Raw genomic sequence first — 53,769 nt, 5'->3', positions numbered from 1 at the left:
CTCTTCCTCAAAAACGCGGACGATCTCGGCCTGGGCGGGTAAAGGGTGAAACAAGCTCTGCACAAAGCCCAGTCCGGTTTGGCCGTCCTCGCCAACGAGCTCGAGCGCGGCTACATGAACCGCATCGATGCGCACCTGACTGTCACCTATGATACGGTCACGAGCGAATTGATAACGAGTGATGCGGTATTCTGCGATGCGCATATTAAAGTCTCTATATCTGATATGCCAGAATGTTATTTAGATATTTCAGATTCAGAGAGGTGAAGCAAGTGGCTGAGCGCGAAAGGAAGCCCGACGGAAACGACGGAGCGGCAGCGGGCCAACGCCTTGGCGATCGTGCCTACACGCGAATTCTCGAAACGCTGTTTGACAGAAAGATCCCCGCAGGGGCTTTTCTGTCGCAGGGCGATCTCGTCAAAATGCTCCAGATCCCGGTTGCGCCGCTGCGCGATGCACTCAAGCTGCTCGAGGCGGAGGGGATCGTCATCATCCACTCGCGGTCGGGCATCCAGTTCGTGAAGCCCGGATTCGAATTGACCAGATCGACCTATCAGTTTCGCAGCATTCTGGAACGGGCGGCGACAGGTGTTTACGCGCAAACGGCCGAAGAGGCGGAATTAGCGGAACTGGAACGACGACATCTGGCGACCATCGAAGAGATCGAGCGCACCGGGCTCACCGACCATGTCAGAGCCGACCTCGAGGAACTCGAGACCTTGCTGCATCACTCCATCATTGCCAGCCTGAACAATCCATTGATCGAGAGTTCTTACAAGCGGCTGCACAACTACGTTCGGCTGATCCGGCTGGACAGAAAAGTCACCGTGCCACTCGTGCTGCAATCCCTGCGCGAGCACATGCAGGTCATCCTGGCATGCAAGGCACGTGACCCGGAGGCGGCAGCAGCGGCGATGCAGGCGCATCTAGCGTCGGCCCTGCAGCGGGGCCTGGGGCTTTACTACGGTTACTAGGCTCAGGACCCTGACGCGTCAGGCAACGGAGCGCGACCGCTTGATGCCGCGAGGCGTTTCGCCGATCTCGCGCCGCATCCAATGGGAAAGGTGCGATTGGTGAGCGAAGCCCGTCAGATGCGCCACCTCGCTGATGCTCAAGTCGCTTGCCAACAGCAACAAACGCGCCCTTTCGACCCGGCGACGAAGCACATAGCGATGAACGGTCAGTCCCGTCGCAGCTTTGAACCAGGTTCTCAGGTGTGAATTGCTGACCCCAGCGACCCTGCTCAATGTTTCCAGGGACAGCGGGGTTTGGATTTGGGCTTCGATGAAATCGACTACACGCTTGAGTTGGATCTCGGACAGACGGCTCGCTCGCTCGGTCTCCTTTTCATCAAGACCCAGCAGGCGAACCGCCAGCGCAACGCCGATGCTGTCCGCGAACAGCGATCCGCTAGGTGTGCCTGAGCGGAAATCGTTCTCGAGCGCGCGAGCGAGATGCTCAATCCGTTCGTCACGGAGAAGGTGACGCGTCTCAAGCCGTCGAAGGCTCCCCGAACCCAGTTCCGCTGCGACGTTCTCCATCAAGGCTGGTGAGAGGCTGAGTTCAATGGTGTTGAACCGCGTCTCGGCTTCAAATCCTCCTTCCTCTCCCGCGGGCACGAGATCGATATCGCCGGCGCGCCGTACGAAATACCTCCCAACCTGGCTGCAATAGGAACGCGTCGCGGCGCTTGCGTGGACGAAGACGCGGTGCCGATGGGCTTGGGGCAATTGGAAGCTGCCGGCCTCAACCTGCAATGCCGCGACGGTAACGGCGTTGGCCGCAGACGAAGCAAACTGCGGATGCATGGGCGGCCTCAACGATTGGCGAAACGTGCTGAACATTTGGCGAATGCCGCGCGATTTTCAATGCGTTGCCTCGCTAACGTTGACGCTATCGCAATGTTCGAAGGGATTTGACATGAGTACCTATGTTGTTGTGGGCGCCGGTCCGGTGGGGCTCGAAACCGCTCGCCTGCTTGGAGAAGACGGACATGACGTTGTTCTCACAAGCCGACGTGTCGGCTCCATTGATCTGAAGCACGTGCGCGCGGTCCAGGCAGATGCCACGGACGCCGACGCGCTTGCGCGGCTTAGCCGGGGCGCGGACGCCATTTTCATGTGTGCCATGGCCGCCTATGACCGTTGGCCAACTGATTTTTTCCCCATCATGGATGGGGTCACGCGCGCGGCCGAGATGGTCAGCGCAAAACTGATCGTTCTGGGAAATCTCTATGGATATGGCGCAAATGCCAAGGGCCAGATTCGCCCCGATCTGCCGCTTGATCCCACCTCGCGCAAGGGCACCGTGCGAACCATAATGTGGCAGCGAGCCCTTGGCGCCGGTGTTCCCGCCATTGAGGTTCGTTCCAGCGATTACCTTGGATACGGCGCAGTCACCTACTTCTCGATGTTGGCATTGCCTTCTCTGTTGGAGGCGAAACCCGTTACCTTCCTGGGCAATCTTGATGCGGATCATGCCTGGACCTTCACGAAGGACGTGGCCAGAACACTTGTGGCTGCCTCATCCTATGCTGGAGAATGGGGGCGTGCATTTCACGTTCCGTCCCAGCATGCTTCGCCCCGGGTCGTCATGGAGAAGACCTCGGCGATGCTGGGAAAAAAACTTCCCGAAGTCAGCACCTACACGCATGCCCAGATGGACGCGTTGGGGATGCACGAACTCGTGGAAATGAGCTACCTCTTCGAAAGTCCGCTGCTGGTCGATTCCTCCGATTCCGAGGCGATCCTCGGAGTGTCGGCACAGAGTGTTGATGTCATGATCGCCGACACGCTTCGCGAACATATCTAGTTGCATGCCGGGCATGGCCGGCATGGCTGACCGGTTTCAGGCTGCCACGAGGCGGGCCAGCAGTGACGCGGCATCGGTGCCGGCCAAGCCAAGGTCGCGGACGCTGCTCATGTGGTTGGCCGCTGCAAGGGTCGTGCGCGAAACATCCAGTCCTTGTTGCTCCAGGTGGTCCGCATAGATTGCGGCCTGGCCGTGGAAGGGGGGCGTTTCGTCGGCTCCGACCGAGATCTCGACAGCCACTGATGGATCAAAGGTTTCGCTGATCGGCGAGAACAGGCGGACCTCCTCGTCTGTGATCGCAATTTCGCTGGCAAGGAATGAGGTCTGCAATGGTTTCAGGTCATAGAGGCCGCCAAGCAGCAGTGCGGCTCTAATGCCGGATGGCCGGCTATCGTCGTCAAAAAGCATTGTTGCCAGATGCGCTCCGGCTGAATGACCGCTAACGGTCAGCCGGCCGGGATCGCCCCCATAGTCCGCGATGTGGTCGGCTACCCACTGTCTGGCGCGGCGTACCTGGTCCACGATCGCCGCCATTCTAACGGCGGGCATGAGGGCGTAGTCGACAATGACCGCGATCGCACCTGCAGAGGTGACGGTCTCGGCGACATAGGAATAGTCGCGTTTGGAGAACATCCTCCAGTAGCCACCGTGGATGAACATGTGCACCGGCAGGCGCTCGCGTTTGCCTTTCGGGAAGAACAGATCAACGGTTTCAGTTGCATCAGGTCCGTAGGCTACGTCGGCGACCATGGGTATGTTCGCCCTGCTTTGTGTGCTGCGGCGAACAATCTCGGCGACGATGGCGTCGAACTCGGCCACGTGATCGCGAATGCGGAACGGATCTTTTTGCATCGTATCTGCTCAGATGGTCACGGCGATGTACTTCGCCTCCATGAACTCGGCAACGCCGTGCTTCTGCCCACCTTCGCGGCCCAGTCCGCTCTGCTTGACCCCGCCAAAGGGCGCCGCAGGATCCGACATCAGGCCGCGGTTCAGGGCGATCATGCCCGACTCGATCTTCGATGCCACACGCATCCCCCTGCCCAGGTCGCGCGTATAGATGTAGGCGGCGAGGCCGTATTCGGTGTCGTTGGCCTTTGCGATCACTTCCGCCTCGCTGTCGAAGCGCAGAAGCGGAGCCACCGGACCGAATATCTCCTCATGGGCCATGACGGCGTCAGGGGGCACGTCGCGAAGCACTGTCGGCGGGTAGAAGTAGCCCTTGCCTTCGGTGACCGTCCCTCCGCACAGAACCTTGGCGCCACGGGCAACTGCGTCCTGGACGAGCCGATCGATCTTGTCCACGGCCTTCCTGGTGATCATCGGGCCGCACTCGGTTTCCGAGTCTGTGCCAGGGCCTACTTGGAGGGCTGCCATGCGTTTGCGCAATCCATCGGCGAAGGCATCATGGATGCCGGCCTGGACGTAAAGCCGGTTGGCGGCGGTGCAGGCTTCGCCGGCATTGCGCATCTTGGCAACCATCGCACCGTCGAGCGCTGCCTCCAGGTCGGCGTCGTCGAACACAACGAACGGTGCGTTGCCGCCAAGTTCCATCGAACAGGAGATGACGTGTTTTGCGGCTTCGGCCAGGAGCACGCGGCCGATGCCTGTCGAGCCGGTGAATGACAGTTTTCTCACTCTTGGGTCGGCAAGCATGGCGGCCGTCACCGAACCGGGGCTTGAGGTCGTCAGGACGTTGACGACGCCAGGCGGCACGCCTGCTTCCTCATAGATGGCTGCAAGCGCGTAGGCCGTCAGCGGCGTCTCGCTGGCGGGCTTCAAGATCACGGTGCAGCCTGCCGCGAGCGCCGGCGCGATTTTGCGTGTCGCCATGGCGGCGGGGAAATTCCATGGCGTGATAAGCACGCAAATGCCGATGGGCTGATAGTCGACGACGATCCGGTTCGCGCCCGAGGGGGCGAGACCGAACTCGCCGCTGATGCGAACAGCCTCCTCGGCGTTCCAGCGAAAAAATTCCGCCGCGTAGGCAACTTCGCCGCGCGCATCGCGCAGTGCCTTGCCGTTTTCCAGCGAGATCAGCGCAGCCAACGTGTCCGCCCGTTCGGTCATCAGTTCGAAGCAACGCCGCAGGATTTCCGAACGCCTGCGTGGCGGGGTTTCACGCCAACCGGCCGCTGCCTTCGCAGCCGCGTCGACGGCGAGGGCAGCATCGGCGAGCGTGGCGTCGGGAACCGCCGCGATCACCGCCTCGGTCGATGGATCGATCACTTCAATCACACGGCCATCCGACGACGGCTGCCAGCGGCCACCAATGTAGAGACCGTGCGAAAACGTGGCGTAGTCGGACATACTTTCATCCTCGTCGAATATGTCTGCGGAAATGTTCATTGGACCAGCTCCTGTCGCATCGTGGCTGCAGACATATCGCCGTCGTAAGCGGCTCTGATCAGTTGTCGCATCGCGGTGAGGTCGAAGGGGCGGGGATTGTTCTTGATCAGCCGGTCGATGCCGAGCGCCTGCTCGGCCGTCCAGTCGATCCTGTCCTCGGGAAGACCAAGTTCAGCCAATGTCGGCGTGATGCCGATGGCACCGAACAGCCGGCTCACCTCGCCTATGGTGGCAAGCGCCAGCGCATCAGGTCCGCTGCTGCTCCGATCGGACAGGCCGAGGGCGGTGCCGACTTCAGCAATTTCCGGGGCCGCTGCCGGAAGATTGTATGTCATCACATAAGGCATCATGGTGGCAACGCCGAGCCCATGCGGCGTGTGGGTGATCGCGCCGACTGGATACTGCACCGCATGAGCGGCTGCCGTTCCAGCCGTGCCGAATGCGCAGCCTGCGGCCAGCGCCCCCATCATGACGTCGGCGCGTGCATTTTCGTCCGATCCGTCGCGATATGCCTTTTCCAGACTACGGCCCAGCAATCTGATGGCCAGAAGTGCGAAATGGTCGGTCAGGACGCTCTTGCCGACGAAGACATGTCGTTGCGGCAAACTTGGATCAGTGCCGCGCTTTGCCGCTGTGAAGGCTTCGATTGCATGCGTCAGCGCGTCGGCGCCGGCAATCGCCGTCAGCGAAGGCGGGCACGTGGCCGTCAGATCCGGGTCGCAGAGTGCCACCGCGGCGATGAGATGAGGGCTCGAGATGCCGACTTTCAGCGTTCGCTCCGGATCGGATATCACGGCGACGGGGGTCACCTCCGAGCCGGTGCCAGCCGTTGTCGGCACAGCGATCACGGGAAGGGTAGGGCCCGGCACCTTGAACTCGCCATAGTAGTCCTGAAGCCTGCCGCCATGGCTAAGCAAAAGCGCGGCGCATTTTGCCATGTCGAGGCAGCTGCCGCCGCCGATCCCGATGACCATGTCCGGCTTGTAGTCCATCGCCTCCGCAATGCAGGCGGCGACGCTATCGCGGGGCACATCCGGCAGCGTTCGGTCGTAGACCAGCGTCTCCACCGCGGCGGCGCGCAGGCCGGCAAGAATCTCGGCGAACTGCGTTGTCGTCGCGAAACGCTCATCGGTGCAGACGAACGCACGCCGTCCATACCTGGCGGCAACGGCAGGCAGCACATGGCGCTGGCCTTTGCCGAACAGGATCTCGCGCGGCAGGCGCACGGCTGCGAACAACGTCATGGACAGCATCCTTCGAAGAGAGGTTGAGAACTGAGTGAATTGGGGCAGAGACCGGCCCCGATCTCGAAGTCGTCGTTCAAAGCGCGAGCGCGCCTGCCGGACGCCCCGAAACCGGGGACGATGCCTGGGAGCGCGAGATCTGTTCTCGCGGCGCCTTGGGTTGGTTTCACGGATATCCCCTATAAAATCGTATAGGATATAGTATTGAATTGGCCGGAGCATCATGTTAGTGGGTGCTGCTGTCAAGAGGTAAAACCATGCAGAACCCCGACCTGACGGTTGACAATGAAGCCCGMCTGAGCGGCCGCATTCAGCGTGCCAACAGCCTGGCTGGCGACGTGTACGAGGCGATCTTCGGGCAATTGATGTCGCTGCGGATTGCTCCTGGTTCGCGCATCACCGTCGATAATCTCGTCAAGGAATTCAACGTCTCGCATACTCCTATTCGCGAAGCGCTTGGCCGGCTGGAAGGCGAGGGGCTGGTGGTCAAGACCCACCTGATCGGCTTTCGGGCCGCACCGCAGATCACCCGCCGCCGCTTTGACGAGCTCTATGAGCTGCGTCTTCTGCTCGAGCCCGCTGCGGCAGCCAAAGCCACCGCAACGCTCGACGACGAGCGTCTAGCCATACTGCAGGAGGCCGCAGGCGTCATGGCCCGGCGTGTGGGGAAGGATGAGCGCCTGCGCTATTCGAACTTCGCCCGCCAGGATGCGATCTTCCATGACAAGATTGTGGAGTTCGCTCAGAACGAGCTCATTCGCGAGACCCTGAATCACCAGCATACCCACTTCCACATCTTCCGCCTGATGTACCACTCGCGAGTGACCGAAGAGGCGCTCGACGAGCACGAGGCAATTCTCGCCGCCTTTTCCGCGGGTGACCCGGACGCCGCCGAAAAAGCGATGCGTGTGCACATTGAGAATTCCCGGGACCGGCTCCTGCCTGCGTTCGAGTAGCCGTTGCGATGTCCCTTGCCATGCGATTTGAGACAGATACCGGCACCTTGCCGGCGCGGCCTGAACGGCAAGCTGAGCCCGTGCTGCGCGCCGAGGGCCTTTCAAGGAAGTACGGCCCGGTCACGGTACTCTCGGATGTGACGCTGGATATCTTGCCAGGCGAGATCCACGCGATCATCGGGGAGAACGGCGCGGGCAAGTCGACCTTCATGCGACTGCTGTCCGGCTACATCGAGCCGACCCAAGGCATGTTGTCCATTGCCGGAAATCGGGTGCGATTCACCAAGCCTGATCAGGCTCAGGCAGCCGGCATTGCGCTCGTTCACCAGGAAATCCTGCTGGCCGAAGCACTCACCGTTACCGACAACCTTTTCCTCGGCCGAGAACTTACGAGGGGCGGCCTTGTCGACGACAAGGGCATGCGTCATGTCGCGGCGGCGAAACTGGCTGAGATCGGCTGCGCGGTGTCGCCAACCGCATTGGTGCGAGACATCTCACTGGCCGACCGCCAGCTCGTCCAGATCGCCCGTGCTTTGCTCGACGAGCATCGCCTCGTCATCTTTGACGAGCCGACAGCGGTGCTGACCGGGGAGGAAGTCGAGCGCCTGCTCGCCATCATCTTTGGCCTCAAGTCGCGCGGCATTGCCGTCCTCTATATCAGCCACCGCCTCGACGAGGTTCAGCGGCTGGCAGACAAGGTGACTGTCTTGCGTGACGGCAAGATGGTGGGCACCTACCCGGGGCATTCATTGAGCCAGTTCGACATGGCGCGGCTCATGGTGGGCCGTGAGCTCGCCGCGCTCTATCCGCAGAAGCGCGCAGTGCGGACGAACCAGCCAATGCTGAGCGTGCGGAACGCAAGGGTGCCCGGCTACGTCCAGGACGTGTCCTTCACGGTTCACAAGGGCGAGATTCTCGGCTTTGCCGGGATGATCGGGGCAGGGCGGACCGAGCTCTTCGAAGGCATCCTGGGTTTGCGGCCGGCGAATGCGGCCATCGAGCTGAACGGTTCCCCAGTGCATATTCGTTCGCAGCGGGAAGCCATGGATGCCGGCATCGGCTACCTGACGGAGGACCGCAAGGGCAAGGGTCTGCTCCTGCAGGAAGAGTTGGCGCCGAACCTCACTCTATCCGCGCTTGCCCGCTTTCATCCCGGTCTCATGGTTCGACGGCGCTCCGAGGCGCAGGCGCTGGCGCAAGCCGTTTCCAGCTACGACATCCGGGTGAAGAGCCTGAATGTCAAAGCCGGACAGCTTTCGGGCGGCAACCAGCAGAAGCTGCTTCTGGCCAAGGTCCTGCTGACCGAACCTTCAGTCGTCGTCATCGACGAGCCGACGCGCGGCATCGATATCGCCAACAAGGCCCAGATCTACGCCTTCATCCAGGAATTGGTCGACCAGGGCAAAGCCTGCGTCGTCATCTCCTCGGAGATGCAGGAGTTGGTCGGCATCTGCGATCGCATCCTGGTGATGCGCGAGGGCAGGATCAGCGGCGAGGTATCGGGTGAGGCGATGACCGAGAGCAACATCGCGCTGCTTGCGACCAGCGAGAGGGGGCACGACGTTGCCCCCGGAGGAAAACCGTGACCGCACTGACAAGTTCCACGCCAGCCCGCACCGAACGACAATACCATGTCTCATGGGCCGATGCCGGACCCTTTCTCGCGCTCGTCGCGCTGCTGGTCATCGGGTTTCTCGTCAATCCGGATTTCCTCTCGGCGACCAATCTCGGCAACGTCGTCACGCGCAGCGCCTACGTCGCGATAATTGCCGTAGGCGCGACGTTCGTGATTTCCTCCGGCGGCCTCGACCTCTCCGTCGGTTCGATGGTCGCCTTCATCGCGGGCATTACGATCATGTTCATGAACATGATGGCGCCGAGCCTCGGTCTGTGGGCAATCCCCGCGGGCATGGCGATGGCGGTCGCCGCAGGTCTGCTATGCGGACTGGCGAACGGTCTGATCGTCACCGTCGGGAGGATCGAGCCGTTCATTGCCACGCTCGGCACGATGGGCATTTTTCGGGCATTGATCACCTATATGACGAATGGCGGCACGATCCCCATCGATCGATCGCTGCGGGAGGCCTACAGGCCGGTCTATTTCGGTACCCTCGCCGGCATTCCGGTTCCGATCCTGATTTCGGCCGTTGTGGCATCGATCGGCGCCTTCGTACTCTACAAGACCAAATACGGCCGCAAATGCGCGGCTGTCGGCGCCAATGAGGACGTCGCCCGCTATTCGGGCATCTCGGTCATCAAGACGCGTACCATCGCCTTCATCATCCAGGGCGTGTGCGTCGCCGTCGCCGCCATCTGTTACGTGCCACGGCTTGGAGCCGCGACCCCGACCACCGGGGTGCTGTGGGAGCTGCAGGTGATAACCGCCGTGGTTATCGGCGGGACCGCTCTTCGCGGCGGCAAGGGCCACATTTGGGGGACGGTCGCAGGTGCGGTGATCCTCGAGCTCATCGCCAACCTGATGGTGCTGTCCGATTTCGTCTCCGAATACCTGGTCGCCGCGGTGCAGGGCGTCATCATCATCATCGCCATGCTCGTGCAGCGGTTTTCGAAATAACCCGTCCTCGGACCCGACGGGTGCCTTGTGTTGTCTGGTCCATATCTCTGGGAGGTAGTTGATGTTTAGTAGAAAATGGGTCGCGGCCGCGGCAGCTGGCGCGCTGTTGTTGGCCGGCCAGGCGCTTGCAGCCGACAAGAAGGTTGTGGCGGTCTCGATCCCAGCGGCGGATCATGGCTGGACGGCTGGAATCGTGTACCACGCACAGGCTGCCGCCAAGGAAATCAACGCGGCGTTTCCGGATGTCGAGGTCGTCGTCAAGACCTCGCCATCGGCGGCCGAGCAGGTGAGCGCGCTGGAGGATTTGTCCGCCAGCCGCAAGCTCGATGCCCTGGTCATCCTGCCATACACGTCCGAGGAACTGACCCAGCCCGTCAAGGCCATCAAGGACATGGGAACGTTCATCACCGTCGTCGATCGGGGCCTGACCGATGCCTCGATCCAGGACCTCTACCTCGCCGGCGACAATATCGCGGTGGGCACCAACACAGCGAAGTTCATGATCGACAAGCTGGGCGGCAAGGGTGACCTCGTCGTGCTGCGCGGCATTCCGACCGTCATCGACGACGAGCGTATCAAGGGCTTCGAGGATACGATCAAGGGTACCGGCCTGAAGGTGCTCGACATTCAATATGCCCATTGGAACAGCGATGAAGCCTTCAAGCTCATGCAGGACTACCTGGCCAAGTATCCGCATATCGACGCGGTCTGGGCCAACGATGACGACATGCTGCTCGGCGTGCTGGAGGCCGTGAAGCAGTCGGGCCGGACGGACATCAAGCTGGCGCTCGGCGGCAACGGCATGAAGGATATCGTCAAGAAAGTGATCGACGGCGATGCGATGACGCCAGTCGAGACGCCATACCCGCCGTCGATGATCAAGACGGCAATCTACATGACCGTCGCCAATCTGATTGGCCAGGCGCCGGTCCGCGGCACGGTCAAGCTTGACGCACCGCTGATCACCCAGGCCAACGCCAAGGAATACTACTTCCCCGATTCCCCGTTCTGATCCCGACTTCGAGCCCTGAGGGGCAAGACGCGGGGTGCGCCTTGCCCATCACAAACACCGAGAGGAAAGAGCCATGCCAGGCAAAAAAATCCTGATGCTGACAGGTGAGTTCACCGAGGAATATGAAATCTTCGTCTACCAGCAGGCGATGGAGGCCGTCGGCCACACTGTCCATGTCGTCTGCCCCGACAAAAACGCCGGCGACTTGATCAAAACGTCGCTGCACGACTTCGAAGGCGACCAGACCTACACGGAAAAACCCGGTCACAATGCACTGATCAACAAGACTTTTTCCGAGGCCGAGAAGCAGCTTGATCAGTATCATGCGGTCTACTGCGCCGGCGGGCGCGGACCGGAATACATCCGCACCGACAAGCGCGTGCAGGCGATGGTGCGCCACTTCCACGAGGCGAAGAAGCCGATATTTACGATCTGCCACGGCGTCCAGATCCTGGTTGCCGTGGACGGCGTCGTCCGCGGCAAGAAGGTCGGCGCGCTAGGGGCTTGCGAGCCGGAGGTGACGCTTGCTGGCGGCACCTACATCGATCTCTCTCCGACCGATGCCTATGTGGATGGGACGATGGTTTCGGCCAAAGGTTGGACGGCGCTTGCAGCCTTCATCCGCGAATGCCTGAAGGTGCTGGGAACGGAAATACGCCACACGTGAGCCTGGCCCGACGCATTCCTCAGGGGATGCGTCGGTTCCCTCGATGGGCCACGTCGTGGGCCGTCATGAACCCGCCGGGCGCGTTCGCCAATCATGTTCCTGTCTGAACCCCAGGACCTCGCGCAGCTTTCGATTTGAGATTGGCCCCTCGAACACGCCCATGGAGCGCGTAATCGGCGTGTCGGGCGCGTGCTTCTTGAGAAACTCTGCCGTTGGTGTGTCCGAGACGATGTTGTCGTTGACGGCGTTGAATACCTGGAACCCCAAACCGTCCTTCTCGATGCACAAATGCACGATCTGGCCCAGGTCGCGCGCGTCCATATAGGTCCAGCCGTCGCGCCGCCGCTTTGAGGGTTCGGCCAGGAACTCCGGAAACCGGGCGTAGTCCTGCGGTTCGACAACGCCGCCGATCCTCAGAGCGTAGATATCGCTCCCTGTGCGGGTAGCGAAGGAGCGCGCGATCTTCTCGCCCAGGACTTTTGAAAGGCCATAGCTGTCGGTCGGATCGGTGTCGTAGTCCTCTTCCACCGGAAACGATGTGAAGTCGCGTTCGCCTTCGGCAAAGCACACGCCATAGACCGTTTCGCTGGAAGCTGTGACGATCTTGCGAATGCCGAGTTTGGTGGCGGCCTCGATCACATTGTAGGTCGACTGCACATTGGCGGCGAACATGGCGTTGTCCGGCCGCAGGAATATCCGCGGGATCGCCGCGAAATGGACCACGGCGTCGACCGGGCCGCGGCCCTTTCCGCCGAAATATTCGTTGAACCCAAAATGCAGCGTCAGCGCATTATAGGTCTCGCCGGCATCCGCAAGGTTGGTGATGACAGTCTCCACCCCAGGGACATCGAGAGGCGTCAGGTCGAGGTTCAGAACCTGATGCCCACGTTCGAGCAGATAGGGTATGACGTGGCGGCCGATCTTGCCGCTGCCACCGGTGAAAACGATCCGCTTGCCCATGGTTTCCTCCCAACGGACCTCATTTCGTCGAGCGGCAGAAACGTGGCCAAAACGCACTTCCGCTTAGCCGCATGTTGTCCGGTCAGCGCCTATTCAAAGATGCCGAAGCCAGGCACGGCGCATTTGTGCACGCCGTCCATGTTGAGCTCGACACCGATGCCGGGCGTGTCGGGTATGACGATGTGGCCATCCTCGACGATCGACTTGGCGCCATCCGGCAGGCGCACATAACCATCCCACGCTTCCCGCTCTTCGAGGGCATGCCACTCCAGCACGAGGAAGTTCGGAACGCTCGCGCACACATGGCATGTCGCCATCGTGCCCAGCGGTGTCGACACAAGATGGGGTGCGAATGGCACGTAATACATTTCAGCGAGATTTGCGATCTTGCGGCTTTCGGCAAGGCCGCCGCATTTCGGCACATCGGGCATGATGACGTCGGCGCCGTAATTCTGGAACAATTCCCGGAAACCCCAGCGCAGGTAGAGATTTTCGCCGACGCAGATTGGCGTCTTGGTTCGCATGCGGATCTGTTTCAGCGCCTCGACGTTCTCAGCCGGAATTGGCTCTTCCAGCCACAGAAGGTTGAACCGCTCCATCTCCGACGCTATGCGGCTGGCGCTGAGTACGTCGTAGCGCGCGTGCAGGTCGATGCAGAGATCGACGTCAGGACCGATCGCGTCGCGCACCGCCGCAACGCGCTCCACCATTGAGCGGAGCTCGGCGCCGTTGATGGTGTGGTTCACCGCATCGAACTTTGCCGGATGGCGCACGTTGTCGATGTCGAATTTCACCGCCGTGAAGCCCTCGGCCACTATGCGGCGGGCGCGCGTTGCGCACCCCTGCGGCGATCCCGCTTCGTCATCGCCGTGGCCGCAATCGGCATAAAGCCTTATCCGGTCGCGGAATTTGCCGCCAAACATGCGATAGAGCGGCTGCCCCGCCGCCTTCGCCGCCACGTCCCACAGCGCCATTTCAAGCCCGGTCAGCGCGATGAGAAAGACGCCGGCCTGCGCACCGGAAAAGACATGGTCGCGACGGATCTTGTCCCAGCAATATTCGACGTTGCGGGGATCCTGACCAATGAGTTCCGACTTCAATTCTGAAATAAGTCCGACGATCGCGGCCGCGCCCGCGTCGGGATTTGCCTCGCCATAGCCGGAGATACCGGCGTCGGTATCGATACGGATCAGGGTCGCCTTGCCGTGATAGGCGACGACCGCCGTCTTAATGTCCACGATCTTCATCGAAGCTCCTCCCGGGGTGGCTCACCCCATACCTGTGCACTCACCTTGCGGGTAAGGCCTCAACTTGTCCGATGAGCATATAAGAAGAGAAGATGAAACGTAAACCCCCTTTTCCGACCGTTTTGCCGAATGTGTTTTTGGCAGTTACGCCGGCGCAGGACGGTTTAACGGCCCGGATGGTGGAATTTCTATCTCCGATCAAAAATAAGGGGCAGGTCACGATTTACTTGTCAGACGAGCATATAAGTCTATAAATGTCGTGGCAAACTGGGCGGCGTGCCAAGCCGGGCATGCCGCCGATCAGGAGGAGCAAATGCAACAGCGACAGTTAGGATCGTCGTCGGTCAAGGTATCCGAGATTGGCCTGGGTACCTGGGGTATGTCGGGCGCGTTCTGGGGCGCGGCCAATGACAAGGAATCGATACGGGTGATTCAACGCGCCATGGAACTCGGCATTACCTTGATCGACACGGCCGAAGCCTATGGGCATGGCCATGCCGAGCAGGTTGTCGGCAAGGCGCTCGCCGGCAACCGGGAAAAGGCGGTGATCGCGACCAAGGTTGCCCCGAACCATCTCGAACCCGCGGCGCTCGAGGCGGCGCTCGACGGCTCGCTGAGACGGATGCAGACGGACTATGTGGACATCTATTTCGTCCACTGGCCGAACGCAGACTTCCCGATTGGCCCGACCATGGAAATGATGGAACAGCTGCGGTCATCCGGGCGGATCAAGGCGGTCGGCGTTTCCAATTTCAGCACAGCTGATATGAACAGCGCACGCCAGTATGGCGTCATCGACGTGCTCCAGCCTCCCTACAACATGCTGTGGCGCGAGGTTGAGGCGGAAACTCTGCCCTATTGCCGCAAGCACAATATCGGCGTCATGCCCTACAGTGGTCTTGCCCAGGGGCTGCTTACCGGCCTGCTCTCACCGGATACCAAGTTCGTCGAGGGAGACGAGCGGCGCACCACCGTGCTGTTCCAGCCGGGCACCTACGAGCGAGCCGTCGCCGCTGTCGACGCCCTCAAGCCGATTGCGGCCAACTACGGCAAGACGGTGCCACAGCTTGCGATCCAGTGGCTTACCAGCAGGCCAGGCGTGAGTTCGCCGCTGGTCGGCGCGCGTACTGTCAGGGAACTTGAGGAAAACATCGAGAGCGTAGGCTGGACGATTTCCGACGCGGACATCGCCGCCGTCGACAAGCATACCACGCCTATCTGGGCGGAAATCAAGGACAAGGGCGATATGTTTGGTTTTCGCGCCCGGCAGCGCCAGGAGCGGGAAGCGAAAAGGGCTTAAAGCGCCGCGTTGAAAGGATTCAGGCGATGCGCTTTTGCATGTCGTTGCCCCAAGACCGGGGCCAGTTCTGGGCGACATGCATTGAATCCGGCCGTGTCCTCCCAACACGCCACGGCGCGGCCAGTGCGTTTGCTGGCCGCGCCGCACGAGGGATGGTCAAACGGCTAATCCTTATACGGTAACCCGACGGCGGTGGTTGCCTTCAGGTGCCGGCGCATTGCTTCTTCCGCACGTTTTGCGTCGCGCGCAACGAGTGCCTCATAGATTGCCCTGTGATCTTCCGTCGCGAAGGACAGGGCATGAGGCATCAGATTGCTGACGCGCCGGCTCGCCGCCTGCCACCATCGCGACGAGTACATGAAGCGGTCGAGGATCCTGTTTTGGGTAGACCGGCAAATCTCCATGTGGAAGTCGAGGTCTAGCTTCAGATAGGCATCCGGATTGTCCTCGGTCGCGGACATGGCTGCCAGCAGTATGCCAAGACGCTCAAGGTTTTCCTTCGTCATATGCTTGGCAGCGATGGCGGCGATGGCAGGTTCGATGATAATTCGCGTCGCGTGTGCTTCCGCCAGCAGTTGCCGGATCTGCTCGGGCKGCAGCCAGTCGATGAGCAATGGACTGAGATAGTCCCATTCCTCGGCCGGACGCAGCACCACGCGCCGTCCCTGTGCGATCTCGATCATGTCGAGGGAAGCCAGAATCTTCAACGCTTCGCGCGCCACGGCGCGCGATACCCCGAATTCTTGCAGGATCTGTTGCTCCGACGGTCCTTGGCCCCCGGAAACACCGTCGGTGGCGATGCGACGCGCGAGCACGCCTGCCACCTGCTTGGGCAAAGTTTGAAGCTTGACCTCCATGGCATCCATCATTAACATCCACTTGTCTGATAAGCTTATAGGCAGATGGCTAGATATGCAGTCAACTATCTCATAAAAATGCTCACTAGCCTATAACTCGTGCCGCGGGAAGGGAGGATTGGACGTTGGAGATTTCCAACCCCGGCGTTCGCCACCCGAGATGAGGATCGATATACTGTCGCTGAACGCGGCGGTCATCGTTGCTCAATCGTCCAGCGGGCTCGCAAGGGTCGCCTGGTTTCCGTGAGGAGAAATGTATGCGCGTAGCAAAGCGCGCCGGAACAAACGGAACACCGGAAGACCGACAAGAGAATGACAGAATCTCCGCCAGAAGCCGGCGAGGGCCATAAGCCCACTGCAGGGCAAAGGTGGTGTCTGCACGGGAGTGATCCAGACAGTTCCCTGGCGGGAGGAGCAAGCCGCCGCGGACTTTGACGGGAATGCTGAACGTCGTCGCTCGACCCAAAGGGCCGACCAATCATGATCAAGGAGGAAATTGTGATGTCCGGAAACTTATCGAGACGCAAATTCCTGGTGGCTGGCGCCACGGTGGCGGCAGGATCGCTCGCCGCGCCATGGATCGCCAGGGCGCAGGCCAACGAGATTACGGCGCTGCTGATCACGGGCGGCCCGCTCTATCCCAAATATTGGGAGAAGATTGTCCAGGATTTCACGGCGAAGACCGGCGTCAAGGTCCGCTATGATCTGCTGGAATTCACGCCGCTGACATCGAAGGTCGTCACGTTGAGCGCCGCGCGATCGAGCCAATATGACGTCTACAGCACCCACACGGCGCAGATTGACTCCTACTTCAGCCATTTTGCGCCGCTGAACAGCTATTTCAGCGAGTCCGAATTGGCGGATTTCTATCCGGTCGCGGTCAAATATCTGCGCGATCCCAAAAACGGCAATCTGGCGGCTATTCCGCGCAACATGGATGCGCGCGTTCAATATTACCGCAGCGACATCTACCAGGAGAAAGGCCTGAAGCCGGCCGAGACCTGGGAAGAACTCGTCGACGTCGGCCTGAAACTCACCGGCAATGGCCATTACGGGTTGGTTGTCCCGGGGCAGGGCGATCCGGCCCAGCGTACCTTCAGCGATCTCCTGTGGCAGGCCGGCGGGGATTGGGTCGATCAGGCCAACAAACCTGCCTTCAATTCCGAAGCCGGGATCAAGGCCCTCACATTCTACCGTGACCTCGTCCAGAAACACAAAATCGTCCCCCCGGATGCCGTCGGCTATCAGTGGAACGAAAATTCGACTGAATTCTCGTCTGGAACGGTCTACGCCAATTTTGACTGGCCGGGCGCTTTCGCCACTCTCTCCAATCCGGACACCTCCCGCGTTGTCGGCAAGTGGTCGAGCGCGCCCTATGTGCGGGACAAAGCGGCAATTTCCTGCGCCATCTCGCACGCCATGGCCCTCAACGGCCAGTCGGGGCGCAAGGATCCCGCGGTCGAGTTCATCAAGTATACGGTCGGCCCTGAGGCGCAGCGCCTGCAGTTCGACGGGTTCACCAACTTCCCCAGCAGTCAGGCGATCGCCAAGGAGGTGATCGCGGCGGCGAAAGGCCCGCAGGCCGCATGGCTGCAGCAGTTAGAGACGACGATCGCGAACGGCAAGGAATGGCCCAAGCTGCCTGGCTTCTCAAAAGTCTGCACCTTGATGTTCTCGGCCATCGAACAGGCGCTCAGCGACCAGGTTTCGCCAAGCGATTCGCTCAATCAGGCGGCCGTGGAAGCGGAAGACGCCATGCGTCGGGCCGGAGCCTACGACTGAGGATGCCGTCCATCCCGCAGGGCCGGGTGTCGGGGCGTCGGCGGCGTTCGCCGCTGCCCTACACCTGGCAGAAGGGGTACCTTCTGGCCGGCCCGGCGTTCGTCGTCATGCTCGCCATCTTCGTCTATCCCCTGGGGTACTCGTTCCTCATGAGTTTCTTCCGGTGGGACCTGAGCGGCTCCGCGCCGTTCATCGGGACAGGAAACTACACAGACGAGCTGTTTGGTCGGCAGTTCAACCAAGCCCTTCGAAACCAGATCATCTTCAGCGTCGTCTCCATTACGGTCGAGGTGGTGGCTGGAATGGCGATCGCGGTGCTGGTCAACGGAGAATTGCGGGGCATGCGGCTCGCCCGCACGCTGCTGTTGGTGCCACCGATGATCGCTCCCGCCGTCGTCGGCCTCAATTTTCGGTGGCTTTTCAATACGCAATACGGTCTTGTTGATGCATTGCTGCGCATGTTCAACCTGCCCAGCATTCCCTGGCTCAGTGACCCGACCTGGGCCCTTGTCTCGGTCATTATCGCCGATGTCTGGCAGAACACGCCGCTGATGGTGCTGCTGTTCCTGGCCGGCCTGCAATCCTTGCCCCAGGAGCCGCTCGAAGCCGCGACGGTGGACGGCGCCGGGCCGTGGCAGCGCTTCTGGCACATTGTTCTGCCGTTGATGCGTCCGGTCATCATGATCGCGTTGATGCTGCGTATCATAGACACGTTCCGAACCTTCGACGTCGTCTGGCTGATGACGCAGGGCGGGCCGGGGGGCGCTTCCAACCTGCTTACCGTCTACGCCTACCTGCTGGCATTCCAGGCGGTGGATTTCGGGCACGCGGCGGCGGTTTCCTACATTGCTCTGGGGATGTCCTTGGTCGTGCTCGGCCTGCTCTACGGAGTGCCGTGGCTGATCGCAAAGCGGAGGGCCATCTGATGGATACTGCGGCCGTGAGCACGCATCGCAAGCCAAGACGCCGCCGCCGGTTCACAGCCGGCGTTGCCGGACGCTACCTCGCTCTCATCCTGACCATCGCCTTCACCATTTTTCCGTTGGTGTGGCTGTTCCTGACGTCGATCCGCAGCTCGGCCGACATCTTCTCCGTGCCGGTCCACATCATTCCCGTGACCGCGACGTTGACGCAATACGTGTCGGTTTTCCGCGAATACGACACCATGGATTATGTCTGGAACACCGTCATCGTATCGTTCGTGACGGTCATTTTGGTCCATTTGCTGGCCATCCCCTGCGCCTATGCCCTGTCGCGCTTCAGGATACCGGGCGTCATGCTGATCTTCGGCCTGCTCTTGATCATGCGGATGATCCCGGTCATCGCGCTCGCCATCCCGCTCTTCGCCGTGTTCGCGGCAATCGGCCTCCTGGATTCGGTCTGGGCGCTGATCCTCGCCCATACGGCTGCCAAACTGCCTGTCGCCATCTGGCTTCTGCTGGGCTTCATCCAGGATGTCCCGAGAGAGATCGAGGAAGCTGCCCAGTCAGACGGCGCCGGCACGATGCGCACGCTGGTCCAGATTGTCACGCCGCTGATCGCGCCTGGCATCGGGGCCAGTGCGGTGATTACCTTCCTTTTCACCTGGAACGATTTACTGCTCGCACTGACCCTGACGTCGAGCAAGTCCGCGCAGACCCTGCCGGTCGGGCTCACCAATTTCGTTTCGCAGTTCGGCATCAACTGGGGCGCCATGTCAGCTGCCGGCGTTCTCATGGTCATCCCGACTTTGGTGTTTGTCTGGTTTGCCCAAGGGCTGTTGGTCAAAGGCCTGACCACCGGTGCGGTCCGTGGCTGAGCGGCGGGCAAGGAGCAATGCGCTCGATGCTTTCGATGACAGTTGGTTAGGCAAGTGAGACCGGCGCGGTGGATAAAAGTGGTGCTGCGCTAAGGGAGGACGACGAGTGGAAGCGGACCAAATACCGGCCATATCAGACATTTCCCGGCCACCGAGGCAATTGGTCGATGCGCTTGCAGCGATCGGTTCGGCGACACTGGCCAGTGAGCTCTATCATAAGATGGGAATTCGTGATCCGCACATCCGGGGCCCGCGGCCCTTGAGGCCCGGCCGCACGGCGGCAGGCCCGGCTCTCACGCTCCAATGCATGCCGAAGCGCGAAGATCTCTATAACGAAACAGAGTACGAGGACCCGGTGCGACAGCTCCACCGTCACGTTCTCTACCCCACGCAGCCGGGCGACATGGTTGTCGTCGATGCGCGCGGCGATCTGGGCAGCGGCATCTTCGGCGAGATGATGCTCACCTATTTCGCCGGTCGCGGCGGGGCCGGGGTGGTCGTCGACGGCTGCATCCGCGATTCTGCCCAGGCCGCGGCCCTGGATATCGGTATCTGGGTAAAGGGGGCGACGCCGAATTTCCACGCCCAGACCAACATTGTCCCCTTCGCCGTCAACGTCCCCATCGCGTGCGCGAATGTGCTCGTCATTCCCGGCGACATCATAGTGGCTGACGACGACGGCGTGGTCGTCGTGCCGATCGCACTTGCGCCCAAGCTGGTCGCGCTTGCCGGCGAGCATGTCGAGTGGGAAGAATTTACCCGCGCGCGCTTGGCCGAAGGAGGGGATTTGCGGAAATACTACCCGTTGAGCCCGGAGGGCGAGACCGAATACCGCGCATGGCGGCACGCTCAGCGAAAATGAGCCGGGCCTGCACGGGAGGAAAATAGATGTCTGCAATCCAGATAGAACAGCTCGGCAAGAGCTTCGGCGCCGTCGAAGTTCTGCGCGACGTGAACATTGAAATTGCCAGCGGCGAGTTCGTGGTCCTCGTCGGCCCCTCGGGCTGCGGCAAGTCAACTCTTCTGCGTATGATCGCCGGCCTGGAAGAACAGACGACGGGCGAGATCCGCATAGGCGGGCGCGTCGTCGACGAGATGCCCGCGAAATCGCGCGACATAGCGATGGTGTTCCAGAGCTATGCGCTCTATCCGCATATGAGCGTGGCCGACAATATGAGCTTCGCCCTTCGACTGGCCAAGGTCCCCAGGGAAGAGATCGTCTCGAGAGTGAAGGCAGCCGCCGAAATCCTCGGCTTGCAGGATCTGCTGCGTCGTATGCCGCGCCAGCTGTCTGGCGGCCAGCGCCAGCGGGTCGCCATGGGCCGCGCGATCGTGCGCGACCCGGCAGCCTTCCTGTTTGACGAGCCGCTCAGCAATCTCGATGCAAAGTTGCGCGTCAAGATGCGTGCCGAGATCAAGAAGCTGCACCAACGGCTCGGGCGCACCAGCATCTACGTCACGCACGACCAGACCGAGGCGATGACGCTTGCCGACCGGATAGTGGTGCTGAACCGAGGCCAGGTTGAGCAGATCGGTACCCCTTCCGAGCTCTACGAGAACCCTGCCAACCTTTTCGTTGCGAGCTTTATCGGCTCACCGGAAATGAACCTGATCAAGGGCCGAATTGACAATGGCGCATTCGCCGCCGAGCAGGGCCTGCGCTTGCCCTTGGCCAAAGGCGCTCGGATCAGTGACAGGGAAGGGGTGGTATACGGGATTCGCCCGCAGCACATCACGGTCGGCGGCACCCACGCAAAGGCAACGGTTCAGGTGGTGGAACCGACCGGCGAGGCCCAGGAACTTACCTTAAATGCGAATGGCGTCGATCTGATTGCCGAAATCCGGGAACAGCCCCTGTTCAAACCTGATCAAGAGGTGAACTTGGAGATTATGATGCATAAGGTGCACCTGTTCGACGCCCAGAGCGGCACCAGGATAAACTAGGGCGCTTGTGCGATCGGAACGTCTTGCTAGGCGTTGGTGTCCATCCCATCGAATACAATCAGCGAACGCATCAATGTTTCCCTTGCCGAAGCCATATGGGCTCGGCAGGCCCGCTCGATCCGCTCGGAATCGCGGCTTTCGAGCGCATCGATATAGGCGAGATGCTCCAGGATCGCCGCCTGGTTACGCTGTTTTTCGTCATGCTTGTTCCACTGATAGTGGTAGTGGAAAATGAAGCTGATGATATCGTAGAAATCGTCGATGAAGCGGTTCGGCGAAGCCTCGTTTATGAGCCGGTGGAACCGGTTGTCGAGACTGGAGAAGTCGTGAAAGCGGMKTTCAATCTGCTTCAGCAGKTCGGYATGCGMRMTYTTGAGCRCGSCSAGCTTSTCCCACAGSGGAGAYGTGTCGGGCTGKCGTGAAAACAGATGCGCCGAGCGYAGCTCGAACATCACCCGGATCTCGAACAGCTCAAGTGCGAAATCTTCCGTAAAGCCCTTGAAAAGCCAGCCTGTATTCGGCCTCTTCTGGAGCAGTCCAAACCGGCTGAAGCGTATCAGGAACTCACGAATTCCGTTGGTCGCGACGCCGAACTGACGCGCAAGCTCCAGTTCGTTGATGCTGGTACCAGGTCTGGTGTCACCCCGCAGCATCCATTCCATGAACTGCTGTTCCACATGCTTGGCCCGCGAGGTGGTTTCGGCGTCGGGATAGTAATCGCTATCCTCGACCGCACGGCCTGCCGTCCTGACACCGCTGCGCTCGGCGATGAGGTCGCGGTGGGCAAGTTCTCCCAAGACCTTTCGGACAGTCGTGCGGCTGACTCCCATTTTCCGTCGAAGCTCATTTTCGGAAGGGAGCTCTCCGGTCAGTTGTCCGTCGCGCAGCATACTGGCGACGCGATTGAAAGCCTTCTTGTAGACAGTGTCGGTTCGCATCGGATCTTCCTCTGAGCAAGACCTTGTCCTTTCTACCATGAACTTTATCCATAAAAAACAACTTGACCAAGTCATGCGGGTTGTTTTTTATCGATAAGAGGGAACTAAAATACAGCATGAGTTTTTGACGACGCGGCTTGCACAGGCCGCGGCGGGGAGGGAACTTTGCCTGAAACGCGAGGCACCGGCACCACTGTCGGCGACGCGGCAATGCCAGCACCCAAGAAGCAAGAAGCCGTTCCCGGACTCGCGCTTGGCCTGGCCCTGCTGAGCGCCGGTCCGGTCGTCATCCTGGTGTTGCTGATCGTCGTTCTCAGTTTTCTGTCCCCCTATTTCCTGACTGGACGCAACCTTAGCAACATCCTCGCCCAGACCGCCGTCATCTCGGTGGTGGCGATGGGCCAGCATCTGGTCATTCTGACACGAGGGATCGACCTCTCCGTCGGCTCGAACCTGGCACTGGCTTCCGTCGTCGGCGCGCTCAGCTTTCATGCCGGCGCTCCCGCCTTCGTGGTGATCGCGGTGATGGTCGGCTGCGGGGCGGCGGTCGGCACCATCAACGGGCTCTTCTACGTCTTCGGCCGGTTGCCGCATCCGTTCATCATCACGCTGGCGACATTGAGCATCGCCAAGGGGTTGGCGCTCCAGCTGGCCGACGGGCGCGCCATCCCTGGAATGCCGGATGCCATCGATGCGCTTGGCCGCGAGGCGGTCTGGGGTCTGCCTGGATCGGTTTTTGTGGTTGCGGGCGTTGCCGCGGTGCTTTTCGTCATGGCCAAGACGATGGTCTGGGGGCGCTGGATTTATGCCGTCGGCGGCCGGCCCGACGCTGCCGTGCGCATGGGCATTCCTGTGTCCTGGGTCCTGGTTTCGGTCTATGTGATCTCGGGGCTGTGCGCCGGCATCGGTGCCGTCATCCTTGCCGGCCGCACCGACGCCGGTTCGCCCTTGTTCGGCAATCTGCTGGAACTGGATACGATCGCGGCGGTGATCATCGGCGGTGCCAGTTTTCTCGGCGGCCGCGGCCATCTTGGCCATGCCTTGATTGGCGCCATCATGATCGGCGTCATCCGCAACGCGCTCAACCTGCTCAACGTCAACGTCTTCTTCCAGCTCATCGTCATCGGCGTGGTCATCGTCATCGCGGTCGAGGCTGACGTGCTGCGCAACTATCTCGAAGGGCGCGTGCGGGTCATGCAGGCCGGGAGGCAGTCATGAGCGCCGTTGCGGCCAGCGCCGATCCTACAGCCACCGCGGATCATCCCGTCCTGGCGGTGCGCGGTGCAACCAAGCGGTTCGGCTCGGTCGTGGCGCTGGACGATGTCAGCATCGAGGTCCGGCGCGGCGAGATCCTCGGGCTTCTCGGCGACAACGGCGCCGGCAAGTCGACGTTGACCAAATGCATCAGCGGGGTGCACCAACTCGATGCCGGCGCGATCCTTCTGGACGGTGCGCCAACGCAGATACGCTCCCCTGCGGACGCGCGCTTCGCCGGCATCGAGACCGTCTATCAGGATCTGGCGCTTTTCGACAATCTGACGCCGGGACAGAACTTCTTTGCCGGTCGCGAGTTGGCCTGGCCGGAATGGCTTCCTCGCGGCATGCGATTTCTCCAACAGCGCAGGATGGATGCCGAAACGCGCATTCTGCTTGCCAATCTGAAGGTCACGTTGCCAAGGCTGGACGCCGTCGTCGCCATGATGTCGGGCGGTCAAAGGCAAGCCATCGCCGTGGCCCGGTCGACCGTGTTTGCCCGCAAGGTTGTGATCCTGGACGAACCGACCGCCGCACTTGGCCTGCGTGAATCGCGGCAAGTGTTGAACCTGGTCGCGACGCTGCGCGACCAGGGCAACGCCGTCATCCTGATCACCCACAACATGGAACACGTCACTGAGCTTGCCGACCGCGCCGTGGTGCTTCGCCAGGGCCGCAAGGTCGGCGAACTGGTGCCGACCAAGGACAACAAGCAGGAGCTGGTCTCCATGATCGTTGGAGCCTGACTCGCTCGAAATTTGGGGACTGTTCCGGTCCGCAAATGCCTGAAGCGACTTCCGCCGGAAGACGCCTCAATCCAAGGGAGGAATGGAATGCCAATGAACCGAAAACTGTTCACCGGGCTGGCGATCGCCGTTGCGTTTGCGATGCCGGCTTCGGCCGCCGACAAGATCAAGATCGGCCTGATTACGAAATTCCCGGTGCCGTTCTACTCGACCATGGAGGATGCAGCCAAGAAATACGCCGCCGCCCATCCCGAGATCGAGCTGGTTACCGGCCAGGGCCAGGCGGCTACCGACATCGAAGGGCAGATCGCGCTGATCGAGTCCATGATCACGCAAGGCGTCAAGGGTCTGGCGATCACTCCGGTCGATCCGACCGTTGCGCCGGCGCTCGACAAGGCGGTCGCCGCCGGCATCAAGGTGGTTCTCGTCGACAACAGCATCCCGGACTGGAAAGGCCAGACAGCGCTGGTCTCGACCAACAATCTCAACGGCGGCAAGATCGCCGGAGAGTACCTCAAGACCGTGCTCAAGAGCGGCGACAAGGTCGGCATCCTGCAAGGCGTTCCCGGAGTGCCGGCACTCGACGACCGGGTGACCGGCATGATGGAGGGCCTCGGCGACGTCAAGATCGATGTCGTCGGCAAGGGTGCAACCAATTGCACGCTCGAACTTGGCACGTCGGTGACCGAAGACATCCTGACCGCCAATCCCGATCTCAAGGCGATCTACTCGGCCTGCGGCCCGCCAATCCCGGGCGCCGTCAAATCGATCAGCAATGCGGGCATCGCCAACGACAAGATCATCCTGGTCGGCTTCGACGCCTGCTGCGGTGAGATCGAAGCGATCAAGTCGGGCGCGGAAGATGCCAGCGTTGCGCAATTTCCAGCAAAAATGGGTGAGCTTGGCATAGACACGGTCGTCAAGGCGATCCGCGGGGAAGCCGTCGAGGCCAATGTGGACACCGGCGCCGGTCTCGTGACGCTGCAGAACGTCAAGGACTTCGAGTGATCCACCAGTGGTCCGGTGGATTGCACCTCCGGACCACTTCCTGTTTCCGCACTCCAGGAATTATGCCGTTAGCGAAGGGGTGGAATTACACTTATGGACGCCACCATCAAGATCGTCCGATGCGCCGAGCCCGGCAGGCTGGCGTTCGAGGAACAGGCAGCGCCAGGCGCTCCGCCGGAAGGCTGGGTGCTGGTCAACGTCGCCCACGTCGGCATCTGCGGAACCGATTACCACATCTTCCAGGGCAAGCATCCGTACCTCGCCTACCCACGCGTCATGGGCCATGAGGTTTCGGGAACAATTGCGGCAATCAATGGGCCCGTGGACATGGCGGTCGGGCAACACGTCRTCGTCAACCCCTATCTTGCCTGCGGCAATTGTCCTGCCTGCCGCCAGGGCAAGCCGAACTGCTGCCTCGCGATCGAGGTGCTTGGCGTGCACCGTGACGGTGCCATGAGCGAACAGATTCTCGTGCCGGCGCAGAACCTCATTCCAGCGACCGGTCTGTCATTGGTCGAGGCGGCGGCGGTCGAGTTCCTGGCCATCGGTGCGCACGCGGTCCGCAGATCCATGGCCGGGCCGGGCAGCCGCACCTTGGTTATCGGCGCAGGGCCAATCGGCCTCGGTACCGCGCTTTTTGCCCGCATAGCGCGGCAGTGCGTGACCGTCATGGACGTCGATGCCGAGCGGCTGGCTTTTGCCGCAAGGCAGGGTTTTCTGGTGATCAACGGGTCGACGGGTTCGATTGTCGAGACGATAGCGGAGCGAACTGCCAGGACAGGTTTCGATGTGGTCTTCGATGCAACGGGAAACAGCCGTTCGATGCGGTCTGCCTTCGCCTATGTTGCCCATGGCGGCGTCATGGTGATGGTCAGCGTCGTGCAGGACGACATAACCTTCTCCGACCCAGAGTTCCACAAGCGGGAAATGATGCTGATCGGCAGTCGCAACGCGACGCGCGCCGACTTTCAGCACGTCATGGCTTCGATCCGCGCCGGAAAAATACCAATCGACGAACTCGTCACGCATCGTACGACTCTGCGTAACAGCCCTCGCGATATTGCGATCTGGGCGCAGCAGAAGTCCGGTCTGATCAAGGCTGTTATCGACGTGGCGGGATCTGGCTGATTTTGCCAAACGCCGTCGTGCGAAAAAGTCTCTCCGGAGCGTGAGGTACCTACGAGGAGAGGAGGACCAGCCTGACTGGGCAGGGATACCCTGGTAAGATCGCTACGGGCTGAGGAGGTCGCCACTGACGACGACGTGATGCTCGACGAATTCCGGCTTGTTGATCAGGTACTGATCGTCCTTGGGATAGTAGTGGGCCCGCTCAGGTTGATCGCCCGCATAGGCCTTTACCGCTTCCATATCGGTCCACCAGCTCAGAGCGCATATCTCCGTAACGCCGTCGCTGAGGTCGCGCAGCGTGATCTGGTGACCGAGATTGCCTTTGGTGGCGCCAAGCTCGTCGCCACCGGTCCCTGCCACGTAGCGCGCGTATTCGGCGGCCATCTGCGTGCGCACCGTCCCGCACCATCTTCGAAGAATTACCTGCCGGACCACTAACCCTGGCCTCCGCTACCTATTTCCCGTCACCCATCTTGAACATCACCCCGCCGCCGCCATTCTTGGCAATGACCTCGACCCCGGCTGGGCACGCGGGAAGTCGTCCAGGGTTTCACTCTGCCTTCAGTACCTGGTATCTGATCGACCAGTCACGAATGATCAGTCGGACGGCCTCAGGTCGCGAAACATCATGCTCGGCAGCAAATTGATCGACGCCCGCGAGCATGTCCGGTTGAAGGCGGACCATGATTGGCACGCCCTTTCCAGTCGGGGCCGGTCCCCGCCGTTTCTTTGATACCACGGTTTCTTGCTTTGGCATAAGAACCGTGATATCAGAATTCTTGTCCTTGCGGAAGCGCTGGATCCTCACACTAAAACTGAATTGGCGAAGATCCGATGCCGAACACCATTGTTCGAGCAGCCGCCGAAGGCCGCCCGCTCTCAACCGCGGCGGCTGCTTCAACCGCCGCCGCCGTAGCGGTCGAGCCAACGAACATGGCCGAAGCTGCGCCCAAGGGCGAGTTCATGGCATCGTGCAGGACATCCATGGAATGGAATGACTTTAACCAACGCTCTGACGCCGGGTGGGGAGGGCATTGGCGGCACTGATCTTGTTGACAAGGCACTCGGCCCGCAGCCCCACCAGCGAACGGGTTTGGTGCACTCGGCAGGGCTCGAACCTGCATCTGCCCGGGAAGGTCCCGCTCTGTCCTAGATTGAGCTACGAGCGCCAATGTTGGCACGCTAGTAGAACGGGCCCATTCGATCAAATTAGCGATTGGGATAGCCGGCACATGCATTGGAAGTAGGTCGAGGTGGGAGGCCGAGCTACCCTCTGTATCGCCCTTTCTCGCACCAATACCGAACAACGACACCGGGTTGCGCCCGAAACAGACTGGCCGCAAGTTGACAATTCTCTCTGTTGTATGCCTCCGCCTCGGTCGCATCGAACGTGGCCACATGGATACGCATTTCGGCGGCAGCGGAGCTTCGGTACAGCGTATAGGTTTTGGAGTCATCAGGCTGGGGCGCGCAGCCAGCCAAGGCCGAAACCACCGCCAGAGCAAGGAACAACCTCATTTCAGCATCATAGGTGAGACGGATCTAAGGAATGGAAAGGTCACGTTGCGCGGCGAACCTTTCGATCGCCAACGTGAAAGTGACATGATCTACGCCGGCTATGTGGAGGTGCTCGTTGCATCAGGCCCCGACGCACCGAAAGGCAGCGATGCTTTGGCCGGCGAGTGAAACTTACGGCGGGCATCCTCGTACAGTTCAGCGCTTCGCGAGGTCGTCAAATGTGATCCCGGTGCCATAACCGCTTGGTAGATCGGCGGTTGCCTCCCGGAAACTGCGTTCAACGGCAGCCGTGTACCGGCCGACATTCGCCAGCCTATCCCAAATGACGAAGGCGACAGCCAAGGCGATGACGACGAGCACCATTCGCATCGGAACCTCCCTCAAAGAGTTCCAGCAGGCATAGTACAGCCTGTTGCTAATATGCGCCAGCGTGGACGATGGCGAGGCTCGCGTCGGCCTATGTCCAACCTCGCGGTCAGCGACGTCAATCAGCGCTAGCTAATATAGATGAGCCCGCGTCATCCAATCGAGGGATGGCGCGACTTATCCCGCTGCTCCACTTGATGGCAAGGCAAAGGGCGGCAATCCGGTTTTGCTGCCCAAGGGGCCTGCTAGCTCTAGGGGGGCTAAATATGAGCAATACGACTCTCATTGCTATCGCTATCCTCGCGATCAGCATCGGCCATGCCGATGCCAAGGGCCGCAAGGTGGACCTGCCGGTTTGCACCGCGTCAAACCACCTCTTCGAAGTCCTGGGTGACAAATGTTTTCTCGTCAAAGGTTCGATGATCTATGGCGACATCGCCGGTCTTTCCCAGATAGTCACCTGGGCTGGGGGTGGATCTGGCGGTCTGTGAGGTGCGCCCTTAGGTGCCATCGACGGGGACAGGCTACAAAAAAGGCCTATGCCGCAATGGCCGGTGCGCTCACAACCTAAGCACCCTCGCACCGGCCATTTCTTTTTGCGTCCAGCCTACAGTCGCGTGAATTCGGCAAGCCCTAAGCGTAGCCGCTGGCCGGTGCGGCCAGCCCGGCGCCCTGTTTTTTACACTGAACAAACCAAAAAGGGCGCCGAGCCTTCACCGGCGGCGCTTTGAGGGAAGCGACGCCGAGAAGTGAGCATAGCGCTCTCGCTAGAGTTGTCGGAATACAACCTTTAGGATGATGGCCGCTGCTGGCCTACATTCTGATCGAAACATATGACAACAGGTAAACGATCGCGATGGTCGCCGTAGCGAGTACGACCCATACGCCCAAGCTGCTCATGCTTCCTCACTTTCCGCCGGCGCACCGTTGGGCAGGATGTTGGGATGGAGGACGCCGGCCCAGGCGGAAAAGGTACTACAAGCACAAGCTAATATAATCGAGATGCATACGCCTATGGTGTGATCGCGGAAGCCTTGGCGTAAGCGCCCCCGTCGGTGTCGCTTTCCTCATCAATCCCGAGCACCTTCCTAAGCCCTTGATGATGGTGCATCGCATCGCCGTCCTGATAGCAGCCTAGTCCTCTAAGAACGCCCGCCACTTGCCGCAGGCGCTGAGCAACCGCGACTGGAAACTCTCGCTTAGCTCATTACGATTTGGGTCTTTAGGGCCGGCAAGCCAAGGACTTCAGTCTCAATTGCGTGATTGCTAATGTAATATAGACTTATCACCAGCGGGGGCTTTCTCGCGATGGCCGGTGCTCGCTTACAACCCCTCGTCGTCTGCACCGGCCATTCCTTCGCGAGGCGACTAGCGGCCCAGCGGCCAAGGGCGGGGGGCTGGGGTTTGACCACCGGGCCTAACCGGCGCGGGGTTGGGGCTCGCCGGCTGGCGAATTATACGCCGTTCCCGCTTGGTCGACCATGTCTCACAGTGACTTCTTGTGTGTCGGAGAGCTCCGCCTTACGTGGCGGGCTTTTCCCTGGTTCACTCTGAGCCGGTGCTAAGTACGGTATACGACGACGTTGTCACCGCCCCGGAACCGTTACCACGCGTGACGCGCACTGTGGCAGGTCGGCTCTTTCCAGGGGCAGGGGTTGCGGTCGAAGCGACTATCCCGATCACGTCTGTGGCGCTGGCGTAGAATAGCTCGCCATTCGGCGAGACGCCCCATCTCGCGATATCATTCTCATCTCTGATCACCTGGCAACGTCCGACCGTTTTTTGACCAGTTTGCGGAACTCTCGATATCTGATCAGCCAGCGCTTCTTCGCATTGGGATGTGGTCGAAAAGATCATGGGCCTTGCGGCCGGCGCTCGGCATAGCATCAAGTCGGGACTGCACGACAACAGCACCATAATGGCAGACGTTACCGTATCCATCGCCCTTCGCCTCCGCCACGCAATATAGCCTCAATGCTGAGACTGCGGAATGGTTCAAACGATCAAGCCCGCTGCCTTACGGTGGCGGGCCAGGACCATACTTCACGAGCAGCTTTCAGAGACTGAAATCGAGCGCTTTCCGGTGGAGGCGAAACGGCTGCACCAGAGCATCGTCCAGCCGCTTCTATCGCCTGGCAGCGACCATTGCCGGGCGCTCCAGCGCACCACGAAGCGCTATTGAAGACGGTCGAGGACATCACCGGCAAGGATGCGCCCTTCATTCAATGGTTTGGGACCGGACCGGTCTCCTACGCAGGGGTTAGGACTTCAGTCTCAGTTGAGCTATCGCTAATATGCCTATAGCTTAGGCAGTGCGGGGACAACCCGAAAACCTAATCCCGCAATGGCCGGTGCGGCTCGCTTACAACCCCAAGCACCCCGCCGGCCATTTCTTTTGCGTCTGGATGGCGCGGACTGCCAAAGCTGGATCGCGCGGGGACATATGCGCAGGTCAGTCAAGATTCTCGTGCCGGTCCTGGCCGTCGTTTCGACTGAGGCCATGGCTCACGAATGGTATACGGGGAAGAAGGATCCCGTCACTGGCTTCGACTGCTGCGCAGGGTCAGACTGCGCACCGATCCCGCAATCTGAAGTCAGAGAAATGCCGGGCGGCTATATCTATCTTCCCACTGGCGAGTTCATCCCGCTTCGTCGCGTGCAACATAGCCATGATTGGCAATATCACCGCTGCATCTATCACTCGGAATTTCTCAACCTGGATCAGGGACGTTTCAGGAAGGGCGACACGCGCTGTTTCTTTGCGCCGCATACCGAGATCGGCGCTGCGTATTAAAGCGGCCGGCATCCGGCAGCAGCTTCAGTGTGTTTTCGGTCGGTTGCTCATGTAATCCACGGCCACGACCGCGACGAACGCCAAAACGACGATGGCTGTTCCACCTACCCAAATAACAGACATTTCGACTCCCCACGCGCGACTATCCTACGGCCGAGAAGCCATGGTCGCAACGGTCGGTCTTTAGGGCCAGTAAACGAGGGACTTCAGTCTTAATTGCGAGACTTCTAAAACAATATAGATTTATCAGCGCGGGGGCCTTTCCCGCTATCGCGATGGCCGGTGCGGCTTCGCTTCCCCAAGCATCCCCTGCGCCGGCCATTCCTTCGCGAGGCACCAGCGGCCCAGCGGGAGGGTGTCATGCGAGATTTGCCCATCGACGTCGATGCAGATGCCGTGATTGCAGTCGGCCGGTATCTTGATGATCACGCCAAGACCACCGCAGTTTCGATATCTGAAGCGCTCCGTGTAATCAGGCGTGGAGTCAACAAATCGCGCGTCGGCGATATGTGGCTGGAGGAACTGATTGTCGAAAGTGCCGCAGCCAGAAAGCTTGCCATCTTGTTGGACAACCACAACTAAGGCGCGATCCGGCTTGCTTCGTACACAGTGATAGGCCTGTAACAACCTATGTGGTCAGCGTGTTCGAGAAGCCGCACTGGCGCACGGTGCTAACCACCAAGGACAAAGACAAGGCCTTGGCCCTGGCGAAGGAGATCGGCGACAAGGTACGGATCGAGGAGATCACGCCGAAGGGCGCTGACCGCGACAAAATTACCCGTGCAAACGATTAGATTATGAAGCGCGAAGATCCGCAATGCGTGATCGGGAACTACGCCTGACTAGATGCGTTGCATGGAAAATGCCTGCTCTTCCTGCAGGCGAGAGCGGGAGATTTGTATGGATCGGCGATCCTTCTTGACAGCAATGTTTGGCATTGCAGGGGCAGCGGCATTTGCAAGCGCAGTTCGGCCTATCGACGCAGTGGCCGGCGTTCCAGGCGCCAGAAGCGGCATTCTCGATGAACTCGAGGCGCCAGAGGCCGAGACCTTCGACAACGACGGTGCGCCGGCAGAAGTGGATCGGGTCCACTACCGCTACTACCCCCGCAGAGGTTGGAGAAGGGTCTGCCGTAGCTATTGGCGACATGGTCGTTGGCGCGTTCGATGCTACCGCAGGAGTGCTTGGGGTTATTATCCCCGTGGATACTAGCGAGTGAGCTCCGCCCGAATTAGTCCCGGATTGAAAAACCTGCCACGGGAGCGACCTGTGGTGGGGCTTTCGGAGTGGCTACAGAAGCGCTGAGCGGATTTTCACCAGGGCGGCGCCAGCGAGCATCGAGGCGGTGATCGCGGCGATGTAGATCGGAACCACGCCTACATCTTGGTCTTCAGGCTGGGCGCGCTCGGCTTCATGTTGTCCCGCATCATGTCCACGAAGGCGCAAGCTCCCTTGGTGAACTGCGAATCCACGCCCACGCCGAGATTCATATCTTCCTTTGTCATCGCGAACACCGCATCGAGTAGTTGATCGTTCAAGACACCACGGTGCGTTAAGATAAGAAAAAGCGATCGGATAAGAGCTGTGTTAGCAATTAATATTTCTGGCGTTGTGTACTCGCGAGATTTTGAGATCATTTTGCCCCTCCACTTTCCCCAAGGCCAACATCGCGCCAGTCGAGCGCAAACGCAAGCAGGCTCCCCGAAGGGAGTAGCGAGCTCCCCTCTGGTGCCTACCCTGTTGATGCTTCCGATTTCAGAAGGCGCTCCGCCAACTTCTTCAACACCACCCGATCAACCTTATCCGTGGCGCTGAGGGGCATCTCATCCAGCAAAAAAACGCTCTCCGGTGCCTTATAGCCAACGCTGGCGCGAGCGAAATGGATAAGCTCCTGCGGGGCTGGCTGCGCGGCGCCTGGCTTGAAAGTTACGAACGCGTGGACATTTTCGCCATGGACGGTGTCAGGGACCCCGACAACTCCGGCGATTGCCACTGCGGGATGCCGCATAAGGGCTTCCTCGACGTCCTGCGGGCTGATGTTCGAGCCATCGTGTACGATGATCTGTTTTCGCCGCCCGCAGAACCAAAGGTATCCGTCCTCGTCTATCTTCATCACATCGCCGGTGTCCAGCCAGCCATCCCTGATGGTGGCACGCGTTGCATCTGCATCACCCCAATAGCCGAACATGTTGCAAGGCGAATTGATCCAAAGGCGCCCCTGAGCGCCGGGAGGCAGTTCATTGCCGTTATCGTCGCGGATGGATATCTGGTAGCCGACAATCTGACGCCCGATCGAACCCGCTTTGTTGAGCCCGTCAGGAGGGTTGATCGTGGCAACTCCAATTTCAGACATGCCGTACAGCTCATTGACGGACAAGCCGCTGAGCGCAGTAACTTCGAGCGCCAGCTCGAGCGGCACTTTATCGCCGCCGGCACAGAGCAGTCTGAATGACGAAAAGTCTTCGCGCCTGGCATTCTTCGCCCGAACCAACCCGAAGAGGACCGAGGGCAAAGCGATGAGTATGGTTGGGCGATGCTCGCGCAGCATCGACRGGAGCCCGGGTCCATCGAAGCTTGGCGGGACGACGACACGAGCGCCGGCTGCGAGTCCCATGAGAGCGTCCAGGAGCGCTCCGATGTGCGACATGGATCCGCTCAGCAGAACGATGTCGTCTGCCGCGGTTTGGCAGCCCTGTGCGAAGCTGGCAATCATACTGCCCAAACTTTCGAAACTATGGGCTACGCCCTTTGCCGGGCCGGTACTGCCCGAAGTGAAAAAGATAACCGCAGGATCAGAAGGCCCAGGCATAGGCGAATTTTCGGGCGCGATCGGGCTCTCCAAGAGCGTCGCGAAGTTTGAATGGCGATCGTGCTCGGTGCCGTAGTTGATGACCCCAAGTGGCAAGTCACGCGCGACACTGGAAGCGATGTCTTCCTGACGGTCAACATGGGCCAATAGCGCCCGAGCGCCGCTCGTCTTGAGTCCATGATCGATCTCGGGAGGCGTGTATCTGTAGTTCAAGGGTACTGCCACGATCCCCGATTTGAAGCAGCCCAGGTAGTGAATCATCAGCGCAGCGCTATTGGGCATGAGCGACGCAATTCTATCGCCCGGCTTCAGCCCATAGGCCAGCAAGCCAGCGGAATAGCGTTTGCTGGCGTGCTCGAGTTCTTGCCAGCTCAAGCTGCCCTCGGGGCTAACAAGTGCCAGATCATCTGGCTTGCGTCTTAGCCCAACGTCGAGCAGACGTGGTACCCAGATTGGCTCGTCGTGCTTGGCTCGTGACTGAGGCACTTCGTTCCCGCCGCTGGATTGACGACCGTCGATGGTCCCGACTTGCTGAATTTGGATCGTGCAGGGCGTAAGTCGTAGCCATGTTAGCAGTCGCTCATTTTAGATTGAAGGCCTGGTTCACTCGACCTAACCGGAAAACGGATGTGGCCCCCCGGGCGGCCATCAGCAGGCAAGCGGCCATGCCGATCATGTCGCGCTGCCAATAGCGCCAGGCGGCGCTAGCGAGCATCGAGGCGGTGATGGCGGCGATGTAGAGGGGAAACGCTCAACCGGGTCGGACTAGGGCAAAGAAGCAACGGCGGCCCACGCCTGAACCACAGTTGCCGTGACGCCGATGCTAGCAATAAAAAGACCGGCAATTGCCAGACCGCGCTCAAAACCAGCGAACCGCGGTCGTTCCATCTCGGTATGTCGAACCCGTACGGCCAGGTTGCCGCATTGCCGTTCAGCTTCGACAACAAGAGTATCGGCGTCGATCACTTCCTGAAGAACGTGGCAACCTCTCGCTTGAGGGACTTGGGGGAACCGAGTGGCCGTCGGAAGTCATAGAAAAACCACCAGCGCAACGTCTGCCGTTGAGATCGACAGCAGCCCCGGTGCCCCTTGGAATGGCTACTACAAGAGCGGCGTCAGCGAAGCAGCGATAGTGAACGTCTCCAGCTATTCGTCAGGCGGCGGCAACGTCAGTTATGGCCTCGCGAAGATCGACACGGCCGTCACGCCGCGGCAAAAAAGCATAGGCTGAAGGTTACGGCTGACTTGAGAACTGCTACGCCCTACGCCATGTCCGATAATCCGCAGGCTTCGGTAAGTTCGGCTGTGAAGTGGTGGCGTCCTCGATGACGATAGATTCCGCTTTTGGCTGGAGCCACAATCGTACCTCGACCATGGTGGTAGTAGCGATTGCACCGGCCACAGCCGCCAGAAGAAACAGTCCCCAAAAACGGTCCTGCAGACTTCTTCGCGGGGCGGTCAGAATATGCTCAAGGTCGTCTAGCAGATTGTCCATGCGCCCAATTTACATCGAAAACCTTTAGACACTGCTAATGAACAGCGTTCTCATCGAACGCCAAGGCCAACCTATCTGGCTATCTGGCGATTCGCTCGCACCGACCCAAGTTGGAGTGCGCCGCTCGGGTTCAATCGGACGGCGGCGCGCGTAGTCACTACGGCGTGCAATCGCCGCCAGTACCGCCACCAGCAGTGACGCCCTTGGTGTTGAGGTTGGCGCAGAGACCGGTGAACTGATCACCAACCCACCCGCCGATGGCAAGGATCGCGAGCAGCGACACTGCAGAGATGATACCGACGAGAATAGAATATTCGACCATCGCGGCGCCGGACTCTTCATCGCGGAACTGCTGAATGAACTTACGCATGTTCCTTCCCCCTTGTTGACTTTCAACCCCGGAGCCGACCTATGCTCAAAGCCCCGTCGAGGGTTATTTAGCTACCGCTGAAGAAGTGCTGGAGTCAAAGGGATTTTAACGCACCATTAACTGGAATGACCTCCGAAAGCGCTTGGATGATCGAGCTAACCAGATGATTTTGCGTGGAATTTTGGCGACTTAACTATAGAAATAGCCCTTTGGTGGAAGATATATCCCGTTATTTGCACAACTTGCGACGACTGTGTTTTTGACGACGTTCAAAAGCGCTGCCTGGTAAGCCACAGCAAGGCGCCAGGTTAGAGCTGGGCTTTAAGGAAGGAACGAAGCGGTAGACCCGACACTCAGCCGGCCAGTGGGTGCCCTATAGCAATGCCGATACCGATGGCGAGGCCACCAGCGAGCTTTGCGGCAAAGTCTAGGGCGAAGGCGCGGATGGAGCCCGTCCCGCCTATCTGTAGAGCTGCGCCTCGTTTCGGAATGCTTTGTCTACAAGGGTGTTATTGGCAAACCCTCCATCGACGTCGACAATCTCTAGGCTGATTGGCTTCTCGCCGGCCGAAGAATCTTCATCGTCCTTGCTGTTATCCTGCTTCTGGATGGGGCTGTTTATGAAGACGCTGGTATAGCCATCAGGCTTGAGCTGGGTATGGCCATTGATCTTGGCCTGGTTGGCGATGCAGTTGACGATCGCCATGTTGAGCAACCGGCGATCGGGATCCAGGGTTGGCGTCGCTCCTTTGAAGCAGGCTGGAACGCCGGTCTCCTTTGTCGGCGCCTTGGACTTGTCCCCGACAAGCCCGTTCGCGATCTCGTATTTATAGACGTCATATCTGGAAGCCGGTACAGCGGCGCCGGTCGGGTTGGTGGTGCTCGGGACGTTGGGGTATGCCGTACCGTGATTGATCAGCCAATAATTGCTGCGATCCCAGGTCGAATTCGTCATCCCTGTGGCGGAATCGAAGCTATTGCCTGGCGGTAGCGCCATTGCCGTCCCGTCTGTGTTTGCCTTGTATTTGTTGCAGTTGGCGGTCTTGTCCACTCCCTTGCGCACATTGGTCGCCGGCCGATATCGCCAGTCCTTGTCATTCTTCTTCAGCGAGGAACTGTAGATGTCGAAGCGGACGTTGAGCCCAGCGTTGACCTGGCCCAAAGTGACGCCGGTTTTCGTGGTGAGCTTATCGCGTTGATAGCAAGTGCCTGCGGTGCCCATTGCGAGGGCATCTCGCAGCGAGGTCAAGTTGTTGTCGATTAGTCCGAAGTTGCCGGGACCAGGGTTCGAGTCAACCTTGAGGATGCGGTATTCGCGGCTATAGGTGAGGCCGGCGGCGAACGCTTGCTGGATGGTTTTGCTGGTCGCGGGCGTCGTCGTTTCGAACGGGTTGCACATGAAAATCGGCACGGTTTCGCAGATAGACTGGACGAACCCGGCCACGGCCTGGGGCTGAATATCGATCTTGTCGGCGCTGCCGATGAAGCTTGCAGGGAAGATCGTCTCGAAGGCACCGGCACCATCCGCCAGACCAGAGGCATTCACCGTCACTTCGGCGAATTGTACCGCCTTAGGGTCAGTGCTTGCCCAGTTGACGCCGTTGCCGTCGACGCCATCGGCGGTCAACGGGATGTCATCGCTGGCAGGTATTCCGGTCAGGTAAGTGATTTTCACGTCTGCAAGAGTGAGCGTGTGATTGTCTGCCGTAGAAAACTTGGTGTTGTTGGTGAGGAGAGTTGCGGCCGCCAGATTGCCTCTGGTGATCGAATCCGCCCGGCCGTCAAGTTCCGCCGCAATGGCAATGGCCATCGCGTCGATGCCCTTCTGCAGATCGTTTTGGAGCCCGTTGACACGAGCCACATCGATCGCCAATACGGAAAAACCGATCAGAACCGGAAACATAATGGCGACGAAGATCATCGCGATACCGCGTTGATCATTCCAGAATTCGCGCAAAAAATGAAACATCGCAGCGCCCCCAACCCTGCCGCAAATATTTCCCCGTGGAAAGACAATAGACCTCATTTTTCTCCGCGGTCAAGTGGCCGTTATTCATCTCGGTTGCCGTATATTTTCGGCATACCCCGCTATATAAATCTTCTCTCCGCATTTTTCTGATACCTATGTTCATTCCATGCATGGGAGATGTTGATCGATCCTCGTATAGTTTTGGCGGAATTCGATAGGGGGACATCTTTATGCAGATCGAACACGCCTAAAAACTGATCCTGCGGAGTATGTATATATCTTGATTGACTGAAGTAACCGAACTGCCGATGGGTGTTGGTAGAACTTAAGCAGTTGACCCAGACCTTTGCGTCTGTCATGCAAGACTTTAGTCCTGCCCTCTGCCAGCCTCTTCATCTGCTCAAATGCAGGGGGCGAGCCGCGACCGGGCATCCCAAGGGGCCTGCAGAGGGAGCGGAACCGCGACTGGAAGCCGATATCCGGGACGACTAGAGCCCAATTGATCCGCCTGACTGGCGCGGTCGGCGGCTCGTCAAGCGTTAGCTAATATAGATGAGCCCGCTTCATCCGATCGAGGGATGGCGCGACTTACCCGCTGCTCCGAGGAGGTCTCGGTCGGGCTATTCAGGGTATATTACTTCGCCTACCAGCGCGGCTATGAATGCCAAGAGAAGATATGCGTGGCGAGTTCATCGTCACGGCCGACACGATGGTGGCGATGGCGAACGCGACAGGAGCACGGGAAGCCTCGCGTCGGCTACTTGGGGAATAGCGCTCGCCGATGAATTGATCAAAATCTCTGCCGAGAACATTGGCCCGCTGCCTCTGGTGGCGGTCTATTTCTTTTGGCCGATATATCCCCCAGAACGTCAGGGGAGTAATTTCGCACCTGTCGCTGCTTGTTGACGCGAGGCATATCTACAGGCAAGAGGCAGAGCGGGTTTGGTTGCGGTGGCATGCGGCCACAGGTGGGCGCCAGGACGCGCGGTGTGGTTCGGGGGTCTAGGACGGCGGCCGGCGGGAAACGCAACTGGCGAGGCTGTGCAGGGCTTCAGCCTGCGAAGTCCAGGAGTATGGTGGCGGGCTCACGACGAAGTTCGGTATGGGTGCGGTCGATGCCTTCCACGGTGATCGCAAACGTCCCGTTTTCGATCCTTCCTATCCAGCCTTTGGCTTTTAGATACCAAAGATGAAACTCCAGATGTTCACGCGGGCAGTCTGCCAGGCGCTCGATTTCTGTATCGCCAACACCAGCATTGTTCACGTCTTGTCGGCGTTTGACATAGAGGAGCGAGAGCACTTTGGCCTGAATGACGGCATCCCGTTCTATGCCTTTGGCGTTGCTGGCTTCCTCGCTCAACCCGCGGCGAATGTTCAAATGCTCTTTATACTCGATGTCGTACTGCGCGCGCTTGAGCGGATCCTTGAGCGTATTGTGGGCATCTATGATTTCACTAAAGCGGGATTCGTCCCCGGTATCCCGGTTGTCGGGATGGTAGCGCATGGCAAAATAACGAAATATCCGTTCTATCGTTTCCGAGTTGGCGTTCGGACTGATTTCCAGAAGTTCATAGTAATCAACGAACAAAGTGATCCTCCCTCGACATCGAGGCAGAGTGTTACGACGCCTCTTCGTCGCCGGCGAGGACCATGCAATAGTGGTGCCAGACGCATTGACCCATTGCGGGACATCATCTGCGCGCGTCGCTTAAGCCGGTGGCACGCTAACCGCCAGTCTGCGCTCCCAGTGTGCGCGACTGCGAGCTTGTCGAGAGCCGTGGTCGGGCTGGACGCGCAGCGCTTAGGGTCGCGATCGGCACGCTGGTGAGGTTCGGGGTCAGTGCCGACTTGAAGGGGGTTGCCTACGAAAGCTGACCAAGGCACGCATGAAGCCTACCACTTTATCCACCAATGGCGGATGAGCTATTCTATCTGCTTTTTCTCGGGCAAGTCGCTCCTGTTCCAAGGCATTTCGTCGAGCCTCTAGCCCATCATCATACAGATTCTGGGCGTAGCGCTTCCTTGAATGCTCTGACGCCGAAAGCGAATTGGCGTCCAGCCATGCTTTGAATAGGTCGGGTCTGATGCGAACGTTGTAGCGGGCAAACCCAGGCTGCTTCGCTATATGCGATACTTCTAAATTTGCGCGCCACTCTTCCCAAGTCGCAGGCATATCGTCGGCGCCAGGAAGCTCCCGGATAAGAGGATAGTCTTTGGGCATATAAACCGGAACTGCCTCTCCCGCGGTAGCCAAAACGCGCCTCGGATCGAGCTCTTCGCGATTTCTGGCACGAAAATCCGCCAGTGCTGTTTCTGTTTCCTCTTTCGACCTGCCGGCAATGATTTGAAAGGGCGGTTCGGGCGCCGTTAGGATAGCGCCGTTGTCAGATATCATTAGAAAGAGCTCGGACTGATCTTCTAGTCGAAACAGAAAGCAATAACCTTCAGGCTCCTTGAGCCCCATACTCGGGTGGGTGAACCTTGCGTGAAAATTAATCGGTTTCGGCTTCGATATTTCTCGAAGCATCTCGGCTCCAACGGTCCCGGCGTACTCTGCGTACCCGATATGCTCCATACTCCGCTCCCACTCGATTGGAATGCATGCACTAGCAGTCTTCAGGAAAGCAAATCTACCTTTTGGTGTGGATATGTCGATGTCTTCGAATGGCGCAAGAACCATACCCTCAGACATCTTGACTGCTCGCAACCGACCAATCGCGGTTTCAAGGCAATAGCTCTTCACCTTATTGCCTCGCATGTTGAGCAAAGCTTCAGCTTCCCTAATTTCTGTGATTAATGGTCGTTCCGGCAGTGCATTGCAGAAGCTCTGTAAGAATGGTGTCGGATCGTTAGGATCGCTGATCTTAAAGATCGTGGAAAGCAGCCATTCGTCGTCCCTTTTAATGGCTTCCTTTTTGTTGAATGCGCGCAAGATCCCCTCCCTTTTCACCAAGGGTCAGCATCGCGCAGCGCGCAGTCGACTGCAAGGCGAGCCTGCCAGCTATCGGGATCAGGAATAGCCTCCGTTGCGGAGGCTCGTTGGCTGATCGTCGTGCAAAGGCTGCAGGCCCAGACCGCCGGCCGGTGTTTTTCACTGTGGTTCCTGACTACGAAGGAATCAATGCGAAGCGCAACCGCGACTGGAAATCTACGTTCGATCGACGCTAGACGGCTGGGCTGGGACTTCAGTCTTAGTCCAGCCAATAGGCTTAATTGCTCGGTTGCTATTGTGCCCATAGTTTAGGCAGCGTGGGGGACGTCCAAACCAAAAACCCGCATTGGCCGGTGTGGTCCGCCACCCCAAAGAGCCCAACCGCACCGGCCATTTCCCTAACAAGACGCGGCCGGGCGCCGACACCCTCAGACGCCTATGGTTTGATCGCGGAACCTCCGGGCTTACGCGCTCGTTTGCCCTATGCTGGCTTGATCCCCAGCACTCCATAAGACCCTGGCCCGCTGCCGAAAGGTGGCGGGCTCTTTTGCCTGCAAGTTTGGTGGCAGCGTCCCAACCGCCCTGCTATGTTCCCGCCTGGTGGGTTAGTTGGGGGTTCCGATCATGGACACGGAAGAGATGCAGGCGATAGGCGACACCCTCATGCGGATCGTCACGCCAGAAATGACACCGAAGCAATTGGTCAAAGCGGCTCGGAAAGAGCACCCAAAAGCCTCGAAGAAGGATATCGCCAGGGCCGCATTCTTCTCGATCATTGCCCATGCAGACGAGGACCACGGCAAGGCAAAGAACCTACAGGCGTTCGCCATTGCCGAGCGTATTAACGGCAGCTAGAGAGCTAAAAAGAAAGCCCGGTTTGAAGCCGGGCCTTGGGAGGATCGATTGGGAACCCCGAAGGGGGGAGGGATCGATCGAACCCCCTTCAGCGCTTACTAATCTGCATCGCTATTGTGACGCCCGCGTGAAGCAAACCAAGCGCCGTGCTAGACGCCACCGACAGGTAGGCTATATTTTAGCGATGCCTGATAAGCCCGTAACAACCTACGTTGTGAGCGTCTTCGAGAAACCGCATTGGCGCACGGTGCTGACAACCAAGGACAAAGCCAAACCTTTGGCCATGGCGAAGGAGATCGGCGACAAGGTCAGGATCGAAGAGATAACGCCGAAGGTGAAACAGCGGTAGGCTTTGTTGAGTGAAGATGGTGAGAAGTCTAGCCCTTACCACCACCGTCATTGCAACTATAGCTGCCGCTATCGTGCTGACATTTATGGCAGCTAAGAGATTTGAGCTACGGCGCCCAAATCCGATCGAGGCTCATATCGAGAGGAACATCTGAGGCGCTACGCCAGGGGCGCGGACTTCCTCAGTGCGCAGCGTGCCAGGTTGGCCCTGACCACGAGGTGATGAAAAGGCCTGATCGCGTTGAGATAGGTGAAGCCCAAGGCATTGTGGGTATGCACAACGGTTGTTGCGATGAGCAACGTGCCTATTGGAGAATGGCGTCGGAGCAGAGATAGCCGGAAGTCCAGGTGTCGGTCATCCGTTCCGAGCACAATTTCGTCCTTGCCCTCCCAGTGCACCGGGAAGAAGTCCACCCGTTGATGGCTGTCCCGGGACGTCCTGACCGTACCGGAGGTTTTGATGCCAAAGGGCGTAACCATGGCGTCGCGCAGCGCGATCAATGCCTTTTGCCACGCCGGTGGATTGACGAGTGTCCGCGTCGCCAGCTCGCGCATGCTCGACTGTTCCGATGCACTCATGTCAATGCTGTAGCTATCGAGTAAGCTGGCGTTCTCGTACCAGCCCGCAACGACACTTTCCGACGGCGGCGTCGTCCGGCGTACCTGCGGTTGGCGGTCTAAACCCATGCTCATGATCGTGTCACCTATTCAAGGGGCCATCAACTACGGGGGTGAAGACGAGGCTTATTCAAACTCAAACCACGAAGAGGCGCTAGGGTCTACGGCGCTTAGAAATGGCCTGCAACAGATCTTTTCGACCATCGATGACATAGAACGCATGCGTCCTTTGGCGAGGCCAAAGGCAGAGGGCTTTTCATATCGGTTGGTCAAGTCTACACCATCGGTCGGGCGAAAACGCTGGTGGGGCGCCATGAAGCCGATCGCGATTGCAATTCCGTTACTCTTCCTCGTGGTGCAGGCTCAAGCGCAAGAGCGCAGGGATATCGCCGGCCTGAGTTGCGCCGAAGTTCAGGCACTACTGAAGCAGGACGGCACCACCGTCATTCGCTACCGCTCCATATTCAACCTCAGCCTGACGCGCTACGACCTCTATGTCAGCGGGCAGAAGCAATGCGGTCCTGGCGAGGTGGCTACTGGCGCAGGCGTGCCGACGACCGACACAGATTATTGCCCGGTCCATAAATGCATTGCGAGCAATCTCTTCGTGGCAAGGTAGCCGGCCAGGTCGAGAAGCTGAAATATCGACCGGCTCGTGATCGCCGGCCGGTATTTTTCACTGTGATTCCTGATTACGAAGGGATCAATGCGAAGCGCAACCGCGACTGGAAATCTACGTTCGATCGACGCTAGACGGCTGGGCTGGGACTTCAGTCTTAGTCCAGCCAATAGGCTTAATTGCTCAGTTGCTATTGTGCCCATAGTTTGGGCAGCGCGGGGGACGTCCAAACCAAAAAAGCCCGCAGTGGCCGGTGTGGTTTGATGCCCCCAAGAAGCCCCAACTGCACCGGCCATTACTCTAAGGATGGTGCCGTTTAAGATGACAGATAAGCCGGTGACGACCTACATCGTCAGCGTGTTCGAGAAACCGCACTGGTGCACTGTTCTAACGACCAAGGACAAGGAAAAGGCGTTCGCGCTAGCCAAGGAGATCGGGGACAAGGTTAGGGTTGAGGAGATCACGCCCAAGCCGAAAAAGCGCTAGAGCCTTCAGTGTGGTTTCGGTCGGTTGCTCATGTAATCCATGGCCACGACCGCGATGAACGCCAAAACGACGATGGCTGTTCCACCTGCCCAAATAACAGACATTTTGCCTCTCCCCAGGGCGATCCTACGCCCAGTGAGGTAGCGCCGCAATCACGACAGGCAATGGTGGTAAAATGCGAGAAGCGCGGGAACAAAATTTCGCATCTCTCGTTGAAAATGCCGGCCGGATGCCTGTCCAAAGTCCATGTCCGGCTTGTGTCAAAGGCCCGTTGCCGTGCCCTGGCAGCGGGCCGCTGGCACTGGCAAGGTTGTCAAAAATCGCGTCCATCCGAAGATTCTTGATCGGACCGGTTTCGTAGTGAATCCCCTGTTTGTTCACGGCACAAGCCATGACGATTGCGAGGCCGAGAATGAGCATGGAGGCGACGTGCTGGACGAACCGCACGACGGCTGGGACGATGACGAGTATGAACCTGGCTGGACGGAACATGTCGACCAGCGCAAGGCAGTCATCGTCGATCAGAACACCTGGAACCACCCCGAAAGCGAGCCGCTGCTCGGCTGGTGCGAGAATCACGGCAAAGGCGTCATGCTTTGCGAACCGGCAGACGATCGCGAAGGCGACGATGAGCGGGAGCAGCCCGACTTCTACTGAAACCGAAACCAAGTTTCGAATTGGCCCGCTGCTTCGGTGGCGGGCTCTTTTTACTGGCACTGTTCGCCGTCGTTGCCGACAAAAGGTGATTTGACGTTACGTTAACTGGGCGCAATCATATCGGATTGTACAAGGGTTGAAGGGCGTTTCAATGAAACTCATTGTCTTTGGCGTAGCAATGGTATTGGCCGCCACCGGAGCAGCTGTTGCGAAAGAGAAGAAAAAAGTGGCCACAGCTCATCAGGCTGCAACCTCGTGTTCTACACCTCATATGAAGGCTGGCAGCAAGCCGACCCCGAAACTGGATTGTAAATCGACAGGCACCGTGGTTGCGCGACAGCCAAATGGGGCAAACTTCCTGGATCATTATAATCCGCGCTTAGGGTATGATGACACCAGTCCGTGGTTTCAAACTGGCTATAATTGACTGCGGCTTCGGCTTCCGGGCCTTTCTTTATCCAGCGACGCGGCCAGCCCGCTGCCCTAAGGTGGCGGGCTTTTTATTATTGGCTCCGCCGACTTACTGCGAGTGTTTTGGGTGGTCCCCACATACCGCCTGTAAAACTGTTAGAACCGGCGATCTGCAAGACGTTCACCTCTCTTTGATATTTTTTTCCGAACCAACCTTCATATTCGATCTGAATCGGAAACTCGGCCTGCGCGATCCAAAAGCTTTGACGCAGATCTCTATGGGTTAGACCAAAAGAAAAGGACGTCCGAGCACCGTTGTCGAGGAGACGGATCACCCTGGAAGGCTCGAAACAAGCCAACTAAAGGCCCTTGTTCTCGTCGTTGGCTCCGGCACCAAGCGCCGCCTCAAGCGCTTTCTGATCGCTAATGAATAGCTTGATATTCTTTGCCGGGATCGATCCGGAGTTAAGGATTACCAGGTCGTACGCGATAGCCTCGTTGCCGCCGTGGTGCGTCTCAACCATCGCCGTGATGATTGGGCGAAACTGACGTCGCCAGAAATGCAGCGACAGTCCAAGGGCCATCACCGTCGCGAATACGCCGGCGACGTTGAGCCAGTCCACGCTGACCAACCAGTAGATGAGAGATTTCACTGCCCCACCCCCTTTTGTCGCGCGGGCCTGCCGATAGTTGCAGGAAAGGTTTGGCACCGCAATCAGCCGGCGAGGGCGCGGCCGACTGCTATCCCGACGCCGATCGTCACGTTTCCTGCCAAGCGAAACGCCCAGGCCATCGCAGTTGGGCGCCAATTCCATGTCGGCTGGGCTCGCAGCAGGCCAATCAGTTCATCAAAAACATAGTCCATGGACGTTCTCTCCTTCAGCGCCTAGCGAAGTCGAGTTGCGTACCTATACCGTACCTATCGCCAAAAATGGCGATTTTGCAGATTCGGTAAGTGCTTGGAAAAGTTGGCTCCCCGGGCCGGATTCGAACCAGCGACCAACCGGTTAACAGCCGCTCTACTGATAGCCAACCAGCGCCAATTACCGGTTGATCAGGATCTGAAAATCCCTTTGTTTTCAACAATGATGCGATGCCCCTTGCACATTAGCGCACACTAGGGCAACATAGGCAGCAGTTAAGACGTGTTGCCCCAACGTTGCCCGGAGAGCCCTAATGCCCCGCGAGAACCTGACCGACAACCGCCTGAAGGCTTTGAAGCCCGCCAAGCATGGCGAGCGGTATGTGATCATGGATGCCCAAGTCCCTAGCATGGGCGTTCGCGTCACCGACAAGGCACCGCTCAACGGTTCGAAGCTGAAGGCCGGGCAAGTCAGCTTTATCTACGTCGCACGCTTTGGCGGGGCCAAGCAGCCGGCACGTAGGGCGCTCGGGGAATACGACCTCATGTCGCTCGACGGAGCCCGCACTAAGGCGAGGGAATGGGCGGCGCTCATTTCGCGGGGCATTGATCCGAAGGAGCAGGAGGCCGAAGCCAAAGAGAAGGCAGAGTCCGAAAAGCGTGAGCGGGTGAGGGGTGCCGCAGATCGTCGTCGCAAGCAGTTCGAGCGCGTTCTTGTCCGCTACATTGCCGCTCGGCGCCGGGACGGAATTCGCAAGGTTGAGGAAGACCGCAACGACTTCAAGCGCGAATGCCTGCCAGCGTGGCGAGGGAAGGCCGTGGGAGACATTCAGAGCGCTGATGTGATGGCGGTGCTTGAGAAGATCAGCAAGCGCGGTGCGACCCGGCAGGCCCTCAACATGGCTCAGAAGATCGGGACGTTCTTCAACTGGTGTGTGGATGACGATCTGATTGCCGCCTCGCCCTTTCGTGCAAAAAAGGTGCGCACCACGATTGGCGAGAAGACATCCAGGGACCGCGTTCTCTCCGATGCCGAGATAGGAGCCCTGTGGACCGCCACGGCTGCTGGCGACGTCTACAGCGCCGTCTATCGTCTGTTGCTGCTGACTGGGCAGCGCCTGAATGATATTGCGCAAGCCTCATGGTCCGAAATCGATCTCGACCGCAAAACCTTGACCGTGCCGGCGGCGCGCTTCAAATCCGGCCGCGATCATGTCGTGCCTCTCACCGAGGACGCAATCGAGATCATCGGTAAGTTGCCGAAGTTCAAGAAATGCAACTGGCTCTTCTCGCTCGACGGCGAGGGGGCGGTGACGATCGGCCATAAGGTCAAGCTGCGGATCGATGCCGCCATGCTCGCGGCTCTGAAGGAGAGCGACCCTGAGGGAAAACTGCCGGCATGGGTCAACCACGACATCCGCCGAACGGTTCGAACCCGGTTGTCCGAGCTCGACGTCATGGACGAGGTGGCCGAGGCAGTCATTGGGCATGTGCCTACAGCGCTTGTCAGGACGTACAACCAATCTGACCGGCTCAAAGTCAAGCGGGATGCCCTGACGCGCTGGGAGGGCGCCCTTGTGACGCTTACGGGCCGCGAGAAGGCCAGCAATGTCATCCAGATCAAGGCGGCCGGACAATGACTCTCGACTTTAACTATCAATACGATTTCTCAGAGCAGGCCGAACGGGAGATCCTGTCGATGCTGGAAGCTCAAGGGTTTTCGTTGCCCCATGAAAATTGGTTGAGAGACAAGCTGCACGATATCGCAAACAGCTTTCACTGGTCGGCTGAGAGGCGAAAGAAGGACAGGCATCAAGCCAATGTCGATGGGTGGAAAAGGCTCCAGGTAGCGGTGTTGTCCACCATCCAGTATTTGGATAGCCAACAGCTTGAGCTATCTAGCTCTACGACGTTTGGCGAGGGCGCGCGTCTGCCAGATAGTTGGGACGACGAACCCCAGATCCCCATGTCCGACGAGGAATTAGAGGCGTGCCTCGTTCCTGCTGAATTCACTGCCGGTGACGTCGGCACCGCAAAACGGGTGCTCCAACGTCTGCTTGCGAGCGCGACCGATATGGCCGATGGGATGGAAAAATGGTTGGAAGGCCGCCCTGTGAAAAATGAACAACCGGAAATCGATGGGCTCGTAAGAGGCCTGACGCGCCTTTGGTGCATGGCGTTCAAGATACCCGTAGCGCACGTCCGAATTTCTGCCAGTGCCGGCAGCCCGGCAATGAATTTCATCGAAAGGGCGATAATTTTGTTCATGGAGAAAGCGCTATCGAGAGCTTCCATAGAAGCCCGCGTCATTGCCTACAGAGACGAGGCGAAGGCGAGACTGTCCTGATTTGACAGCGCCGAACGCGTGCAAAGCAATGTCCAGCTTTGTTCCCGACAAATTCCCTCAAAGCGGTGTATTTTCCAAGGCGGAAATGCATATGATCGGAAGCCTTCGTTAGCAACGTAAGGCACTCAAATGCAAACTCTGATCGCTTTCAGCGAACTCCCCTCCAAGGGGATCGTCTACTCCCGAAACTACATCGACCGGATGATCAAGGAAGAGCGGTTTCCAAAGCCGGTCTATTTGTCGCCGCGCCGTCGCGCATTTGTCGAATCGGAACTTGATGCGTGGATCAAGACGCGCGTCGACAAGCGGGACGACGTGGCTCAATGACCGCCGCCGACCTCACGGCGCCCGAGCATGAGCATTCGGCCGCGATCGACCAGGCTGCTGAATGGCTTGCCACAACGCCACCACGGCAGCGGCCCGCACCGCTCGTGCCAGCGATGCGGGAAATGTTCAACCTGACCCCCGTCGAGGCGTACGCGGCGATCCGGCAAAGTCACCTGATCAAAGCGAGGGCCGGATGAGCCGATATCGCAAGATCGACGTGCGCATCTGGAACGACGCCAAATTCCAGTCCCTCGACGACAAAGGCAAACTGGCGTTTTTCATGCTGCTCACTCACCCAGGAATGACGCCGCTCGGCGCCATGCGCGCCACGCCGTCAGGCCTCGCTGAGGAGCTCGGCTGGTCGGTGGAAGACTTCCGGGAAGCCTTCGCGAAGATATGCGGGAAGGGTATGGCGAAGCATGACGAAAGGGTTCACCTCGTCGCCCTTCCCAACTTCATCAAATACAACCCGCCGGTCTCGCCCAATGTCGTCCGAGCATGGGAATCGTGCTTGGACATGCTCCCTGAATGCGACCTAAAAAGCGAGGTAATTCAAACGGCTAAAGCCTTTGCGGAAGGCATGTCTAAAGGCTTCGGTAAAGCCTTGCCGGAAGCCTTTCGGAAAGGTGCCCCGAAGACTTTGCCTATACAGGAGCAGGAGCAGGAGCAGGAACAGGAACAGGATAATTCCGCTCTGGAAAGGGAAGAAAGCTTGGCGCCTGCGCGCGCGCGAGCGACACCTCCCAATATCATGACCATGCCCATGGCGGAGGCCAAAGCGTTCCTTGAGAAAGAGGGAAAGCTCGGCACCACCTACGCGGAGGCCAAGGGGATATGACCAACGTCATCCCGTTCCCCGCGCCGAGCCGATCGACAAGCCGCTTCAGGGTGCGCGCCGTGAGGTCGACCCGAGTGCGGGACATGTTCGAACTGCAGAGTTTCGAGGGCGGCGCCTGGCGGGCGAAGTCCCTGTTCGCGTCGAAGGCTGAGGCTGACAGTGCGGTCGCGGATTTGATCATAAGCAGGTTCATCGCGGACGGTGGGGACGCTGCATGACGCCGGCCTATCGCAGCGCCGCTTGGAACTCAGTCGAGATCCATCGTCTGACCTACTTCGACCGAGGACTTATAACCGTCGATCCATTCGATGTGGTCATCCGTCCCGAACGGATAGGGGTTGTCGTCCCTTTCCATCCCCATGCGAGCGGCGACGACGCCTCTTTCAAAGGCTCTCGAAGCAGGCGGATTGGCGAAATCGATCAGTTCAGTCTGGTTCGGGATCACGAAACAACCTCGCTGTGCTGGTTTGAGCTGCGTGACATGGTCGGAAGGTCGAGACGAATGACCGTCCTACATGTTGCTACACCGCGGCTCTGGCGGTCGCGGCGTATGCGGACGGATTTTGCGTGTCGGCCAGTTGTTGACGATCGGCTGGCGATCAAGCTTGTCCGTAGTCGCGCTTGCTTCCGCGAACGTGGCCAGCGCGTTCTCGACCTTCTCGGCCGCAGCGTCGGTGCTCTCGAACGTGCGCAACAAATTCTGCCGCAGCAAGTCGAGTCTTGCGGCGCGGTAAACCGGGGCACTTCTGGCAGTTTCGGGGTTCATGTTCGGGGTCATAGCGCAAACTCCCTCAGCCAATCGGCCCGGCTCTCGCGATCGAGCAGCCGGGCCATAGGGCTAAGATCAGTAGTCGTTGTTGTTGTCGTCCTGCTGGATGATGACGTGGCGATGCCGATGCATCGGACGGTCGATCGAGCCCGTGATGATGACTGCATCGCGGCCGCCGTGATGCCGGCGCTGCCAGGCACGATGGCCCCAGGCACGCTGGCCATTGTCGTAAAAGGCCTGCTCGCCATGGTGGCGGTGATGGAGACGCTGTCCGTCCCGATACATACCGTCGCCATAGTCGTTCCAATGATGGCGGTGATGTCGGTGGGTCTGGATGACGATGGCATCATCTGCCGAAGCTACGGCAGGCGCGGCCAAGCAAAGCGCCAACGCACTCAGAATCATGAGTTTCATTTCGAATACTCCATGTGTTGCCCTCACGGGGTAAACATGGCGCGACCGCTTTGGTTCCGCCTGCCACGGCGTGGCGGTGACGCATGAGCACGCCCGACCGTCTGTGCGAGCATTGCAGCCGAAGCCTTGAGGGTAAGCGGACCGACGCTCGCTTCTGCAGCGCATACTGCCGGGTGAATTCCCACAGGGCTGAGGTCGGACGCGTCGAAGCAATCCGAACCGACGTCGTGATCGATCGGCCGATGCGCGATGCCTTAGTCGAGACCAACCACCTTAACCCGCAGGACGAACACGACCCGGCAAAGGTACGCGCGGCCTTTGCGCTCATGTGCCGGCAGTTCGCTGACAAGTTCGCCTAAGCGTAACAGCGCCCGCCGGTTACGCCTGGCGCACCTGAGCTAGATTCGGGGCGCACAGGAAATTTCCTCTCACCGGAGCGCTGCATGCTCGCCCGTCTCAAATCTGCCAAACAACCCGACGCGTCACACTTCAGGCGAGCGCTGAAGCTTCCGCGCCCGAGTGCTGAATACCTCGCCGCCGAACAGGTTTCCCGCAGGGCGTCGTCCGATCTGCGTCGCCTGACTGAACGTCGTGAAACGCTGAAGATCGAAGCCGGCGTCGAGAATATTGGCCGCGAAAAGCTTCCGGATCACACCTTGCGCGCCATGCTCGATGATCTGGAAGCCAAGATCACCGCAGCCCAGGTTCACGACCGCGAAGCACGCGCCGAATTCGACATGCAGAAGACCGCGTTTCGAGAGCACGTTCGAATGAGCCTAGCCGCCGACATCGAGAGCCTTGGCGCACTCATCAATCGCCACATCGATCAGGTTTTTGAATTGCTCGACATCGCCGGCGCCCTCAGCGCCGAAGCCCGCGAACAACGCGTCGAGATGCCCGGGCTGATCAGCGACGCAGCGGCCGCTAAGCGGCTGATCGAATCGGTCGCCGTCACCACCATCGCCAAAATGACCGCCGGCAAAGGAGCCAGAGCATGATCGGACACAAGCCAAAGCAGGTTCGCGTTGTGCGGCTCGACGGTCAGCAGGCACGAAAGCCGGTCATCGACTGGGGAGAGAAATACGCAGCCCGCCAAAAGATTCGCAATTTCGATCGCGCCGGCTTCAACGAGCACAACAGCCCCATGGTAGCCAAGATGAAGCGGGCCTATTTCCGCACCTATGGCGAGAAGATCTGACGCCATGGCAACCCGCAAGCCTGTCATCGGTGATCCGCGCCAGGCGGCGCTGCATAAGATCGACATGGAGATCGACCGTCTTGAGAAGGCGATCGGCGAGAAGGCCGCAGCGGTCAAGGCTGACCAAGCACTGCATGCGTTCGACCAAAGCCAGGAGAAGCAAGATCGGCTCAACCAGCAGATCCGGGTGCTGCGCGGTCACTTCGACCAGATGCAGCAAAAGCGTTTCGAGGTCGAGCTCGGCGAGCTTGCCCCCAAGACACCTGTCGTCGCGGCATCGCCAACGCACTCCAAAAAGAAGTGGGACATCAAGAACGTTCCCGCGCCCACATACCCGATCGGGGCGCGCCAACGGGGCGACAAGGCAGCGTTGGACGCCGCCTTCATGGCATTTCTGGAGTACCACATCGATCAAGCAAAGATCGCGATGCAAAGGCGTGACGTCGATCCTGCCGGCAGGACTTCGATCGATCTCCTGATGGATGTAGCCGGGGAACATCTCGGGATGCATGTCTGGATCAGTGAGCGCGTGAAGGAGCTAGAGGCGCGCGTCGCCGAACTCGAGAACAAGCCATCAGTCGAATATCGAGGCGTTTGGAGGTCCAACGAGGAATACCGGCGCGGAAATTTGGTCACTCATGACGGCTCGATGTGGCACGCGGAGATCGTTTCCAACGGCCTGATACCTGGCGACGGAACAGCAGGATGGAAGCTCTGTGTGAAGAAGGGCAAGGACGGAAGACCATGACCGAAGCAGCCAGCGACAACAACAGACCAAGCATCAATCCGAACATCATCGAGAGCTTCCACCTCACCGGCAAGGGTCCGCACTGGAACTTCAGCAACGATGTGCTGCGGGCGACCATGCGCGAAAGCATGCTGCTCTTCCACAAATCTGAAGATCGCCTTCCCGATGATCGAGAGACGCTGTTGCTCTGGGCTGCGGTGCAGCGCTGGCACGGTGTCCCCGAGCAGAGCCTCATGCCTGAGGAGATGCGTCGGCAATGACCATCACATCAAGACCCCTCCGGGGGGAGGTCGAGACGACAGCCCCGAACGGACCCCGGAACCGCTCCGGGGTCACGGAGACTCCACGTGCGCGCGCCGGTGAATGTCTAGAAAATCAGGAAGGGTGAATTTTCAATGGCAAAACGGGGCCGACCAACACGAGCGAATGCATCGGCAAGGGCGCTTAAGGGCGTGGACATCGATGCTGTCGACCCGTTGATCGTGCTTAAGCAGATCGCAAGCGACACGTCAGCACCGGCGTCGGCACGTTTGGCGGCCGCAAAGGCCTTGCTGGCACAGGGCGGCCGCAAGAAAGACGGCGGCGACGGGTCCGAAAATGATCGGATCTCCGAGCGCGCGTTGACACTTTTGAGGGGCGGCAAGCGATGAGAACGGGCGGCGAGAACGCCAAGATTCCGATCGTTGCCGAGCACAAGGGTGTCGGCCTGCACGATTGCCAGGACGAGACGAGGCTCGCCCTGGTGCGACGAGAGATCGACAGCGTGTTCGACCTTCACGACATCACCTTGCTGGTCGAGATTTGCGCCGATCCTACATGGTCACCAGAAAGCCGGTTGCTTGCCGCGGCAAAACTGAAGGCACGGCATCAGCTTGCTGCTGAGGACAGGAGGTCGAGGCCTCTGTTCGACATGGCCTACATCGATGCCTGCGTCGGCTCACTCGACTCACAGTATTGGCGCTCACCAACGCATTTCGGCTCGCTCCTGGAGCCCGGCCGCGGGCCTCACGAACAGGGTCCGGTGCCCCGCGACATGCCGCTGGAGGCAACCTGATGCCCGTTCCAGAGATCGGCTTTTTCCCGAGGATCGAAAGCGTCACCATCGGCGCCGACCGCTTCGATCTCACATCATGGGACGGCGTGCGCGCCTGGCTGCAGGTCGATGCGCCGCAAGAGTTTCATCTGAACAAACAGGACGAAGAAGAATGCGATTTAGAGGTGGAATGATGCTGATGCCAATGTTCTCCCCAACTCACAATTCCGCAACATGGCAGACGAACGCCCAGGCAAACCCAACCGGCAACAACGCCAGTTGGAACGGGTACACGCTTCGCATGAGGGTGAACGCCGCCGCGCTTTCCAACGGCGGCGGCTCGAAGGTTCGCGTGACCTGGAAGGCAGGCAGCTCGGCCGGTTTCACCTTCGACGCCTGCTATATCGGTG

General features: G+C 59.4%; 69 protein-coding genes and 1 tRNA gene (1 of these 70 only partly in view). 43 read left to right on the top strand and 27 right to left on the bottom strand.

Annotation, left to right across the window (positions count from 1 at the left end):
• Positions 1-204 carry the beginning of a mandelate racemase/muconate lactonizing enzyme family protein gene (locus tag AC1DZP_RS18250; RefSeq protein ID WP_477304292.1) on the bottom strand. It extends 933 nt beyond the left edge of the window, so 204 of the gene's 1,137 nt are visible here — the first part of the coding sequence; its start codon is at positions 202-204; its stop codon lies beyond the left edge, outside the window.
• 68 nt (positions 205-272) lie between these two features.
• Here AC1DZP_RS18250 and AC1DZP_RS18245 point away from each other — a divergent pair, with 68 nt between their 5' ends.
• Positions 273-974 carry a GntR family transcriptional regulator gene (locus tag AC1DZP_RS18245; RefSeq protein WP_477227459.1) on the top strand — a complete coding sequence of 234 codons (702 nt, stop codon included), beginning with the start codon at positions 273-275 and terminating at the stop codon, positions 972-974.
• Between the two features lie 18 nt (positions 975-992).
• Here the strand turns inward: AC1DZP_RS18245 and AC1DZP_RS18240 are convergent, their stop codons facing one another.
• Entirely contained in the window at positions 993-1,808 is an 816-nt protein-coding gene (locus tag AC1DZP_RS18240; protein ID WP_477227458.1) for a helix-turn-helix domain-containing protein, read from the bottom strand.
• Between the two features lie 112 nt (positions 1,809-1,920).
• Between AC1DZP_RS18240 and AC1DZP_RS18235 the strand changes: the two genes are divergently transcribed.
• Positions 1,921-2,811, top strand: coding sequence for an NAD-dependent epimerase/dehydratase family protein (locus AC1DZP_RS18235; RefSeq protein WP_477304290.1), 891 nt, complete (start codon positions 1,921-1,923; stop codon positions 2,809-2,811).
• Between the two features lie 36 nt (positions 2,812-2,847).
• Here the strand turns inward: AC1DZP_RS18235 and AC1DZP_RS18230 are convergent, their stop codons facing one another.
• From AC1DZP_RS18230 to AC1DZP_RS18220, 3 genes are read right to left on the bottom strand one after another with little or no spacing between them, the layout of a single operon-like run.
• Positions 2,848-3,663 (bottom strand): alpha/beta hydrolase, encoded by an 816-nt coding sequence (locus AC1DZP_RS18230; RefSeq protein ID WP_477304288.1) that lies wholly within the window; start codon positions 3,661-3,663, stop codon positions 2,848-2,850.
• A 9-nt stretch (positions 3,664-3,672) separates the two neighbouring features.
• Positions 3,673-5,160, bottom strand: coding sequence for an NAD-dependent succinate-semialdehyde dehydrogenase (locus AC1DZP_RS18225; protein WP_477227455.1), 1,488 nt, complete (start codon positions 5,158-5,160; stop codon positions 3,673-3,675).
• Positions 5,157-6,404, bottom strand: coding sequence for an iron-containing alcohol dehydrogenase (locus AC1DZP_RS18220; RefSeq protein WP_477304286.1), 1,248 nt, complete (start codon positions 6,402-6,404; stop codon positions 5,157-5,159). The genes AC1DZP_RS18225 and AC1DZP_RS18220 overlap by 4 nt, the downstream gene beginning before the upstream one ends.
• Positions 6,405-6,661: 257 nt before the next feature.
• Here AC1DZP_RS18220 and AC1DZP_RS18215 point away from each other — a divergent pair, with 257 nt between their 5' ends.
• The 5 genes from AC1DZP_RS18215 (at position 6,662) to AC1DZP_RS18195 (ending at position 11,614) form a co-directional block, all read left to right on the top strand.
• On the top strand, positions 6,662-7,360 hold the full coding sequence (locus AC1DZP_RS18215) for a GntR family transcriptional regulator (RefSeq protein WP_477304284.1): 699 nt from the start codon (positions 6,662-6,664) through the stop codon (positions 7,358-7,360).
• Between the two features lie 20 nt (positions 7,361-7,380).
• Positions 7,381-8,946 carry a sugar ABC transporter ATP-binding protein gene (locus tag AC1DZP_RS18210; RefSeq protein WP_477304282.1) on the top strand — a complete coding sequence of 522 codons (1,566 nt, stop codon included), beginning with the start codon at positions 7,381-7,383 and terminating at the stop codon, positions 8,944-8,946.
• Positions 8,943-9,935 (top strand): ABC transporter permease, encoded by a 993-nt coding sequence (locus tag AC1DZP_RS18205; protein ID WP_477304280.1) that lies wholly within the window; start codon positions 8,943-8,945, stop codon positions 9,933-9,935. Before AC1DZP_RS18210 ends, AC1DZP_RS18205 begins: the two co-directional genes overlap by 4 nt.
• A gap of 61 nt (positions 9,936-9,996) precedes the next feature.
• Positions 9,997-10,947, top strand: a complete 951-nt coding sequence (locus AC1DZP_RS18200) for a substrate-binding domain-containing protein (protein WP_477227451.1) — start codon at positions 9,997-9,999, stop codon at positions 10,945-10,947.
• A gap of 73 nt (positions 10,948-11,020) precedes the next feature.
• Positions 11,021-11,614, top strand: coding sequence for a DJ-1/PfpI family protein (locus tag AC1DZP_RS18195; RefSeq protein ID WP_457154763.1), 594 nt, complete (start codon positions 11,021-11,023; stop codon positions 11,612-11,614).
• A 63-nt stretch (positions 11,615-11,677) separates the two neighbouring features.
• On the opposite strand, the gene AC1DZP_RS18190 is transcribed toward AC1DZP_RS18195, so the two are convergent.
• Complete coding sequence (locus AC1DZP_RS18190) at positions 11,678-12,574, bottom strand: NAD-dependent epimerase/dehydratase family protein (RefSeq protein ID WP_477304278.1); 897 nt, start codon at positions 12,572-12,574, stop codon at positions 11,678-11,680.
• 89 nt (positions 12,575-12,663) lie between these two features.
• Positions 12,664-13,821 carry a mandelate racemase/muconate lactonizing enzyme family protein gene (locus AC1DZP_RS18185; RefSeq protein WP_477304276.1) on the bottom strand — a complete coding sequence of 386 codons (1,158 nt, stop codon included), beginning with the start codon at positions 13,819-13,821 and terminating at the stop codon, positions 12,664-12,666.
• Positions 13,822-14,080: 259 nt separating this feature from the next.
• Between AC1DZP_RS18185 and AC1DZP_RS18180 the strand changes: the two genes are divergently transcribed.
• Positions 14,081-15,121 carry an aldo/keto reductase gene (locus tag AC1DZP_RS18180; protein WP_477304274.1) on the top strand — a complete coding sequence of 347 codons (1,041 nt, stop codon included), beginning with the start codon at positions 14,081-14,083 and terminating at the stop codon, positions 15,119-15,121.
• A 164-nt stretch (positions 15,122-15,285) separates the two neighbouring features.
• On the opposite strand, the gene AC1DZP_RS18175 is transcribed toward AC1DZP_RS18180, so the two are convergent.
• Complete coding sequence (locus tag AC1DZP_RS18175; RefSeq protein ID WP_477304272.1) at positions 15,286-15,987, bottom strand: FadR/GntR family transcriptional regulator; 702 nt, start codon at positions 15,985-15,987, stop codon at positions 15,286-15,288.
• Between the two features lie 492 nt (positions 15,988-16,479).
• On the opposite strand from AC1DZP_RS18175, the gene AC1DZP_RS18170 reads away from it, so the two are divergent.
• The 5 genes from AC1DZP_RS18170 (at position 16,480) to AC1DZP_RS18150 (ending at position 21,502) form a co-directional block, all read left to right on the top strand.
• Positions 16,480-17,760: an ABC transporter substrate-binding protein gene (locus AC1DZP_RS18170; RefSeq protein ID WP_477304270.1), complete on the top strand. Its 1,281-nt coding sequence runs from the start codon at positions 16,480-16,482 to the stop codon at positions 17,758-17,760.
• 2 nt (positions 17,761-17,762) lie between these two features.
• Positions 17,763-18,686 (top strand): carbohydrate ABC transporter permease, encoded by a 924-nt coding sequence (locus AC1DZP_RS18165; protein WP_477304268.1) that lies wholly within the window; start codon positions 17,763-17,765, stop codon positions 18,684-18,686.
• On the top strand, positions 18,686-19,558 hold the full coding sequence (locus AC1DZP_RS18160) for a carbohydrate ABC transporter permease (RefSeq protein ID WP_477304266.1): 873 nt from the start codon (positions 18,686-18,688) through the stop codon (positions 19,556-19,558). Before AC1DZP_RS18165 ends, AC1DZP_RS18160 begins: the two co-directional genes overlap by 1 nt.
• A 121-nt stretch (positions 19,559-19,679) precedes the next feature.
• Positions 19,680-20,420 (top strand): RraA family protein, encoded by a 741-nt coding sequence (locus tag AC1DZP_RS18155; RefSeq protein ID WP_477304820.1) that lies wholly within the window; start codon positions 19,680-19,682, stop codon positions 20,418-20,420.
• A 26-nt stretch (positions 20,421-20,446) separates the two neighbouring features.
• Positions 20,447-21,502 carry an ABC transporter ATP-binding protein gene (locus AC1DZP_RS18150; RefSeq protein WP_477304264.1) on the top strand — a complete coding sequence of 352 codons (1,056 nt, stop codon included), beginning with the start codon at positions 20,447-20,449 and terminating at the stop codon, positions 21,500-21,502.
• Between the two features lie 26 nt (positions 21,503-21,528).
• On the opposite strand, the gene AC1DZP_RS18145 is transcribed toward AC1DZP_RS18150, so the two are convergent.
• Positions 21,529-22,440: a GntR family transcriptional regulator gene (locus AC1DZP_RS18145; protein ID WP_477304818.1), complete on the bottom strand. Its 912-nt coding sequence runs from the start codon at positions 22,438-22,440 to the stop codon at positions 21,529-21,531.
• 165 nt (positions 22,441-22,605) lie between these two features.
• Between AC1DZP_RS18145 and AC1DZP_RS18140 the strand changes: the two genes are divergently transcribed.
• The 4 genes from AC1DZP_RS18140 to AC1DZP_RS18125 all read left to right on the top strand — a co-directional run bounded on the left by AC1DZP_RS18140 (position 22,606) and on the right by AC1DZP_RS18125 (position 26,576).
• Positions 22,606-23,658, top strand: coding sequence for an ABC transporter permease (locus AC1DZP_RS18140; RefSeq protein ID WP_477304262.1), 1,053 nt, complete (start codon positions 22,606-22,608; stop codon positions 23,656-23,658).
• Entirely contained in the window at positions 23,655-24,440 is a 786-nt protein-coding gene (locus AC1DZP_RS18135) for an ATP-binding cassette domain-containing protein (RefSeq protein WP_477304260.1), read from the top strand. Before AC1DZP_RS18140 ends, AC1DZP_RS18135 begins: the two co-directional genes overlap by 4 nt.
• Positions 24,441-24,533: 93 nt before the next feature.
• Positions 24,534-25,448 carry a sugar ABC transporter substrate-binding protein gene (locus AC1DZP_RS18130; protein WP_457154369.1) on the top strand — a complete coding sequence of 305 codons (915 nt, stop codon included), beginning with the start codon at positions 24,534-24,536 and terminating at the stop codon, positions 25,446-25,448.
• A gap of 105 nt (positions 25,449-25,553) precedes the next feature.
• Complete coding sequence (locus AC1DZP_RS18125; protein WP_477304816.1) at positions 25,554-26,576, top strand: zinc-binding alcohol dehydrogenase family protein; 1,023 nt, start codon at positions 25,554-25,556, stop codon at positions 26,574-26,576.
• Between the two features lie 102 nt (positions 26,577-26,678).
• Here the strand turns inward: AC1DZP_RS18125 and AC1DZP_RS18120 are convergent, their stop codons facing one another.
• The 3 genes from AC1DZP_RS18120 to AC1DZP_RS18110 form a co-directional block, all read right to left on the bottom strand.
• Positions 26,679-26,972 (bottom strand): hypothetical protein, encoded by a 294-nt coding sequence (locus AC1DZP_RS18120; RefSeq protein ID WP_477304258.1) that lies wholly within the window; start codon positions 26,970-26,972, stop codon positions 26,679-26,681.
• 154 nt (positions 26,973-27,126) lie between these two features.
• Complete coding sequence (locus AC1DZP_RS18115; protein ID WP_477304256.1) at positions 27,127-27,477, bottom strand: ribbon-helix-helix domain-containing protein; 351 nt, start codon at positions 27,475-27,477, stop codon at positions 27,127-27,129.
• A gap of 193 nt (positions 27,478-27,670) precedes the next feature.
• Positions 27,671-27,745 (bottom strand) — tRNA-Gly (locus AC1DZP_RS18110).
• A 229-nt stretch (positions 27,746-27,974) separates the two neighbouring features.
• Between AC1DZP_RS18110 and AC1DZP_RS18105 the strand changes: the two genes are divergently transcribed.
• Positions 27,975-28,262, top strand: coding sequence for a hypothetical protein (locus AC1DZP_RS18105; RefSeq protein ID WP_477304254.1), 288 nt, complete (start codon positions 27,975-27,977; stop codon positions 28,260-28,262).
• 27 nt (positions 28,263-28,289) lie between these two features.
• Here the strand turns inward: AC1DZP_RS18105 and AC1DZP_RS18100 are convergent, their stop codons facing one another.
• Complete coding sequence (locus tag AC1DZP_RS18100; protein WP_477304252.1) at positions 28,290-28,457, bottom strand: hypothetical protein; 168 nt, start codon at positions 28,455-28,457, stop codon at positions 28,290-28,292.
• 269 nt (positions 28,458-28,726) lie between these two features.
• Here AC1DZP_RS18100 and AC1DZP_RS18095 point away from each other — a divergent pair, with 269 nt between their 5' ends.
• From AC1DZP_RS18095 to AC1DZP_RS18080, 4 genes are all read left to right on the top strand, one after another.
• Positions 28,727-28,951: a hypothetical protein gene (locus tag AC1DZP_RS18095; RefSeq protein WP_095087600.1), complete on the top strand. Its 225-nt coding sequence runs from the start codon at positions 28,727-28,729 to the stop codon at positions 28,949-28,951.
• 1,952 nt (positions 28,952-30,903) lie between these two features.
• Complete coding sequence (locus AC1DZP_RS18090; protein WP_477304250.1) at positions 30,904-31,254, top strand: hypothetical protein; 351 nt, start codon at positions 30,904-30,906, stop codon at positions 31,252-31,254.
• Positions 31,255-31,614: 360 nt separating this feature from the next.
• Positions 31,615-31,836 (top strand): hypothetical protein, encoded by a 222-nt coding sequence (locus AC1DZP_RS18085; protein ID WP_477304248.1) that lies wholly within the window; start codon positions 31,615-31,617, stop codon positions 31,834-31,836.
• Between the two features lie 59 nt (positions 31,837-31,895).
• Positions 31,896-32,048, top strand: coding sequence for a hypothetical protein (locus AC1DZP_RS18080; RefSeq protein WP_477304246.1), 153 nt, complete (start codon positions 31,896-31,898; stop codon positions 32,046-32,048).
• Between the two features lie 582 nt (positions 32,049-32,630).
• Here the strand turns inward: AC1DZP_RS18080 and AC1DZP_RS18075 are convergent.
• Together AC1DZP_RS18075 and AC1DZP_RS18070 are read right to left on the bottom strand one after the other, a co-directional pair.
• Positions 32,631-32,891, bottom strand: coding sequence for a hypothetical protein (locus tag AC1DZP_RS18075; protein ID WP_143748798.1), 261 nt, complete (start codon positions 32,889-32,891; stop codon positions 32,631-32,633).
• Between the two features lie 95 nt (positions 32,892-32,986).
• Entirely contained in the window at positions 32,987-34,549 is a 1,563-nt protein-coding gene (locus AC1DZP_RS18070) for a class I adenylate-forming enzyme family protein (protein WP_477304244.1), read from the bottom strand.
• 529 nt (positions 34,550-35,078) lie between these two features.
• Here AC1DZP_RS18070 and AC1DZP_RS18065 point away from each other — a divergent pair.
• The gene (locus AC1DZP_RS18065) at positions 35,079-35,294 is read left to right on the top strand and encodes a hypothetical protein (protein ID WP_477304242.1); all 216 of its coding nucleotides are present in this window, start codon (positions 35,079-35,081) and stop codon (positions 35,292-35,294) included.
• Positions 35,295-35,715: 421 nt separating this feature from the next.
• Here the strand turns inward: AC1DZP_RS18065 and AC1DZP_RS18060 are convergent, their stop codons facing one another.
• The 4 genes from AC1DZP_RS18060 to AC1DZP_RS18045 all read right to left on the bottom strand — a co-directional run bounded on the left by AC1DZP_RS18060 (position 35,716) and on the right by AC1DZP_RS18045 (position 40,829).
• The gene (locus tag AC1DZP_RS18060) at positions 35,716-35,928 is read right to left on the bottom strand and encodes a Flp family type IVb pilin (protein ID WP_477304240.1); all 213 of its coding nucleotides are present in this window, start codon (positions 35,926-35,928) and stop codon (positions 35,716-35,718) included.
• Between the two features lie 460 nt (positions 35,929-36,388).
• Positions 36,389-37,897, bottom strand: a complete 1,509-nt coding sequence (locus AC1DZP_RS18055) for a TadE/TadG family type IV pilus assembly protein (RefSeq protein ID WP_477304238.1) — start codon at positions 37,895-37,897, stop codon at positions 36,389-36,391.
• Positions 37,898-38,948: 1,051 nt separating this feature from the next.
• Positions 38,949-39,485 (bottom strand): DnaJ domain-containing protein, encoded by a 537-nt coding sequence (locus tag AC1DZP_RS18050; protein ID WP_477304236.1) that lies wholly within the window; start codon positions 39,483-39,485, stop codon positions 38,949-38,951.
• Positions 39,486-39,734: 249 nt separating this feature from the next.
• Positions 39,735-40,829, bottom strand: a complete 1,095-nt coding sequence (locus AC1DZP_RS18045) for a hypothetical protein (RefSeq protein ID WP_477304234.1) — start codon at positions 40,827-40,829, stop codon at positions 39,735-39,737.
• Positions 40,830-41,453: 624 nt separating this feature from the next.
• Between AC1DZP_RS18045 and AC1DZP_RS18040 the strand changes: the two genes are divergently transcribed.
• Both AC1DZP_RS18040 and AC1DZP_RS18035 read left to right on the top strand, forming a co-directional pair.
• A complete protein-coding gene (locus tag AC1DZP_RS18040; protein WP_095087610.1) occupies positions 41,454-41,684 on the top strand; it encodes a hypothetical protein in 231 nt (76 codons plus the stop codon).
• A gap of 127 nt (positions 41,685-41,811) precedes the next feature.
• Entirely contained in the window at positions 41,812-42,033 is a 222-nt protein-coding gene (locus AC1DZP_RS18035) for a hypothetical protein (protein WP_477227433.1), read from the top strand.
• A gap of 158 nt (positions 42,034-42,191) precedes the next feature.
• On the opposite strand, the gene AC1DZP_RS18030 is transcribed toward AC1DZP_RS18035, so the two are convergent.
• The gene (locus AC1DZP_RS18030; protein WP_457155318.1) at positions 42,192-42,725 is read right to left on the bottom strand and encodes a DUF2867 domain-containing protein; all 534 of its coding nucleotides are present in this window, start codon (positions 42,723-42,725) and stop codon (positions 42,192-42,194) included.
• Between AC1DZP_RS18030 and AC1DZP_RS18025 the strand changes: the two genes are divergently transcribed.
• Together AC1DZP_RS18025 and AC1DZP_RS18020 are read left to right on the top strand one after the other, a co-directional pair.
• Complete coding sequence (locus tag AC1DZP_RS18025; RefSeq protein WP_477227432.1) at positions 42,718-43,269, top strand: hypothetical protein; 552 nt, start codon at positions 42,718-42,720, stop codon at positions 43,267-43,269. The genes AC1DZP_RS18030 and AC1DZP_RS18025 overlap by 8 nt on opposite strands.
• Positions 43,270-43,590: 321 nt before the next feature.
• Entirely contained in the window at positions 43,591-43,755 is a 165-nt protein-coding gene (locus AC1DZP_RS18020) for a hypothetical protein (RefSeq protein ID WP_477227431.1), read from the top strand.
• Positions 43,756-43,881: 126 nt separating this feature from the next.
• Here AC1DZP_RS18020 and AC1DZP_RS18015 read toward each other — a convergent pair whose 3' ends face one another.
• Positions 43,882-44,175, bottom strand: coding sequence for a hypothetical protein (locus AC1DZP_RS18015; RefSeq protein ID WP_457154481.1), 294 nt, complete (start codon positions 44,173-44,175; stop codon positions 43,882-43,884).
• 9 nt (positions 44,176-44,184) lie between these two features.
• Between AC1DZP_RS18015 and AC1DZP_RS18010 the strand changes: the two genes are divergently transcribed.
• Positions 44,185-44,412 (top strand): hypothetical protein, encoded by a 228-nt coding sequence (locus AC1DZP_RS18010; protein ID WP_477227430.1) that lies wholly within the window; start codon positions 44,185-44,187, stop codon positions 44,410-44,412.
• A gap of 151 nt (positions 44,413-44,563) precedes the next feature.
• Positions 44,564-44,839, top strand: a complete 276-nt coding sequence (locus tag AC1DZP_RS18005; protein ID WP_457154479.1) for a hypothetical protein — start codon at positions 44,564-44,566, stop codon at positions 44,837-44,839.
• Between the two features lie 343 nt (positions 44,840-45,182).
• On the opposite strand, the gene AC1DZP_RS18000 is transcribed toward AC1DZP_RS18005, so the two are convergent.
• Entirely contained in the window at positions 45,183-45,476 is a 294-nt protein-coding gene (locus AC1DZP_RS18000) for a hypothetical protein (RefSeq protein WP_477227429.1), read from the bottom strand.
• A gap of 62 nt (positions 45,477-45,538) precedes the next feature.
• The gene (locus AC1DZP_RS17995; RefSeq protein ID WP_477304232.1) at positions 45,539-45,688 is read right to left on the bottom strand and encodes a hypothetical protein; all 150 of its coding nucleotides are present in this window, start codon (positions 45,686-45,688) and stop codon (positions 45,539-45,541) included.
• A gap of 311 nt (positions 45,689-45,999) precedes the next feature.
• Here AC1DZP_RS17995 and AC1DZP_RS17990 point away from each other — a divergent pair, with 311 nt between their 5' ends.
• From AC1DZP_RS17990 to AC1DZP_RS17970, 5 genes are all read left to right on the top strand, one after another.
• Positions 46,000-47,325 carry a tyrosine-type recombinase/integrase gene (locus AC1DZP_RS17990; RefSeq protein ID WP_477304230.1) on the top strand — a complete coding sequence of 442 codons (1,326 nt, stop codon included), beginning with the start codon at positions 46,000-46,002 and terminating at the stop codon, positions 47,323-47,325.
• Entirely contained in the window at positions 47,322-48,032 is a 711-nt protein-coding gene (locus AC1DZP_RS17985) for a hypothetical protein (protein ID WP_477304228.1), read from the top strand. Before AC1DZP_RS17990 ends, AC1DZP_RS17985 begins: the two co-directional genes overlap by 4 nt.
• Positions 48,033-48,161: 129 nt before the next feature.
• Positions 48,162-48,359, top strand: a complete 198-nt coding sequence (locus AC1DZP_RS17980; protein ID WP_477304226.1) for a helix-turn-helix transcriptional regulator — start codon at positions 48,162-48,164, stop codon at positions 48,357-48,359.
• Positions 48,356-48,556, top strand: coding sequence for a hypothetical protein (locus AC1DZP_RS17975; protein ID WP_477304224.1), 201 nt, complete (start codon positions 48,356-48,358; stop codon positions 48,554-48,556). The genes AC1DZP_RS17980 and AC1DZP_RS17975 overlap by 4 nt, the downstream gene beginning before the upstream one ends.
• Entirely contained in the window at positions 48,553-49,197 is a 645-nt protein-coding gene (locus tag AC1DZP_RS17970; RefSeq protein ID WP_477304222.1) for a hypothetical protein, read from the top strand. The genes AC1DZP_RS17975 and AC1DZP_RS17970 overlap by 4 nt, the downstream gene beginning before the upstream one ends.
• Positions 49,198-49,444: 247 nt before the next feature.
• On the opposite strand, the gene AC1DZP_RS17965 is transcribed toward AC1DZP_RS17970, so the two are convergent.
• The 3 genes from AC1DZP_RS17965 to AC1DZP_RS17955 form a co-directional block, all read right to left on the bottom strand.
• Positions 49,445-49,642 (bottom strand): hypothetical protein, encoded by a 198-nt coding sequence (locus AC1DZP_RS17965; RefSeq protein WP_477304220.1) that lies wholly within the window; start codon positions 49,640-49,642, stop codon positions 49,445-49,447.
• 66 nt (positions 49,643-49,708) lie between these two features.
• On the bottom strand, positions 49,709-49,975 hold the full coding sequence (locus AC1DZP_RS17960) for a hypothetical protein (protein WP_477228289.1): 267 nt from the start codon (positions 49,973-49,975) through the stop codon (positions 49,709-49,711).
• A 66-nt stretch (positions 49,976-50,041) separates the two neighbouring features.
• Positions 50,042-50,380, bottom strand: a complete 339-nt coding sequence (locus AC1DZP_RS17955) for a hypothetical protein (RefSeq protein ID WP_477304218.1) — start codon at positions 50,378-50,380, stop codon at positions 50,042-50,044.
• 83 nt (positions 50,381-50,463) lie between these two features.
• Here AC1DZP_RS17955 and AC1DZP_RS17950 point away from each other — a divergent pair, with 83 nt between their 5' ends.
• A complete protein-coding gene (locus AC1DZP_RS17950; RefSeq protein ID WP_477304216.1) occupies positions 50,464-50,739 on the top strand; it encodes a hypothetical protein in 276 nt (91 codons plus the stop codon).
• A gap of 123 nt (positions 50,740-50,862) precedes the next feature.
• Here the strand turns inward: AC1DZP_RS17950 and AC1DZP_RS17945 are convergent, their stop codons facing one another.
• Entirely contained in the window at positions 50,863-51,033 is a 171-nt protein-coding gene (locus AC1DZP_RS17945) for a hypothetical protein (RefSeq protein ID WP_477304214.1), read from the bottom strand.
• Between the two features lie 3 nt (positions 51,034-51,036).
• Between AC1DZP_RS17945 and AC1DZP_RS17940 the strand changes: the two genes are divergently transcribed.
• The 8 genes from AC1DZP_RS17940 to AC1DZP_RS17905 form a co-directional block, all read left to right on the top strand.
• Positions 51,037-51,378, top strand: a complete 342-nt coding sequence (locus AC1DZP_RS17940) for a hypothetical protein (protein ID WP_477304212.1) — start codon at positions 51,037-51,039, stop codon at positions 51,376-51,378.
• Complete coding sequence (locus AC1DZP_RS17935; protein WP_477304210.1) at positions 51,375-51,578, top strand: hypothetical protein; 204 nt, start codon at positions 51,375-51,377, stop codon at positions 51,576-51,578. The genes AC1DZP_RS17940 and AC1DZP_RS17935 overlap by 4 nt, the downstream gene beginning before the upstream one ends.
• 64 nt (positions 51,579-51,642) lie before the next feature.
• A complete protein-coding gene (locus tag AC1DZP_RS17930; protein ID WP_477304208.1) occupies positions 51,643-52,326 on the top strand; it encodes a hypothetical protein in 684 nt (227 codons plus the stop codon).
• On the top strand, positions 52,323-52,586 hold the full coding sequence (locus AC1DZP_RS17925) for a hypothetical protein (protein WP_477304206.1): 264 nt from the start codon (positions 52,323-52,325) through the stop codon (positions 52,584-52,586). Before AC1DZP_RS17930 ends, AC1DZP_RS17925 begins: the two co-directional genes overlap by 4 nt.
• 192 nt (positions 52,587-52,778) lie before the next feature.
• Positions 52,779-52,976 carry a hypothetical protein gene (locus AC1DZP_RS17920; protein WP_477228282.1) on the top strand — a complete coding sequence of 66 codons (198 nt, stop codon included), beginning with the start codon at positions 52,779-52,781 and terminating at the stop codon, positions 52,974-52,976.
• Positions 52,973-53,380 (top strand): hypothetical protein, encoded by a 408-nt coding sequence (locus AC1DZP_RS17915; protein WP_477304204.1) that lies wholly within the window; start codon positions 52,973-52,975, stop codon positions 53,378-53,380. The genes AC1DZP_RS17920 and AC1DZP_RS17915 overlap by 4 nt, the downstream gene beginning before the upstream one ends.
• Complete coding sequence (locus AC1DZP_RS17910; protein ID WP_477304202.1) at positions 53,380-53,553, top strand: hypothetical protein; 174 nt, start codon at positions 53,380-53,382, stop codon at positions 53,551-53,553. The genes AC1DZP_RS17915 and AC1DZP_RS17910 overlap by 1 nt, the downstream gene beginning before the upstream one ends.
• The coding region (locus tag AC1DZP_RS17905) for a hypothetical protein (RefSeq protein ID WP_477304200.1) at positions 53,550-53,769 on the top strand (220 nt) is incomplete at its 3' end. The genes AC1DZP_RS17910 and AC1DZP_RS17905, both read left to right, overlap by 4 nt.

The sequence above is a fragment of the Mesorhizobium sp. P2_F8 genome (genome assembly GCF_056403655.1).
The sequence above is the reverse complement of the archived record's forward strand: the minus strand, read 5'-3'. Positions and strand labels throughout refer to the sequence as shown.

Excerpts from the sequence above, each read along its gene's own strand:
- AC1DZP_RS18240 (WP_477227458.1), bottom strand. The coding sequence starts at position 1,808 with ATGCATCCGCAGTTTGCTTCGTCTGCGGCCAACGCCGTTACCGTCGCG.
- AC1DZP_RS18235 (WP_477304290.1), top strand. The coding sequence starts at position 1,921 with ATGAGTACCTATGTTGTTGTGGGCGCCGGTCCGGTGGGGCTCGAAACC.
- AC1DZP_RS18230 (WP_477304288.1), bottom strand. The coding sequence starts at position 3,663 with ATGCAAAAAGATCCGTTCCGCATTCGCGATCACGTGGCCGAGTTCGAC.
- AC1DZP_RS18225 (WP_477227455.1), bottom strand. The coding sequence starts at position 5,160 with ATGAACATTTCCGCAGACATATTCGACGAGGATGAAAGTATGTCCGAC.
- AC1DZP_RS18220 (WP_477304286.1), bottom strand. The coding sequence starts at position 6,404 with ATGACGTTGTTCGCAGCCGTGCGCCTGCCGCGCGAGATCCTGTTCGGC.
- AC1DZP_RS18210 (WP_477304282.1), top strand. The coding sequence starts at position 7,381 with ATGCGATTTGAGACAGATACCGGCACCTTGCCGGCGCGGCCTGAACGG.
- AC1DZP_RS18200 (WP_477227451.1), top strand. The coding sequence starts at position 9,997 with ATGTTTAGTAGAAAATGGGTCGCGGCCGCGGCAGCTGGCGCGCTGTTG.
- AC1DZP_RS18195 (WP_457154763.1), top strand. The coding sequence starts at position 11,021 with ATGCCAGGCAAAAAAATCCTGATGCTGACAGGTGAGTTCACCGAGGAA.
- AC1DZP_RS18190 (WP_477304278.1), bottom strand. The coding sequence starts at position 12,574 with ATGGGCAAGCGGATCGTTTTCACCGGTGGCAGCGGCAAGATCGGCCGC.
- AC1DZP_RS18185 (WP_477304276.1), bottom strand. The coding sequence starts at position 13,821 with ATGAAGATCGTGGACATTAAGACGGCGGTCGTCGCCTATCACGGCAAG.
- AC1DZP_RS18170 (WP_477304270.1), top strand. The coding sequence starts at position 16,480 with ATGTCCGGAAACTTATCGAGACGCAAATTCCTGGTGGCTGGCGCCACG.
- AC1DZP_RS18165 (WP_477304268.1), top strand. The coding sequence starts at position 17,763 with ATGCCGTCCATCCCGCAGGGCCGGGTGTCGGGGCGTCGGCGGCGTTCG.
- AC1DZP_RS18160 (WP_477304266.1), top strand. The coding sequence starts at position 18,686 with ATGGATACTGCGGCCGTGAGCACGCATCGCAAGCCAAGACGCCGCCGC.
- AC1DZP_RS18150 (WP_477304264.1), top strand. The coding sequence starts at position 20,447 with ATGTCTGCAATCCAGATAGAACAGCTCGGCAAGAGCTTCGGCGCCGTC.
- AC1DZP_RS18135 (WP_477304260.1), top strand. The coding sequence starts at position 23,655 with ATGAGCGCCGTTGCGGCCAGCGCCGATCCTACAGCCACCGCGGATCAT.
- AC1DZP_RS18130 (WP_457154369.1), top strand. The coding sequence starts at position 24,534 with ATGAACCGAAAACTGTTCACCGGGCTGGCGATCGCCGTTGCGTTTGCG.
- AC1DZP_RS18105 (WP_477304254.1), top strand. The coding sequence starts at position 27,975 with ATGGATACGCATTTCGGCGGCAGCGGAGCTTCGGTACAGCGTATAGGT.
- AC1DZP_RS18100 (WP_477304252.1), bottom strand. The coding sequence starts at position 28,457 with ATGGTGCTCGTCGTCATCGCCTTGGCTGTCGCCTTCGTCATTTGGGAT.
- AC1DZP_RS18095 (WP_095087600.1), top strand. The coding sequence starts at position 28,727 with ATGAGCAATACGACTCTCATTGCTATCGCTATCCTCGCGATCAGCATC.
- AC1DZP_RS18090 (WP_477304250.1), top strand. The coding sequence starts at position 30,904 with ATGCGCAGGTCAGTCAAGATTCTCGTGCCGGTCCTGGCCGTCGTTTCG.
- AC1DZP_RS18085 (WP_477304248.1), top strand. The coding sequence starts at position 31,615 with ATGCGAGATTTGCCCATCGACGTCGATGCAGATGCCGTGATTGCAGTC.
- AC1DZP_RS18075 (WP_143748798.1), bottom strand. The coding sequence starts at position 32,891 with ATGATCTCAAAATCTCGCGAGTACACAACGCCAGAAATATTAATTGCT.
- AC1DZP_RS18060 (WP_477304240.1), bottom strand. The coding sequence starts at position 35,928 with ATGCGTAAGTTCATTCAGCAGTTCCGCGATGAAGAGTCCGGCGCCGCG.
- AC1DZP_RS18055 (WP_477304238.1), bottom strand. The coding sequence starts at position 37,897 with ATGTTTCATTTTTTGCGCGAATTCTGGAATGATCAACGCGGTATCGCG.
- AC1DZP_RS18040 (WP_095087610.1), top strand. The coding sequence starts at position 41,454 with ATGGACACGGAAGAGATGCAGGCGATAGGCGACACCCTCATGCGGATC.
- AC1DZP_RS18025 (WP_477227432.1), top strand. The coding sequence starts at position 42,718 with ATGCTCATGATCGTGTCACCTATTCAAGGGGCCATCAACTACGGGGGT.
- AC1DZP_RS18030 (WP_457155318.1), bottom strand. The coding sequence starts at position 42,725 with ATGAGCATGGGTTTAGACCGCCAACCGCAGGTACGCCGGACGACGCCG.
- AC1DZP_RS18020 (WP_477227431.1), top strand. The coding sequence starts at position 43,591 with ATGACAGATAAGCCGGTGACGACCTACATCGTCAGCGTGTTCGAGAAA.
- AC1DZP_RS18015 (WP_457154481.1), bottom strand. The coding sequence starts at position 44,175 with ATGCTCATTCTCGGCCTCGCAATCGTCATGGCTTGTGCCGTGAACAAA.
- AC1DZP_RS18005 (WP_457154479.1), top strand. The coding sequence starts at position 44,564 with ATGAAACTCATTGTCTTTGGCGTAGCAATGGTATTGGCCGCCACCGGA.
- AC1DZP_RS17995 (WP_477304232.1), bottom strand. The coding sequence starts at position 45,688 with ATGGACTATGTTTTTGATGAACTGATTGGCCTGCTGCGAGCCCAGCCG.
- AC1DZP_RS17990 (WP_477304230.1), top strand. The coding sequence starts at position 46,000 with ATGCCCCGCGAGAACCTGACCGACAACCGCCTGAAGGCTTTGAAGCCC.
- AC1DZP_RS17985 (WP_477304228.1), top strand. The coding sequence starts at position 47,322 with ATGACTCTCGACTTTAACTATCAATACGATTTCTCAGAGCAGGCCGAA.
- AC1DZP_RS17980 (WP_477304226.1), top strand. The coding sequence starts at position 48,162 with ATGCAAACTCTGATCGCTTTCAGCGAACTCCCCTCCAAGGGGATCGTC.
- AC1DZP_RS17975 (WP_477304224.1), top strand. The coding sequence starts at position 48,356 with ATGACCGCCGCCGACCTCACGGCGCCCGAGCATGAGCATTCGGCCGCG.
- AC1DZP_RS17970 (WP_477304222.1), top strand. The coding sequence starts at position 48,553 with ATGAGCCGATATCGCAAGATCGACGTGCGCATCTGGAACGACGCCAAA.
- AC1DZP_RS17960 (WP_477228289.1), bottom strand. The coding sequence starts at position 49,975 with ATGACCCCGAACATGAACCCCGAAACTGCCAGAAGTGCCCCGGTTTAC.
- AC1DZP_RS17955 (WP_477304218.1), bottom strand. The coding sequence starts at position 50,380 with ATGAAACTCATGATTCTGAGTGCGTTGGCGCTTTGCTTGGCCGCGCCT.
- AC1DZP_RS17950 (WP_477304216.1), top strand. The coding sequence starts at position 50,464 with ATGAGCACGCCCGACCGTCTGTGCGAGCATTGCAGCCGAAGCCTTGAG.
- AC1DZP_RS17935 (WP_477304210.1), top strand. The coding sequence starts at position 51,375 with ATGATCGGACACAAGCCAAAGCAGGTTCGCGTTGTGCGGCTCGACGGT.
- AC1DZP_RS17930 (WP_477304208.1), top strand. The coding sequence starts at position 51,643 with ATGGAGATCGACCGTCTTGAGAAGGCGATCGGCGAGAAGGCCGCAGCG.
- AC1DZP_RS17925 (WP_477304206.1), top strand. The coding sequence starts at position 52,323 with ATGACCGAAGCAGCCAGCGACAACAACAGACCAAGCATCAATCCGAAC.
- AC1DZP_RS17915 (WP_477304204.1), top strand. The coding sequence starts at position 52,973 with ATGAGAACGGGCGGCGAGAACGCCAAGATTCCGATCGTTGCCGAGCAC.
- AC1DZP_RS17910 (WP_477304202.1), top strand. The coding sequence starts at position 53,380 with ATGCCCGTTCCAGAGATCGGCTTTTTCCCGAGGATCGAAAGCGTCACC.